Raw genomic sequence first — 57,671 nt, forward strand, 5'->3', positions numbered from 1 at the left:
TATTGATGGAAAAACCCAGGATCGCCGTGTTGAACACAAAACCGATCAGCGACTGCGCCAGTACGATTTTGCGGATGCCCCGCGTCGCTACGCCTACGTCCGATGTTTGAACTGCAACGCCAATCGTGAACGAGAAGTACAGGAAGTCCCAGTAATTGGGAGTGGTCAGCCCTTCGGCGAAACGCAGCGCCGGCTCTTTGCCGTTCCAGGTGTAAAACAACCTTGCGTAGTGCACGCAGAAGATCACTCCTATGAGCAGCCACGAGCCGGTCACCGTCAGCGCTGTGAACCCGTAGTGCATGAGTTTGCGTGAGGTTTCCAGGTCTTTGCTGCCGGCCAGTTCGAGAGTGATGGTGGCCAGGCTCGCCAATGCGGCAATGCACACCACAAACAGCACCAGCCCGGCGTTCTCATCTTCGACTTCGGCAATGCGTCGAACGTCCGGGGCCTTGGCGCGTATGGTCAGCCAGAACATCAGGATCAGGTAAGTCCAGACACCGACGTTCCAGCCAATGAGGATTTTGCTGACGATGGAATCGGCCGGGACCAACAGGCCGGTGGCGAGGCCGAGCAAGGCGGCAGCGGAAAGGCGAGGGTGGGTGCGGGCGAGGAAGGGCATGAAAGCTCGGTAGGTGAGAGAGGTTTCACCACCTTAGCCCAGCGATGACAGATGTGGCCACTGCGCATGATGTTGGCCAATCCTTGTGGGAGCGAGCCTGCTCGCGAAGACGTCAGCAGATTCAACATTAATGTTGGCAGACCGGACGCATTCGCGAGCAGGCTCGCTCCCACAGTTTGATCAGCGTTGTTTGGTGAATCGTTGTACGAGCTTCATGACCACGACGAAAAACACTGGCACGAAGATTACCGCCAGTGTCGCAGTGATCATCCCGCCAATCACACCTGTGCCGATTGCTTGCTGACTTGCCGAGCTGGCACCCGTAGCAATGGCCAACGGCACCACACCGAGAATGAACGCCAGCGATGTCATCACGATCGGCCGCAGACGCAAACGCGCGGCCTGCAACGTCGCATCGATCAGATCGTGACCTTCGTCATACAGGCTCTTCGCGAATTCGATGATCAGGATCGCGTTTTTCGCCGACAGACCAATGATGGTGATCAGTCCGACCTTGAAGAACACGTCGTTGGGCATGCCGCGCATTGTCACGGCGAGTACCGCGCCGAGCACACCAAGCGGGACAACGAGCAATACCGAAGTAGGGATCGACCAGCTTTCGTACAGCGCTGCCAGACACAGGAACACCACCAATAACGACAAACCAAGCAGAATCGGCGCTTGATTGCCTGACAGGCGTTCCTGCAACGACAAACCGGTCCACTCTTGACCCAGACCTTTCGGCCCCAGCGCAACCAGTCGTTCGATTTCCGCCATGGCCTCGCCGGTACTGTGCCCGGGTGACGGTTCACCAGATATCGCGATCGCCGGATAACCGTTGTACCGAGTCAACTGCGCCGGGCCTTGAATCCAGTTGGCCTGGACGAATGCGGACAGCGGCACCATGTTTCCGGCGTCGTTGCGCACATGCATTTTCAGCAAATCATCTACCTGACTGCGCTGATCACCTTCGGCTTGCACGACCACGCGCTGCATGCGGCCCTGATTGGGGAAGTCGTTGATGTAGCTGGAACCCACCGCAGTGGACAGCACATTACCGATGTCGGCGAACGAAACGCCCAAGGCATTCGCCTGCTTGCGGTCGACGATCAGTTGCACTTGCGGTGCTTCGGCCAGCGCGCTTTCACGGACGTTCATCAATACCGGACTTTTCTCGGCGGCGGCGAGCAGTTCCGTACGCGCTTGCATCAACGTCGCATGGCCCAGGCCACCGCGATCCTGCAAACGGAACTCGAAACCGCTGGACGTGCCGAGGCCATCCACGGGCGGTGGCAGCACCGAGAACGCCATGGCGTCCTTGATCTGACTCAACGCAGCGTTGGCGCGGTCGGCGATCGAACTGGCAGCATCGTCACTGCCACGTTCCGACCAATCCTTGAGCGTCGAAAACGCCAGCGCCGCATTCTGCCCGCTACCGGAGAAGCTGAAACCCAGAATCACGACACTGTCACTGATCCCCGGCTCACCGGCGTTGTGCGCTTCGAGCTGTTCGGCTACTTGCACGGTGCGGTTCTTGGTCGCGCCCGGCGGCAGCTGGATATCGGTAATGGTGTAGCCCTGATCTTCTGTAGGCAGAAACGAAGAAGGCAGGCGCGCAAAACAGAACCCAAGTCCAATCAACAGGACTGCGTAGATCACCAGGTAGCGACCAGTGCGCTTGAGCGCATAGCCGACCCAACCCTGATAGCGATCGGTCAGTTGCTCGAAGCGACGATTGAACCAGCCAAAGAATCCGGACTTCTCGTGATGCTCAACTTTGGCGACAGGCTTGAGCAATGTTGCGCACAACGCCGGCGTCAACGTCAGGGCGAGAAACGCCGAGAACAGAATCGACGTGGCCATGGACAGCGAGAACTGTTGGTAGATCACGCCGACCGAGCCCTGCATGAACGCCATCGGAATAAACACCGCGACCAGCACCAGAGTGATGCCGATAATCGCGCCGGTAATCTGCGTCATTGCCTTGCGCGTGGCTTCCTTGGGCGACAGGCCCTCGGTGGCCATGATCCGTTCGACGTTCTCCACCACGACGATGGCGTCATCCACCAGAATGCCGATGGCCAGCACCATGCCGAACATGGTCAGCACGTTGATCGAGAAGCCCAGCGCCAGCATGGTCGCGAACGTGCCCATCAGCGCCACCGGCACCACCAGCGTCGGGATCAGCGTGTAGCGCACGTTCTGCAGGAACAGGAACATCACTGCAAACACCAGCAGCATCGCTTCGCCAAGGGTGTAGATCACTTTGGTGATCGAGACTTTGACGAAGGGCGAGGTGTCATACGGAATCTTGTACTCCACGCCCGCCGGGAAGTAGCGCGCCAGCTCGTCCATCTTCGCCCGCACCAGCGTTGCGGTGTTCAGTGCGTTGGCGCCGGGAGACAGCTGCACGCCGACGGCGGTGGACGGCTTGCCGTTGAGGCGAGTGCCGAACTGATATTCCTGACTGCCGATTTCGACGCGCGCGACATCACCGATGCGCACCGTGGAGCCGTCGCGGTTGGCCTTGAGCACGATGTCGGCAAATTCCTGAGGCGTCGACAATTGGCCTTTGACCAGAATCGTCGCAGTGATTTCCTGTGTGGAAGGCGACGGCAAATCACCGATGCTGCCCGCTGAAACTTGGGCGTTCTGCGCAACGATGGCTTCGTTGACATCGGCCGGCGTCAGGTTGAAGGCGATGAGCTTCTGCGGATCGATCCAGATGCGCATCGCCCGCTCGGCACCATACAACTGCGCCTTGCCGACACCGTCCAGACGCTTGATCTCGTTCATCACGTTGCGCGCCAGATAATCGCTGAGGGCCACGTCATCGAGCTTGCCGTCGCTGGAGGTCAGGGTGATCAGCAAGAGGAAACCGGAAGAGACCTTCTCCACCTGCAAACCCTGCTGATTGACCGCTTGCGGCAGGCGCGACTCGACTACCTTGAGGCGGTTTTGTACATCGACCTGCGCCAATTCCGGGTTGGTGCCCGGCTGGAACGTCGCCTTGATCGTCGCGCTGCCGAGGCTGCTTTGCGATTCGAAGTAGAGCAGGTGATCGGCACCGTTGAGTTCTTCCTCGATCAGGCTGACCACGCTCTCATCGACGGTCTGCGCCGAGGCGCCTGGGTAGACAGCGTAGATTTCGATCTGCGGCGGTGCGACGTCCGGGTATTGCGCGACCGGCAACTGCGGAATGGCCAGCGCACCGGCCAACAGGATGAACAGGGCGACCACCCAGGCAAACACCGGGCGGTCGATAAAGAACTGCGGCATATTAAAGCGTCCTGCTTACTGACCAGCGGTCTGGGCAAGTGGAAGAGGGGTTTCGTCGACCTGTACTTTTTCCCCGGGACGGGCGTGTTGCAGGCCTTCGATGACAATGCGGTCGCCGGGCTTCAGGCCGCCGGTGACGATCCAGCGATTATTCTGCACCGCACCCAGTTGCACCGGTTGCTGCGCCACACGCATCTGCTCATCGACGGTCAGCACCTGGGCAATGCCGGCACTGTCACGCTGCACCGCGCGTTGCGGCACGGTAATGCCGTTCTGAATGGTTGCCTGTTCAAGGCGTACGCGGATGAAACTGCCCGGCAGCAGGTCGAGATCCGGATTGGGGAATTCACTGCGCAGGATGATCTGGCCAGTACCCGGATCGACAGTGATGTCGCTGAACAGCAGCTTGCCAGGCAATGGATACAGGCTACCGTCATCCTGAATCAGTGTGGCTTTGACCTGACCCTGGCCGACTTCCTGTAACTGCCCGGAACGGAACGCCCGGCGCAGTTCATTGAGCTCGCGAGTCGACTGGGTGAGGTCGGCATGGATCGGGTTGAGCTGCTGAATCAGCGCCAGCGGCGTGGTTTCGTTCTGCCCTACCAGCGCACCTTCGGTGACCAGCGCGCGGCCGATGCGGCCGGAAATCGGCGCGGTCACGGTGGCATAACCGAGGTTCAGTTTCGCCCGTTCCAGCGCTGCCTTGCTGGCGGCGACATCAGCGGCGGTCTGCCGGGCAGCGGCGCGGGCGTTGTCGTAGTCCTGACCGCTGATGGCCTGGTCCTCGATCAACTGCGCATAGCGTTGTTCTTGCAGTTTCGCCTGAAAAGCGTTGGCCTCGGCTTTGCGCAGCGCTGCTTCGGCACTGTCCAGATCGGCCTTGAAAGGTGCCGGGTCGATGCGGAACAGCACATCGCCCTTTTTCACATCGCTGCCTTCGCGATAGGTGCGCTGCAACACCACGCCCGCCACTCTCGCACGCACTTCGGCAATCCGTGGCGCGGCGATGCGCCCACTCAGTTCGCTGCTGATCGACAGGGGCTCGGTTTTAATGGTCTCGACGCGCACGGTGGCCGGCGGCGTCTGCTCTTCGTCGTTCGAGGATGAATCACAAGCGCTCAGCGTCAGCGCCAATGCGATCAGGCCGAGCCCGGCCAGCAGTTTTCCAGACATGTACAACCCCCAATATTGAAGGCCGCATCCTACGGCCAGACGGGGAGGTTAGCGGTGAAGCTTTGTAGCTGCTGTGTGAAATTGTGTAAGGGTTTTGCTCCGTGGCGGGTGAGGGCGTATATCCTGCAGGCCTTGAAATTTATTGCGACAGTTCGATCGCTTTCGCGAGCAGGCTCGCTCCCACAGGAGATCGCATTTCAATGTGCGAGCGAATGAGCCCTGACTGTCGCCCCAGCATTTTCTGGAACACCCCATGCCCAACATCCTCCTGGTCGAAGACGACACCGCCCTCGCCGAACTGATTTCCAGCTACCTGGAGCGCAACGGTTACTCCGTCAGCGTCATCGGCCGTGGCGACCATGTGCGCGAACGGGCGCGGATCAGCCCGCCGGATCTGGTGATCCTCGACCTCATGCTCCCGGGCCTCGACGGCTTGCAGGTGTGCCGCTTGCTGCGCGCCGATTCAGCGACACTGCCGATCCTCATGCTCACGGCCCGCGATGACAGCCATGATCAGGTGCTGGGCCTGGAAATGGGCGCTGACGACTACGTCACCAAACCCTGCGAGCCACGGGTGCTGCTGGCTCGGGTGCGTACCTTGTTGCGGCGCAGCAGCCTCGGCGAGCCTTTGGCGGTTAATGACCGGATCGTCATGGGCAATCTGTGCATTGACCTGTCCGAGCGCACCGTGACCTGGCGTGATCAAGCGGTTGAGCTGTCCAGCGGCGAATACAATTTGCTGGTAGTGCTGGCCCGGCACGCCGGCGAAGTGCTGAGTCGCGATCAGATTCTGCAGCGGCTGCGCGGCATCGAGTTCAATGGCACTGACCGCTCGGTGGACGTGGCGATTTCCAAGCTGCGGCGCAAGTTCGATGATCACGCCGGCGAGGCGCGCAAGATCAAGACTGTGTGGGGCAAGGGCTATCTGTTCAGCCGCTCCGAATGGGAATGCTGAGCTGATGTTTCGTATTCTGTTTCGCCTGTATCTGGTGACGATCGTCTCCTATAGCGCGGCGATCTATCTGGTGCCGGATCTGGTGGTCATGGCCTTCCGGGATCGCTTCGTCACCTACAACCTGGACTTTTCCCGAGGTCTGCAATCGCTGATCACCAAGCAGTTTCATGCCGCGCCGCAAGAGCAGTGGCCGGAGATTGCAGCGGCGATGGACAAGGAATTCCAGCCGCTGCACATCGTCCTGACGCCAATCGACGACCCGGTGTTCACGCCCATCGAGCAGGAACGTCTGCACCGGGGTGAAAACGTTGTGCGCATCGGCGACTGGGGCTGGCGAACATTGGCGGTGACTCCGCTGAATGCGGACATGGCCGTGCGCATGGTCGTGCCGCCCGATCCGGTCGACGTCGATCTGTTGTACTGGAGCATCAACGTGCTGATCGGCGCCATGTTGCTCGGTTGTCTATTGCTTTGGCTGCGCCCGCACTGGCGCGATCTCGAGCGTCTGAAAGGCACCGCCGAACGCTTCGGCAAAGGCCACTTGAGCGAGCGAACCAGAATCGCCCCGAGTTCGAACATCGGCAGCCTCGCCAACGTGTTCGACACCATGGCCGGCGATATCGAAAACCTTCTCAACCAGCAACGTGATCTGCTTAACGCCGTTTCCCATGAGCTACGTACTCCGTTGACGCGTCTGGATTTCGGCCTGGCGCTGGCGTTGTCAGAAGAGTTGCCAGCCGCCAGTCGCGAGCGTTTGCAGAGCCTGGTTGCGCATATTCGTGAACTGGATGAACTGGTGCTGGAGTTGCTTTCCTACAGCCGCTTGCAGAATCCGGCGCAATTGCCCGAGCGCATCGAGGTGTCGCTGGACGAGTTCATCGACAGCATTCTCGGCAGTGTCGATGAGGAACTGGAATCGCCGGACATCGTGATTGACGTTCTCTTGCACGGTCAGCTCGAACGCTTCGCGCTGGACCCGCGCCTGACTGCCCGGGCCATCCAGAACCTGTTGCGCAATGCCATGCGCTATTGCGAAAAGCGCATTCAGATCGGCGTGCAGGTGATTGCCGGCGGGTGTGAGATATGGGTAGACGACGATGGTATCGGCATTCCCGACGATGAGCGCGAGCGGATTTTCGAACCGTTTTATCGGCTCGACCGCAGCCGTGATCGCGCGACCGGCGGATTCGGCCTTGGTTTGGCGATCAGCCGCCGCGCACTGGAAGCACAGGGCGGCACGCTGACCGTTGAGAGTTCGCCGTTGGGTGGGGCGCGATTCAGGCTGTGGTTGCCGGCCACGGCCTGAACCGTATGACGAATTTCAGGGCTGCGTTGTGCCGCTGGTCTGCAACACGCATTGCTGGGTTTTACTGTCCCACACCTGGCCTTTCGGACATTCGGGCTTTTTCACGGCGTCGCTTTCATCGACGGCGAAAACAGCAGGGCTGGACAGGGCGGCGACCAGCAGCGGGACGGCGAACAGCGCTTGGCGGATATTCATGGTCAATCTCCACTTTATCAGCTTGGGAAGTTGTTGTTCTCCTTTGCAGTGACTGTGCAGTTCTGCGGATGATTCAATGTTCTGCAGCGGGCCATTGACTTGTCATCCGCCGGCAGGCTAATTTCCAGCCCATGACTTTCACCGTATCGCGCTGCCAGCCAAGCATTATTACCGCCATTCCTCATTTGGCGGGCTAGCTCACGACTGCAGCACCCAACCCGCCCTAGAGGCGGGTTTTTACTTTCTGTCTCCGGGGTTCTGAAAAATGTCAGGAGACGACCATGCCGCACAGCCCCGACCAGCAATCCCTGCTTGAGCATTACGTGAAAAAGATCCTGGCCGCGCCGGTGTACGACATTGCGGTGCGTACCCCGTTGCAGCCTGCGCCGGCGTTGTCGGAAACATTGGGCAATCGGGTCCTGCTCAAGCGCGAAGATCTGCAACCGACGTTCTCTTTCAAGATCCGTGGTGCTTACAACAAACTCGTGCACCTGAGCGATGAGCAGCGAGCGCGGGGAGTGATCACTGCGTCGGCGGGTAATCACGCGCAGGGTGTAGCACTGGCGGCACGGGAATTGGGTATTGCCGCGACGATCGTCATGCCGTCTACCACTCCTGAGCTCAAGGTGCTCGGCGTGCGCAGTCGCGGTGCCGACGCATTGCTGCACGGTGATAGTTTCCCCTTTGCGTTGGCCCATGCGCTGCACTTGGCCGAACAGACCGGATGCACGTTTGTTTCACCGTTCGATGATCCTGACGTGATCGCCGGACAAGGCACCGTGGCAATGGAAATCCTGCGCCAGCATCAAGGCGCGCTGGACGCGATCTTCATCCCGGTAGGGGGCGGAGGCTTGATCGCCGGTATCGCGGCCTACGTCAAATATCTGCGACCGGAAGTGCGGATCATCGGCGTCGAATCCGAACATTCGGCGTGCCTGCAAGCGGCTTTAAGTGCGGACGAGCGGGTGGTTCTACCTAGCGTCGGCACCTTCGCCGACGGCGTAGCGGTGGCGCAGATCGGCGCGTATGGCTTTGAGGTTTGCCGCTTCTGCGTAGATGAAGTGATCACGGTCAGCAATGACGAACTCTGCGCCGCGATCAAGAATATCTACGACGATACCCGTTCGATCACTGAACCGTCGGGGGCGCTGGCCGTGGCGGGGATCAAGCAGTACGTGGCGCGCAATGGGGTTCGCGATCAGACATTCGTCGCCATCGACTCCGGGGCCAACATCAACTTCGACAGCCTGCGCCATGTCGCCGAGCGCGCCGCTGCTTGCGGCGTGCCGGCGTAACAAGCGCTCCGGTTATTCCTGCAGGGCGGTGCCGACTTTGTCCGACGCCGACCAGATGCGATAGCGCACTTCGACGTCCGACGGCGCGTACACCACGACTGGCAACTTGCTGTTGTAGCGCAACATGAAGCCATCGCCGACGACCGGAACGAAAGCGCGCTTTTTCTGGCTGCCGGGCGGGCAGGCCATCATCGTGCTCATCGGGCCGATGACCTTTTCCAGGCGATAGAACGGATAGCCCCAGCCTTGCAGATTCTTTTCATCGAGCACACCGCCCAGACGCTGGCGATTGCAATCCACTTCCAGAGTTTTGCCGGCGAGAATTTCTACCTGGAAATTCTCTTCCTGCTCTTGCTTGGGCAGATGGATGACTTGTCGGGTAAACCCGGCTTCGGCTTTGGGATACGGCGCGATGTCTTCGAGCTTGGCGGCGTGGGCGAGGGTGGAAAGGTTGGCGATCAACAGGCCGGTGATCACGCAAACGCTTAAGGAATTCATGGAGGCCTCCGTGCGGGTTGAATTGCAATGGGAGACATTCTTGCCGTCATAGTCTTCGAAAGCAAATTTGCCCGGAGATTGCAGATTGCAGGGGACGAGTGGTCGATTCATGCAATTTGCAAATAGCAGGATACTGGCCACATTTCCAAGTGCTTGATTTTTAAGGGAGCAAAACGAACCGATCAAAGGCACGTTTTATGCGTTCTTTTGGTGAGGCGCAGAGGATTTGGGCGCCTACACTCCAATGGGCATTTCGCAGTACCACCACTTGCCGCACCAGGGAAACAGCGGGGGCACACCCGTGAAGGCGCAGCAGAGGGTCAGCGTGAATACTTGATTGGCAATCGCACAGAAAGGAGAGGGTTCGCCATGTTTTTATCTGCCTTGGAATTACGCAACATCATTGAAAGCAGCTTCCTGCCGAAACGCTGCCAGTGCACGTTGACACCAGACTTGTCGATGTCCGTCAAAGTATTTGGCGACCATCGAACCGACCAGGCCGATCTCTATGTCAGTGGAATCGACGCCAGCCGCCTGAACAGCTGCCGTGAAATCAACAACCTGGTCGCTGGCCTGCGTTCCGACCTCGCGCAACAGACCACAACACATCAAACCAGCGCTCGTTCTCGAGCCGTTTAACCCACCGTCTCACCCAGTTCGACCGTCACGCGCCGGGCCTGCACAAAACCAAGGCCCAGCGCGAACTCGACCAGCACCGCGAGCAAAATCCCGGGGCCGGCATGGTCATTGAGCCATTCGCCAAAACCCAACGCCGCCAAACCGAAACAGCCGACGATAAAACCATTGCTCAGTGCACTGCGTGCCACTGACGGCGGAGCATTGCGCAGCAAACAAAACATCACCGCCAACGCCGCGAACAGCACCGCGCTGCGCCTTGCGACTACGCCAGTGCCTTCCGAATAGCCAATACTCCAGATCGCCAGCAACGCCTCCGGAAAAAATCCCCAGACCAGCGCCAGCAGAAAACACAGGATTGAAGTGAAGCTCGATAACGTGCGGAACGACAACTGCATGGCCAATCCTTGCGGCAGTAGGGAAGGCCCCGAGCATACCCGCCGAAACCACCCCACGCCTATGGCCAACCGGAAAATCAGAAGCGTCTGTCAGTTCTGTTGACTGCATGCGTCTGATAATTTCCTGTAACTGATTTGTGCGGGCTTGCCGGTGTTGTCGATGTATTTCATGTCGGCGGTGATGACTTTGCACTCGATGGTCGGCGGTTCGGTTAGCGAAAGTACCTTCGCTAGGTGTAGCGGTATGCTTTACTCATACGACACGGCTTTGGAAGTGGCGCAGTTGTCATTTGCATGGGCCTGTGCGGCGATTGCGCAGACTATGAGCGTGAGTACAATGGGGCGATGTTCATGACGTAACTCCAGCGTGACGGGTGGGTACCTGATATGAAACCGGGCGAACCTGCCGCGCTGGCGCTGGCGAGCGTGCAGTGCTGTAGAGTTTTTGATCGGGGGTTAAAAGCGGGTTAACCCTTCGATAATGCAATCGAGCAGTTAATCCGCGTGAAAAAACTCTTTCGTAGAGCGGGTCTGGTTCACATAGTTCATCGCCGCCAAACAATTGCTGTCCGAGGACGTCAGGCTGTTAGTCTTCTTTGTTGGAAAGTGCTTACTGTCGTTAGAACTCTATTTTCTCAGGATAAAAAGAAAGGGGAGGATGTGTAGCTTTCCATTCGGCTGCGAGTTTGTTCGCTTCTTGAATCTGTGAAGGCGACATTTTTTCTGAAATTCGTGGCAATATCTCTGCGACGTCTGTCTGGGCGGTTCCTCCACCATTTAGTTCTTTTAAAAGCGAAATTAGCGCGTAGCCTTTTATCCTGTCTTCCGCGAAACCAAGTGCGCTAGGGGCAACTGCTAAAAAATAACCATAATTATAGATTCCTGCTTCATATCCAGTTGAAGCTGCTTTTTCCAGCCAATGGCGCGCTTGATCCGATTCACCTTTTTCCCGGTAAATTCCAAAAAGCTGCATCATCGCCTTAGGATTTCCTGCTTTAGCAGAACGCAGGAACCAGCCCTCGACCGAGTCTTGGCGCTTCCATGGCAATATGGAGCCTTCCCCTTGACGTTCGCTGATAGCCATGCGGTATTGGGCGACTGAATTACCTGCAAGCGCTGACTTTTCTAACCAGTCTCGCTCAGCTGTTAGTTCGTACATTATATATAAGGCTTCGGCATCGCCTCGATCCGATCTTTCTTTCGCGGTCTCTCTCGCTTTAGCTAACCACTCTTCCGGTGTCTTCTTTCCTGGTGGACAACTTTTCATTTTCACGCACAGGTCATTGACGCTTCGACCGATACGAATCATTGAATACAGGTATCCTTGTTCGGCAGAAGCCTCATACCACTTATAGGCTTCGTTGGTGATGTACTGCTTTTCTTGACGGATTTCCTCTGCCAAAAAAAACTGGGCTTCAGAGTCTCCAGCATCAGCGGCTATTTTTAAATCGGGTGCAGCAGTTTTGTATTGCTTATATAGGATGATGCCGCGCTCTTTTGCAGCTTGTTGGTCCGAGCTGAGGGACGCGTACAAATAGGTGGGTAAAAGGAAAAGGGCAGCTAGTGTGAGCGCTTTTAGCATGATTGCAGATACTTGATTGTTCATGTTATTTCTTCGGGCCGTTGAATGTAGCTCGTCCGCCAGGAACGTATGTTTTACCATAATGATTAGAGCGCTGACAGAAGCCGTCCAGTCTTGCTCCAAGTTCGGCGACATGGTCTTTGTATCTGCTCCTCATCTGATCGTTCCTTTGGTCAACAAAACGGAGTACGGTTTCTGACATAAAATTATCCATCGCCATACGCTGCTCGCAATATACTTGGCCCCTATCAGGTTCTCGAGTGCCAAATCTGTTCATGCTTATGCATGCTTCTTCAAATTGTGCTTGAGCTAACTCAAGTGTATTTGTTTTTTTCGCGTTATTTAGAATCCAACCGAGTACCCTTTCAATGGCCTGCTGCTGAATCAGGTGTGCCTGAGACTTGTCATACGTGTACTTTTTTTCTCGAGAAGCGTTCTCTGACGCCACGTCTGTTACGCTTGAGTCCTGAGCCGACGAGATCAATGTCATGAACATAGGTCCGAGGGCATTGGGCGTTGCATTCAAGAACCACTGCTCCAGCTCTGCCTGATTTCGATAAGTCATAATCGTATGAGCGATGGAGGTCCCTTTTCCACCGCCCGTTAATGCCTCATACAATGACATCACCATATCGACGCCTTGCATGTAAGTCATTGCTACTTCCATGCCAGCAGTGCCAAGAAAGTTCAGTTTGTCGATGTAGTCAGCGGCTTCGTCCGTCACAAAAATTAGCGATTTATCCTGATTTTTATGCATTTCCCGTCGTAGCAAGTTAATCAAGTCAGTAACACCGTCATAGCCTACTTCAAATTGAAATTCGCCGCCGACGCCAGCGCCGACGATGACGGAAGCCTTGAACCGCATGATGAAGCGGCCTTCATGCAAGGAGATCCCAATATCTGCCGTAGTACCCAGCCCATACGCGGCAGTAAAGCCTGCTGTGAGTCTGGCCAGGCTCGCCCATTGGCTAGCTTTCGCGTTGTTGACGGTGTTCGCCATGCCGGGCGAAGGGGCGGTGCGCAACACAGCGATATCTTTCGGCGGAGCCCAGTTCAAGGCGCCTGTCAGTAGAATCCCAGCCTGAACTCCTGCAAAGAGATTGAATTGGGCTTTAGCCCCATCTTCAACCCGTACTTTCGCGGCGTCGCCCGCCAGAACAGGTTCGCTTCTAGTTGTAGTTGCTACGGCATTGGTGGTCTCCGGACGTTTTGCATCGGTGATTTCCGGAAGATTGAGGCCGCCTTGTACGTTTGCACGTCCCAACTGCACGCTGGAGGAGAGGAGGAGGGTAGCGCCTGTGTAGCCCCACGCTCTAGCGCCCAAATGGATCGAAAACCTGCCGAGATTCAGGTTTTTGCGGTTTTTCTCGTAATCCAGGTACGGGATCAGGATGTCTTTTGCTTGATCTTTACCCGGCAGATCCATCTTCATCAACTCAACTTCACCGCGTGCCAAGTCAATCCCAAGGCTGGCTTCGGCTTTGGCAGAGGCCTTGAAGTTATCGGTGACGCTGAAGCTCGGACCAGTGACCTTGGTTCCAGTGTGGATGGAGGACTGTGGTGGCGTGAGGCAACGAACCAATTGTGCTTGAGGACTGTTATCGAACAGGCGCAACGAACTTCGAACTTCTTCTTTGAACAGCAGCTGCCGAAGGCGCAGCCCCCAGTCTTTGCGGGCGCCTGCGTCCTCAATAGTATCCACAGTCAGTTTTTTCGACTTGAGATAGGAATGGAAGAGTTCTACATCGAACCAGCCTTTTTCATCGAACCAGTTGCTTTCCTGATCCTTGATGGCCATCGCGCCTTCGAGGCGTAGCCATTCATGGAAAGGGTTATCGTCTGTGTCAGTTTGCGCTTTCCCGTTGCTGTTGCCGGGAAGTTTCTGCAGGTCTTTGCTTGCAGTAGCACCGAGCGCGCTTACGTCTTTTTTCAAGGCTTTTTCAATGCCTTCCAGATTAAGCAGACTCAAATGCTTGACCGGACTGTTGGGGCTATTGAAAAGCGCCACTTCGCGCAACGGAAAGCCAGCCTTGACCAGGCGCTCTTCCGGTTTCGGCTGAAATTGCTCTGGCTCCCACAACAGATGGCGCAGTGGTAGGGCTGCGGCTACAGCGGCTTCTGCATCATCGCGAAGCTTCATGCGCTCTTGTTGAATGCGCTGCCACTCGGTTTTTTCAGCCTGCACGATGCCCGCTGGTGCCGCTACGTTTTGGCCGCTGGCGTCAATCCAGGCTTTGTATTTGGTGCGGATTTGTTCAGCCAGTTTGACCTGCCGCTGTTCCATCTCGAGATATGATTTGAATTTCTCGATACCTGCGCTGATTTCGCCTGTGTCAGGAATGAGGGCAAACTCAGGAAGTGCCAAGCCATAGTCGGCGACTTTCAAAATCGAATCGATATAGGCAGCAAAGTCTTTTTCGATTTTTTTGCGTTCGTTGGCCACATCGTTCAAATAACCGCACATCCGGGCCTTGCCATCGATCACACAGTTTGTGGCGTCCAGATACGCCTTCTTGTTCTTCTTGAAATCTTCTTCTTTGAGAGTAGTCAGCTTGCCGCTGGCCGTGAGTGCCGCACGGGCTTTCAGATAGGTCTGAACACGAGTTCTAGCCTCAAGAGCACCGGGCGAAAACAGGTTGCCACTTTCATAGATATAGCCAGCTATCTTGGCTTGCTCTATTGCTACAGCCTTCAGCTTCTTCCACTCGTTGTAGAGTCGTTGCAGCTTTTGCCCCTCGGAGTTGGCCTCAAGCAGGCTAGCCTGTTGCTGACCGGCCAGTGCCCGGTTCCGTGCGTACTCACTCTGATCCGGCAACTTCTCCAGCGCCGCTGAATTTCGGGCGTCACGGCTCACGGATTTCAAGCGCATGGCCATGGTTGGCTGCGCAATATCCGGCTCCTGAGCTTCGATTTCCAGCATTCGGCTTTTCTGTTCACCTTGCAGGAAGTTTGACAACTTGGGTTCGAGGAAGTACTCGAGCAACCCCGCGGTGTTCATCCCCTTTAAACGTTCCTCAGGAGACTTGCTTGCGCTGATATGTTGCTCAAGTTCATTCATCGCTTCTTTGATCGAGCTTGCAGCGCGTTCAGGCAGCAGATAGAACATTCTTTCCTTGGTTGCGTAGATCACCTCGCCATAACTTGTCGAGCAAGCCGTTTCCACTTTGTCGAACGCGTTGGGGCAACTGGCAGGCATTACAGGCTGAGGATCAAGCTCCAAGGCAGGTTTCGTTTCAACCGGTGTCGACGGGGCTGAGGCAGTTGCCGCAGAGCTGTCGCGATCTACCTTTGTTGCTTCTGAGATTTCAGTATCCATTTCGCTTCCATTCATTCTTAACGGACGGGTTCATCAAGCAACGCTGGTGGTGAGTTGCTGCAGCTGCTGTACTTTGATGAACGACTCTTCCCTGGATTGCAGGATGGCCATTGCCTGTGGCTGTGTTTCAAGCAGTGGGCCATTTGTGATTGACCCCAGCTTCAGCAAGTGACGGCCTTCGTAAATATTGTGGGCAACCAGCACATTGAGGTTTGCCACAAGGTTGGGCAGATGCTCATCGCTCGGCTCGCCGTAATCTGCGTGATGTTCATCTGCCCAATAAATCCAACCCAAATGCTCTTGAACGTTCGCCGCGGATGGCGGCAGGCTGAACACTGAAGTATCGCCCAGCCATTCGACTTCCGAGACGGCGCGCCAACTGAGCCATGGACCTTTATTGCGCCCAAAATGAACCGGCGCTGGGCTGTATACGTGCTGCCAAGGGCCGAACAGCTGATGGGAGTTGTCGCCAGCGGTATAGGCCAGCGCGGCCCACAGGCTTGGCTTGTGGTAGCTCAGCAGGCTCTGTCCGCCAGAACCATCATTAGCGCGCAAGAGCCAGCGCGCATGGGCGAGCGCTTTGTCAGAATCAGCTGTAGTAATGGCAATGCCAGAAAAGTTTTCCTCGCACAGCTTTGCTGCCTCAGCCGCAAGGCGACTGCTCCACGGCGCGGTGATCCAGAGCGGACCGTCAGCGGCGATCTCAGCGAAGGCGGTTTTGAGGAACAGGCCCTGTGCATCTACCACCGGTTCGCCAACACGATAAAGGCGGCTCATCGCGTCAGGCTGTCGAACCGGGTCAATAATGAAACACACTGTTGATTCAGAGCTTTCTCTCGGTAAATCAACGAACCCATGGCGTGGAGCTTCGAGGAGTGCGCTGAGCGCTTTTACATGCATGTGCAATCCTTACGGCTGCAGGCGCCGTTGCTTTGCTTGCCGCACAACGGCGTTATTCCAGATTCATTCAGACGTTTGGGCAGCGGGACAGGGACTTTCCCCGCCTTATCCGCATCCACAACCTTCATCGGCCCCGGCAACAACGGCGCCGCCGGCGTGCCCACCCCGGGCGAGCCGCCGGTATTGACCTTCACCTCAGCGCCGCTGATGGTCACGCCACCCGCATCGACCTTGACGAAGCTGCCGCCAGCCTTGGCGGTCAGTTCCATGGCGCCTTCGACCACGACTCTCTGGCCGGCGTAATAATGAATTTCGTTGCCGGCCTCAACAAACTGCCCAGTTCCCACCTTCACATGCTGCGTCACACCCACCGTCAGGTGATCATCCGCGCGCATTTCGCTGATTCGGTCCAGATGGGTGATCCGGTGTTCTTCGACCTTGAATTCGCTCAACACATTGGCTTCAACGGTGTCGTGGCGTTCGTTGCCGACGCGGATTTTCTGGTCGTGTTCGATGTTTTCGTCCCAGTCGCGCTGGGCGCGGATGTAGATCTGTTCGGCGCCTTTCTTGTCTTCGATGCGAAATTCGTTGTAGCCCTTGCCGCCCGGGGAGCTGAGGGTTTTGAAGGTGCTGCGGGTCTTGTTGGCCGGCAGGTCGTAGGGGACGACGTTTTCCTTGTGGTACAGGCAGCCGGTGACGAGGGGCTGGTCGGGGTCGCCTTCGAGGAAGGTGACGAGGACTTCCATGCCGATGCGCGGGATGGCAATGCCGCCGTACGCTGCGCCGGCCCAGCCGCTGGCGACGCGCATCCAGCAGGTGGTTTTATCATCGGACTGGCCGTCGCGGTCCCAGTGGAATTGCACTTTGATGCGGCCGTACTGATCGCAGTGGATTTCTTCACCGGCAGGGCCCGTGACGATGGCGGTCTGGCTGCCGAGGACTTTCGGTTTCGGGTGTTCGAGGGCAGGGCGGTAGTGCGCGTCCCACGGGGTGGCGAGGAAGCTGTTGCGGTAGCCCTGGTGGAAATCGCTTTTGTTGTCGGTGACGTCGCTGGTGACGTTTTCGCCGAGCACTTGCGGTTGTTTGCCTTCGTGGAAGACTTCCAGCAGCAGCCACAGGTCGTTCCACTCGGCGCGCGGGTGTTCGGCGAGCGTGAGGAAATGGCCGCTGGTGAGGGTCGGTTCATCACCTTTGCCTTCGGCGAGTTTGTAGTCGCTGCGATGGCGTTCGAGGGCGCGGGTTGAGAGGAACTTGCCGCGCTCGCGGGTGGTGAAGCGGCCGGGGTAGTCGTAGTCTTCCAGGTCCGGGGCGAATTCGGATTTGACCGCGCCTTCGGGCAGCAGCTTGGGTTTTTCGAAATCGTAGTCGCGGCGGCTGACGCGGGTGGTGCGAGTTTCCAACCGCAGGTTGAAGCGCTTGATCACCGGTTTCTCCGCAGCCATGCCGGAGTCCTGCTGGTAGCTGACCGGCTTCAGTTTGCGGAATACGGTCTGGTCGTCGCCGAACACCAGTTTGTGGCCGCTGCTGCTGTGCTGGAAGTGGAAGTGAATGCCTTCCTCTTCGCACAGACGCTGGATGAAGTGCAGGTCGGACTCATCGTATTGCACGCAATACTCACGCTCCGGGTACTCGGCGCCGAGCTGGAAGCTGTAGGCGTCAGAGAGAATGCCGCGATCTTCCAGCACCTGGGCGATGATTTTCGGCACCGTCAGTTGCTGGAAGATCTGCTGATCATGGTTGTGCTGCAGATACGCCAGTTGCGGCACCAGGCTGATGCTGTAGCGGGTCAGGGTCTTGCCGGAGTCGCCCTGCTCGATGCGATAGACCTGGCCGTGAATCTTGCCTTCGCCGGTGGCGCCGAACGTCAGGCAGGCGCGCTTGTGCAGCAGCTCTTCGAGCTTCAGGTCGGGGCGGGAGCTGACCAGTTCGAGGTCGAAACGGAACGGTTCGTTGAGGGCTTCGCGACCGGTGAAGCTGAGGACTTGCAGGTCGGCGTTGGCGTCTTCGATCGAGAGGGTGATGTGGGTTGCATTGGCGTCCAGCATGCCTTGAATTCCGTCCGTTGAATAAGCAGGTGATGGATGTTGCAGGATTAGACGGCCTCATTCAAGGCGCAAATGGCGTAGGTGTGGGGCCTTGGTGCCATAGGGAAAACCCTTAGGAGGGCGATTTGGGTCAGTGAAATCGGGACTTTCATAGACTTTGATGGTGTTTGAGAGATTGCCAACGCGGGTAAGCCCGCTCCCACAGGTTTCTCGGGTGTAGACAAAATCGGCGTTCACTAAGGTCCTGTGGGAGCGAGCCCGCTCGAAGGGCTTCTACAACCAATGCCAGAACCGGCTCCAGAACCCGCGATTGAGGTCTTCCTTGCAGCCGGCATATTGCTGCGCATACAGATCCGAACGGTTCTGCACTTTGCGCGCGGTCGGCGGTAACCAGGCTTTGCTCGCGTAGGTCTTGTTGCGAAAGCCGCCCCAACCTTCGTGGTAGTTCAGGTACTGGTTATAGGCGTCGTATTTGTACACGCCGTTGATCGAGGTGGTCTTGTCCATGTACCAGCCGACGAAGTCGATGGCGTCGTCGAAGTCTTCGCGATCGGCCCAGTTGCGGCCGGTGCTTTTCTGGTAGTCGGCCCAGACTTCATCCTTGGCTTGCGCATAGCCGGAAGCGGTGGAGACGCGGCCCCAAGGAATTACCCAGAGCAGGTATTTGCGCGGCGTCTTGGCGTCGTAGCGGTAGCCGGATTCCTGATACATGATCGCGAAAGGCACCTGGATCGGCACGCCCCAGCGTTTCTGGGTGACTTGCGCAGCGTCGTACCAGTCGCTTTTCTCGCGGAAGATTGCGCAGATGTCTTCCGGCGAGCGGGGCGGCGAGGTGCCGCAACCGCTCAGCAGGGTGGCCAGGGTCAGAAGGGCGAGGATGTGCCTGTGATTCAAGAGCTGTTTTCCGTCGTGCGCAAAAAGGCCGACAGTCTACGCGCTCAGCTCAATTGATGACGATAGGGCAGATCCGGACCGGTTTTGCTGCAAGTCAGCGCGGCGGCTTGTACGGCGAACCTGAGCATGCCGTCGATTTGCTCTCGACTGAGCTGCTGCACGCCTTCGACCGAGTCCAGCGAATGTTCGGTCAGCCAGGTGATCAGCGCCGCCTGGAAGGTATCGCCAGCGCCTACCGTGTCGGCGATCTGAACCTGATTGGCCGGTACCGACCACGAGCCATGGGCGCGACTGAACACTGTTGCGCCGTCGCCACCACGCGTCAGGAAGACGATCTGGCAGCGATGTTCGAGCCAGCCTTCAATCACGTTTTGCGGATCCTGCTCGGGATAGAGCAGGCTCAGATCCTCGTCGCTGACTTTGATCAGATCGGCCAGTTGAACCAGCGTGGCGATGCGCTCGCGCCATAGCTCGATGTTCGGCTCGGGATTGAGGCGCACGTTGGGATCGAGGCTGATCAGGCGTTTGCCGCTTTCGCGCTGAACCAGCTTAAGCAAGGTGTCGCCAATCGGCTGCACCACCAGCGAAAACGAGCCAATGTGCAGGCCGCGCACCTCGTCGCCGAGCGTCGGCAGATGTGCCTCGCTCAGTTGCCGGTCGGCGCAGCCTTCGCCACGGAAGCTGTAATGCGGCGAGCCATTGGCGCCTACCGCGACCATTGCCAGGGTGGTCGGCGCGGCAAAATCCACCAGATAATCCGGGCGCACACCTTCGTCCTGCAGGACTTGCTGCAAACGCCGGCCGAGGTAGTCGGTGGACAGCCCACCGAAGAGCGCCGAGTCCACGCCCAAGCGGCGCAGACCGACGGCGACGTTGAACGGCGAGCCGCCGGCAATCGCCTTGAAATTGACTTTCGAGGCCAGACCGCTGGCATCGTTTTCGCTAAAGAAATCAAACAGGGCTTCGCCACACACCAGGTACATAGTTGTTTGCTCGTTATAGGGTTGCGACATGCTGTTGATAGCGTTCGTAGGCCTGCTGGAACGCCGCGACATTCGCGGCGATCGGCAGGGTTTCACTGCTTGCGTCGAGTTTCACGCAGCGCTCGCACAGCTCGGCCAGGGAGACATCATCGCCGTTAGAGCGCGACGCGCACCACGCCGCTTGAATCGCCGCACCCAGCGCCGCGGCTTCGCTTTGCTCGGTGCAGATCACCGGAGCGTTCATGATATCGGCGACGATCTGCCGCCACACCGCGCTCTTCGAGCCGCCGCCGATCAGGCAAATGCGCAGGCTTTGTAAACCATTCTGGCGGAGTAAATCCAGCCCGTAGCGCAAACCGAAGGTGGTGCCTTCGACAGCGGCGCGGCACAGATTGGCCTGGGTCAGGTTGTCCATGGTCAGGCCATGCAGGCTGCCGGTGGCGTGGGGCAGGGCGGGGACGCGCTCACCGTTCAGAAACGGCAACATGCTCACGCCTTCGGCACCGATCGGCGATTGCGCGACCAATTCGTTGAAGGTCGGCAGGTCGAGCTTGAACAGTTCGCGAATCGCACCGGTGGCGTTGGTCAAATTCATGGTGCAGATCAACGGCAGCCAGCCGCCGCTGGAGGAACAGAACGTGGCAACCGAGGCGTCGGCGCTGACGTTTGGCTCCTCCGAATAGGCGTAGACCGTGCCGGACGAACCGAGGCTCATGGTGATCGCGCCGGGCTGGATATTGCCGGTGCCGATCGCGCCCATCATGTTGTCGCCACCGCCGCTGGAGACCACAGCGTTGGGGTTGATGCCGAGTTGCTCGGCGATTGCCGGGAGGAGGGTGCCGACGGCGGCGTGCGCGTCGATCAGCTCCGGCAATGCGGCTTGTAAACGGCCGCTGGCGTCGATGTCGCGCAGGATCTGCAAATCCCACTGACGCGTGCGCACGTTGAAATAACCGGTGCCGGAGGCATCGCCGTATTCGCTGCAGGCGCGGCCGGTGAGCCAGTAGTTGAGGTAGTCGTGAGGCAACAGAATCCGCGCGATGCGTGAGAACACGTCGGGATGCTGCTCTTTGGTCCAGAGCAGTTTCGACACCGTGTAGCCCGGTGCAATGACCACGCCGAGGCGTTCCAGCGAGCCTTCCTCGCCGCCCAGTTGCGCGAGCAAGCGGTCGTTTTCCGGCGTGGTTTCGGTGTCGCACCAGAGCTTGGCCGGGCGCAGCACTGCGCCTTGCTCATCGAGCAGGACCAGGCCGTGTTGCTGGCCGGAGACGCCGACACCGAGGATCGCCTGGCCGTCGACATTCGCCGCTTGCAAGGCCTGGCGGGTGGCGCTGACGAATGCATCGAGCCACTGTTGAACGTCTTGTTCGCGGCGGCCGTTGGCGCCGCTGATCATAGTGTGCGGCGCTGCGCCCAGACCGAGCACCTGGCCGCTGCCGGCATCGAGGATGATCGCTTTGGTGCCTTGGGTGCCGCAGTCGATACCCAGGAAGAGCTTTGTTGTTGTCATGTATGGGCCTGTCAGATTGCGCTGAAGATCAAGAGCTACCCCCTCACCCCAGCCCTCTCCCCCATGGGGGCGAGGGGGAAAGGGAGCAGATTTTCATGCCTTTCACACTCTGTATTCGACTCGGAATTTCAGGTCGATGAATAACGGAAGAACCACGCGGTCGGTTCCCTCTCCCTCCGGGAGAGGGCTAGGGTGAGGGGCTTTTCAGCCGAGCACCCGTTCCAGAGTCCGCGAAACCCCAACCTCGCGCAAACTCTGGCAGCACCACTCGAACGCTGCAACAAACTCCGCCGACTTCGGTATCGCCGTGCCGAAAATTTCTTCCACGCCCAACAGGCGCTCGGTGATCAACTCATCGTCCGCCACCAATCCCTGACAGAACGCCCCTCGCGGGTCCGGAATCGAATACGTATCGCCATTCTCATCCACGCCCTTCAAATACAGCGCCCACGCCGCGACTACCAGTGCCGCGCGTTTGGTCTCGCGGCCATCGGCGATCAGCCGATTGATCGTCGGCACGGTGAACTTGGGAAACTTCGATGAGCCATCCGAACACACGCGCTCCAGTTGATCGGCAATCGCCTGATTGGAGAAGCGCGCCACCAGCGTGTCCTTGTATTCGCTCAGATCAATGCCCGGCACCGGCGCCAGCTGCGGCGTGACATCCAGATCCATATAAGCGCGCATATAGCGCACGAACAGCGGATCGTTCATGGTCTCGTGGACGAAGCGATAACCTTTGAGAAAGCCCAGATACGTCAGCGCCAGGTGACTGCCGTTGAGCAGTTTGATTTTCATCTCTTCGTACGGCGACACATCGTCGGTGAACTGCACGCCGACCTTTTCCCACGCCGGGCGGCCGTTGACGAATTTGTCTTCCAGCACCCACTGCACAAACGGTTCGCAGACCACCGGCCAGGCATCGTCGACGCCGTGTTTGTCGGCCAGTTGCAGGCGATGCGCGGTGCTGGTCATCGGCGTGATGCGATCGACCATGGCGTTGGGGAAACTGACGTTCTGGTCGATCCAGTCGCGCAGATCCGGATCACGCAGCGCGGCGAAGGCCAGCAGCGCCTTGCGCGCGACGGCGCCGTTGTGCGGCAGGTTATCGCACGACATCACAGTGAATGCCGGAACGCCCGCAGCACGGCGTTTGGCCAACGCTGCGCAGAGGAAACCGAACACGGTGCCCGGCGCTTCGGGATGGGCGAGGTCGTGTTGAATCTGCGGCAGATGCGCCATGAATTCGCCGCTGCTGTCGTCGATGCAGTAACCGCCCTCGGTGATGGTCAGCGAGACGATACGGATCTGCGGTTCGGCGAGTTTGTCGATCAGCGTTTGCGCGCCATCTTCGGCCAGCAGCATGTCGCGGATTGCACCGATGACGCGCACTTCGGTGTCATCGCTGTCGCCCAGTTCGAACAGGGTGAACAGGTAATCCTGCTCGCGCAGATCATCGCGGGCACGGCGATCTTCCGGGCGCAGGCCGACGCCACAGATTGCCCAGTCCAGCGCTTCGCCAGTGTTCATCAAAGCATCGGTGTAATACGCCTGATGCGCGCGGTGGAAACCGCCGACGCCGATGTGCGCGATGCCCTGGCGCGTGTCGCTCAGGTTGTAGCCCGGCAGTTGCACTTCGGCGGCGAGGCGGTTGAGGTTCTGTTGGTTGAGTTTCATCGGATAGTCTCGAAATCAGGCGGCAGCGCGCAGTGGGCGAGTCAGCGCCACACCTTCAGCGTCGAACAGGTGGCAGTGAGTCGGGTCCAGACGCAGGCTCAATTGCTCGCCATAACGGCTGGCCAGGTCGCCGCGCACGCGCATGGTCAGGGCTTCACCGGCGCTGGTGGTAACGTGGCAGAAGGTGTCGCTGCCAAGGCGTTCGCTGACATCGGCAGTCACCTGCAACGTGCAGTCGCCGGGTTGCGCCAGCTCAAGATGTTCGGGGCGAATGCCCAACGTCACTGCGCCTCCGACACTGAGGTTGGCGGCGTTGAACGGCAGGGTGATGCGCGTGCCGGCGTCCAGCGAAACTTCGCAGCTGGCGCCGTCGATGCGGGCAATCTTGCCTTTGAGGAAACCCATTTTCGGCGTGCCGAGGAAGCCTGCGACAAACAGGTTGGCCGGGTTGTGATAGAGGTCCAGCGGTGAGCCGACCTGTTCGATTCTGCCGCCATTGAGCACCACGACTTTGTCGGCCATGGTCATCGCTTCGACCTGATCGTGGGTCACATAAATCATCGTCGCTTGCAGGTCTTTATGCAGGCGCAGCAGTTCCAGCCGCATCTGCACGCGCAACGCCGCGTCGAGGTTGGACAGCGGCTCATCGAAGAGGAAAATCTTCGGGTTGCGCACGATGGCGCGGCCGATCGCCACGCGCTGACGCTGACCGCCGGACAGCTGTTTGGGTTTGCGCTCGAGCATCGGCCCGAGTTCAAGAATACGTGCCGCTTCGCCAACCTTGCGCTCGACCTCGGCTTTCGGCACGCCGGCCAGATCGAGGGCGAACGACATGTTCTTTTTCACTGTCATGTGCGGGTACAGCGCGTAGGTCTGGAACACCATCGCCAGATCGCGCTTGGCCGGGCTGACTTCGGTGATATCGCGGCCATCGAGTTCGATGGTGCCACCGCTGACCTCTTCCAGCCCGGCGATCAGGCGCAGCAGGGTGGATTTGCCGCAGCCCGACGGGCCGACGAAGACCACGAATTCCTTGTCGTTCACTTCAAGGTCGATGCCCTTGATGATGGAAAAGCCTTCGAAGCCTTTTTGCAGATTCTTGATTTTCAGGTTGGCCATGAGATGGGCCTCCGCAATTTATTATTCGATTGAACCAGCCGCACATTCTGACTGTGGGAGCGAGCCTGCTCGCGATGGGGCCGTGTCAGCCGCCTTCAACGTTGAATGACGCACCGCATTCGCGAGCAGGCTCGCTCCCACAGGAGTCGTGTTGGTTCAGGGATATTCATTTCACGGCACCAAACGAGAGGCCGCGCACCAGTTGCTTCTGGCTGATCCAGCCAAAGATCAGAATCGGCGCACAGGCCAGGGTCGAGACCGCCGACAACTTGGCCCAGAACAATCCTTCGGGACTTGAATACGAGGCGATCAACGCGGTCAGTGGTGCGGCATTCGAAGAGGTCAGGTTCAGCGACCAGAACGCCTCGTTCCAGCACAGGATCAGCGACAGCAGCACGGTCGAGGCGAGGCCGCCCTTGGCGATCGGCAGCAGCACGCGGACCATTTCCTGCCACAGCGTCGCACCGTCGAGGCGGGCGGCTTCGAGGATGTCTTTGGGGATGTCCTTGAAGTAGGTGTAAACCATCCAGACAACGATCGGCAGGTTGATCAGCGTGTAGATCACGATCAGCGCAATGCGCGTGTCGAGCAGGCCGAAACTCTTGGCCAGCAGGTAGATCGGCATCAGCACGCCCACCGGCGGCAGCATCTTGGTCGAGAGCATCCACAGCAGCGTGCCTTTGGTGCGCTGGGTTTCGTAGAACGCCATCGAGTACGCCGCAGGCACCGCGATCAACAGGCACAGGGCCGTGGCGCTGAACGAGATCACCACCGAGTTCCAGGCGAAGCTGAAATAGTCGCTGCGCTCGTTGATGTGCAGGTAGTTCTCCAGCGTCGGCGTGAAGATGAACTGCGGCGGCGTGGCGAAGGCGTCGATTTCGCTCTTGAAACTGGTCATCACCATCCAGAAGATCGGGAAGAAAATCACGATCGCGATGGCCCAGGCCAGGGTGCCGAGCAGCAGGCTTTGCAGGCGGCGGGATTGTTGGAGGGTCATGGCAGGCCTCACGCTTTGTCAGTCAGGTTTTTGCCGATCATCCGCACCAGAATGATCGCGGCGATGTTGGCGATGACCACGGCAATCAAGCCGCCCGCCGAGGCCATGCCGACATCGAACTGCACCAGCGCCTGGTTGTAGATCAGGTAGGCGAGGTTGGTCGAGGCGTAGCCGGGGCCGCCGTTGGTGGTGGTGAAGATTTCGGCGAACACCGAGAGCAGGAAGATCGTTTCGATCATCACCACCACGGCAATCGGCCGCGCCAGATGCGGCAGGGTCAGGTGCCAGAAAATCGCGATCGGGCCGGCACCATCCAGGCGCGCAGCTTCTTTCTGTTCCTGATCCAGCGACTGCATGGCGGTCATCAGAATCAGGATCGCGAAGGGCAGCCATTGCCACGAAACAATGATGATGATCGACAGCAGCGGGTAGTGCGCCAGCCAGTCCACCGGTTGCGCACCGAACAGCTTCCAGATGTAGGCGAGGATCCCCGAGACCGGATGGAAGATCAGGTTTTTCCAGATCAACGCGCCGACGGTGGGCATGATGAAGAACGGCGAGATCAGCATCACCCGCACTAGACCGCGACCAAGGAATTCGCTGGCCTCCAGCAACGCGCTGATCAACACACCGAAGACCACACTGATCAGCAGCACGCTGCCGACCAGCAACAACGTATTGGTGGCGCCGGGCATGAAGCCCGAATCGGTGAGGAAGTAAGTGAAGTTCTCAAGCCCGACGAATTCGTTTTCGCCGGGGTAGAGCAGGTTGTAGCGGATCATCGAAAAGTACAGGGTCATGCCCAGCGGCACGATCATCCACAGCAGCAACAGCGCCACCGAAGGGCTGACCAGAAACCAGCCGGGATTGCGCACCCGCAGCTTGCGCTGCGGTGGCGACAGGTCGATGTGGGCTTTGGCAGTTGAAGTATTCATGGCATTCACAACCGAGTCATACAGACCTATGGAGATCCCCATGTGGGAGCGAGCCTGCTCGAGAAAGCGCTGGGTCAGTGTCATGTGTGTTGGCTGACACGACGCCTTCGCGAGCAGGCTCGCTCCCACAAGAGGCAGGAGCAAGTCGTTCAGCGCTTACTTGGGATAACCCGCGCGCTTCATCTCGCGTTCCGTAGTCTGCTGCGCCGCCGCCAGCGCCTGATCCACCGTGGTCTGGCCGATCAGCGCTGCCGAGAACAGCTTGCCGACCTGGGTGCCCACTGCCTGGAATTCAGGAATGGTCACCAATTGAATGCCGATGTACGGCACCGGTTTCAGCGTCGGCTTGCTCGGGTCAGCGGCCTTGAGTGATTCCAGCGTCACCTTGGCAAACGGCGCGGCGCTCATGTACGCGTCGCTGTAGGTCGAAGCGCGGGTGCCCGGCGGCACGTTGGCGATGCCGTCGGTCTTGGCAACCAGTTCGCCGTACTCTTTGGACGTGGCCCAGGCACTGAAGGTTTTTGCTGCGTCTTTGGCCTTGGAACTGGTCGGAATCGCCAGCGCCCACGAATACAGCCACGCCGAGCCTTTATCCGTGACCTGATGCGGAGCGAAGGTGAAACCGACGTGATCGGCGACCTTGCTCTGGGTCTTGTCGGTAACGAACGAGCCGGCGACGCTGGCGTCGACCCAGATCGCGCATTTGCCGCTGTTGAACAGGGCCAGGTTTTCGTTGAAACCGTTGCTGGATGCGCCCGGCGGGCCGGATTTCTTCATGGTGTTGACGTAGAAATTCAGCGCATTTTTCCATTCCGGGCCGCTGAATTCCGGTTTCCACTGCTCATCGAACCAGCGTGCGCCATAAGCATTGGCGACCGTGGTCACCAGTGCCATGTTCTCGCCCCAGCCGGCCTTGCCGCGCAGGCAGATGCCGTACTGCTCTTTGTCTTTCTGGGTGAGCTTTTCCGCAAACCCGGCGATCTCTTCCCAGGTCGGCCGCTCCGGCATGGTCAGCCCGGCTGCCTTGAACAGGTCGGTGCGGTAATAGGTGATCGAACTCTCCGCGTAAAACGGCAGCGCATACAGCGAACCCTTCACCGACAGGCCTTCGCGCACCGACGGGAAGACGTCGTCGAGGGCGTAATTGGCCGGCAGGTCCTTCATCGGCTCCAGCCAACCCTTGCCGCCCCAGAGTGCGGCTTCGTACATGCCGATGGTCAATACGTCGAACTGGCCGCCCTGAGTGGCGATGTCGGTGGTCAGGCGCTGGCGCAGGACGTTTTCTTCCAGCACCACCCAATTGAGCTTGATGTCCGGATGCTCGCTCTCGAAGGTTTTCGAGAGTTTCTGCATGCGGATCATGTCGCTGTTGTTGACGGTGGCGATGGTCAGGGTCTGGGCGCCAAGGCTGACGCTGCTGAGGGTCATGCAGGTGAGAGCGAGCAGAGCTTTTGCAGTGGGTTGCATCGTGCACTCCTTTTCTGACACCCGACGGGGCAGAAGGACAGTTATTGTTTTTGTGTCTTCCGAATGCAGGAAGAATCTGCGCTGATTACAGCCTTCCACGGCGGGGCTGACAAATCATCCCTAACACTTATGTCGATACTTTTTTGCACTGGGGTTTGGTGGAGTGAACGCAGGGAAGGGGTTTTGCGCGAGGGACCGTTAGCGAATGCGTACAGATTTCGCCAGCCGGGGCACGGTTTCTTGTGGGAGCGAGCCTGCTCGCGAAGATGGTGTGTCAGCCACAGGATTTTTCACTGACAGACCGCTTTCGCGAGCAGGCTCGCTCCCACAGGTGGCGTGTCGTCAGAGATGGTTCTGTTCAGTCAGGCGCTGCACCGCCAGCCGTCGATAGTGCGACGGCGTCATGCCCTTGAGTTGCTGAAAGCGTCGATTGAAGTTGGAAATATTGTTGAAGCCCGACTCGAAGCACACCTCGGTCACCGGTTTGTCGCCATCGGCCAGCAGCTCACAGGATTTGCTGATGCGCAGGCGATTGACGAATTCGATGAAGTTGCGTCCGGTGGCCTGTTTGAATACCCGGCTGAAATAGGTCGGCGTCATGCCAAGATGCTCGGCCACTTCTTCCAGTGAGATGTCCCGCGCGTAGTGGCTGAAGATGTAATCGACCGCGCGGTTGGTGCGGTCGATGTTGTGTTCGTCGGCCAGTTGCGGGGTGGTGGCGCCGGACAACAACTGGAAGTCATCACTGGCCGCAAGCAGTTCCATCAGGATGAAAAAGTGCCCGAGGCGAGTGATGCCGGTGCTGTCGGCGATCCGCTGCATAAGCGTCATGGCCTGACGGATCGTGCGTTTGCAGCGGAACTCGATGCCGTACTGCGCGCGCTCAAGCAGTGGCGCCAGGGATTTTAGTTCAGCGAACACCTGATGGCCGCTCTCGAACAGTTCGTCGGTGAAGTTGACCAGCATGTCGCGCTTCTCCACCACTTCATCTTCAGCGATCTGGCTGATCCAGTTGTGCGGCAGGTTGGGACCGGTCAGAAACAGGGTTTCCGGATAGAAGTTGCCGATGTAATCGCCGATGAACACCTTGCCGGAACTGGCAACGATCAGGTGCAGTTCGTATTCCTTGTGAAAATGCCAGCGCACCAGCGGGCAGGGGAAGCCGTGCTGGCGGTAGATGATGGACAAGCCGTTATGGTCGTCCATCAACTCGTAGGAAGGGTCGGTCACGCGAGCGGTTCGGGTCATGACAAGGCACTTTTTTATTATCGCTGCGCGATCATGCCTCGTTTTTTGCCATTTGTGCCACTTCCGACCGGCCGTCCGTGGAGACCGCTCAACTGAGCTTGTCGCGGGCCTTTTGCAAGTTGGCCATTTGGCAGAAGCGCACGATATTCGAATTCTTGATGAAGTCGAAATTGATGATGTTGCACTTGCGCGCCCAATCGGATTTTTCCGGATCGAACCACTCGTCAAGACTGTCGAGGATTCGCTGTGGCCCGCCGAGTGTGTAACTGGTTGCCGACAGCGACCACGGGCGGCGCGTACTGACAGGTGTGCTCAGTACGTTGTCTATATAGCCATAAAGATCCGAGGTGCTGACCTGTGATTTGCCGATCCACTTGTGATTGATCTGGCTATAAAAGCGGAAGTCCAGGGTTTCCCAGGTCATCGGCGCAGCCACCATAATGCGCTGCAATGGATCGATGGCTTTGAGTTGGCCAATTGTCAGATGCAGATTTTCGGTGGGAATGATCCGTTCCCCAAGGTGCTCCAGCAAAGCTGTTCTGAATTCCTCATGGTTGAATGGATCTGTAGCGTTGGAAAGTTCATGAAAGTCCAGAACGATAAACTCGTTCGGGCTTCTTTCATAAAACCCCTTGAGGTCTCTGATCAGGTCTTCAAGCGTTCGCGAAGAGTTGAATCCATTGTGCTGGAAACGGAATCTCGCCAGTTGTTTCGCCTTGCTGTTGTAAACAAGGCGCACATCAAGTGCGCGAGCGCCGCGATTCAACTGCGAATAAAAGGAAACGTCCTGGCAGGCAAGCCAGTTTTTCCCGGGAATCAGGGCGTAAGAGGCTTCCCAGTCACAACCGGCGTTATGCGCGCCGGGCAGGGTCATTTCGAATAACGAAAGATTATCGATTTGTGGTGAATCAGCCATCCATTGATGGGTTGGTATATCGTCGAAGTTTTCCATGTTGCATATCCTGCGAAGTGGTTGATTAGTTGCGCGCAGGATGTTTATAGGCATGTTCGTGTTATTGCGAAAGTTCGCTTTTAATGCAAGTCATGTAATTAGCGCTCTGTTGGATTCAACTGGTTTTTCGCTTCGATCCATTGAGCCATGTATTGAGTGCTTTTGAGTGTGTGATGTCGCAGCATGGCGCCGGTGAAGTTGTCGTTTCTAAGTTGTGCCAAGTGTTGTCGGCAATCAGCTATCCGGTTGATCAGACGCGGGCCATGTACGCTGCGCTGATAACGTTGCTGCAAAAGTGCCGAAGCCTGAATCTGCGCTTGCTGCCAGCGCGCTGGATCTTCGTACAGTTGCACGGCCTGTTCGGCGAAGGTGTTTGCGTCCAGGGCAACGGCGCCCGGCCAAGGAGCATCGCCGTGCATGGCTTCGGCGCCGATCGGTGTCGTCACGCTTGGCGTGCCACAGAGCATGGCGTCGACCAGTTTGCCCTTGATTCCCGCGCCAAAGCGCAATGGCGCAAGGCAGACCCGCGCTGCCGACATCACTTCAAGCGCATCTTCGGCCCAGTCCATGATGTGAAAGCCTTGGGCCGGGTTGTGCAATGCGGTGGCTTTGGGCGGCGTGTAGGCGCCATAGATATGCAGTTGCGCGCGAGGCAGGCGCGCGCGGATCAGCGGCCAGAGCGAGGTCTTCATCCAGAGCACGGCATCCCAGTTTGGCGCGTGACGGAAGTTGCCAATGCTGAGGAAATGCGCGCGTTCTTCAAAGCCTGGCGCGGCGGTGTCCGGAAGATCAATCATCAACGGACACCAATGCAGGATTTGCCGAGGCAGGCCGAATTCCTCCACCAGCAGGTCGATCTCGACTTCGGAAATCATCAGGTTCAAATCACACCGGTACAGCGCAGCGATTTCCCGTTTGGCCAGATCGGTGCTCGCCATCAGCTGGAATTCTTCGTGCAATGCCGGTGCGAACAGTTCGGTGAAATCAGTCTGCTCGTCGTCGCTTTTCAGCCGGTCTTTCAGACGCTGATGACGCGCGTGACGGAGGCTTTGCAGGTCGGAGGTTTCGAGGATGCGCAGGGCGTCCGGACAGTGTTTCTCCACCCGCCAGCCAAACTGTTCTTCCATCATGAACTGATCGAACAGCACGATATCGGGCGCCAACTCGCTGATGAACGTATCAAAGCTGCTGTTGTTGAGTTCGATCGGCACTTCGCGAATGCCCAGTGACGTCAGGTCAGCCTTGTGTTCCCCCGGGCTGGCCGGGCTGCTGAACGTGATGTCCCAGCCTTGCTCGAGGAACGCTTCAAGAATCTGCATGACATGCCCGCTGGCCGCCGAAGAGCGGGGCTCGGGCCAGACGTAGCCGATGACCAGGACTTTGGTGGGAACGGAGTGGGACATCACTGGATTCTCGGCGCATAAAAAGGGCGCAATTAAACCACAGTGATGTGTGCTCATCGCCAGTTCAGGTTGATCACGATTGCTCGGGTTCCGGCCAATGCCGGTAGATGCGCAGGACTATTCCAGTATGGATTTGACCTTGTCTCGTAACTGGTCAATCGAAAACGGTTTGCCGATGACATGCATGTCGCCGGGTACTTCGATAGTTTCGGCATAACCGCTGGCAAACAGGATGGGCAGAGCAGGGCGCAGCTGACGGGCCTTTTGAGAAAGTTCGCGGCCATCCATGCCAGGCAGGCCGTGGTCGGTCATCATCAAATCGATGTCTTTGCCAGGATTCGCAAGAACCTCGAGTGCCGCGTTACCGTCATCAGCCTCCAATACCGTGTATTCCAGCTCCTCCAGCACATCCACGATGAGCATGCGCACGATGTCGTCATCTTCTACGACAAGGATAGTGGAGGCATTGGCAGACATGGCAGGACTCTCAAAAATTGAAATCGGGGGATACCGGGCAAGCGAATTTTGCCGGACTCTTGCATGAGTAAGTGGCGCATAGCCACAAGTTCCCGAGCTGATACAAAAAAAGAACAGGTCAGTGCGGTGCGGCAAGGATAACCGTTGGCGTCGTCCAATGCGCAGGTGTGCGTAGGAAAATGCCATCATTTGTGTGAGAAAAATGGATCCATGGCGGGGTTTTGGGGCAAACTCTCGGGTTTTCAACAGTTCGACAAGGCTGCCCCATGTCCTCTCCGTCCTCGGTTGATGAACAACGGTTCCGCAAACTTCTGAGTCGCAACGTCAGCCTGCCGCTGGGCGTTGGCGTGCTCAGCGCCGTGTTCTTCGTCTCGCTGATCACTTATTTGCTGTCGGTCATCCAATGGGTCGAGCACACCGACCGGGTGATCAATAACGCCAATGAAGCGGTGAAGCTCACCGTTGATCTGGAAACCGGCATGCGCGGCTATCTGCTCAGCGGTGACGAGCACTTTCTCGACCCGTACGAAGTTGCCAAGCCGCGTATCGAGGTCGCTCTCAATACGTTGCTGGAGCTGACCGCCGATAATCCGGTGCAGACCGATCGCCTGCGCCGTTTGCAAGCCTTGCAGGTGGAGTGGGCCAATTACGCGCAGTCTATGATCGATCTGCAGCGCAGCAGTGGCGACTATCGCGGTGCGGTCAAGGCCGGGCGGGGCAAGCGCCTGACCGATGAAATCCGAAAGCAATTCGAGGACGTCATCGAGACCGAGCAGGTGCTGCGCGCCACGCGCAACGAGGATGTGCGCCGCACGACGATCTGGAGCATCACCCTTTACCTGATCTTCATCGTTGGCATCAGCGGTTTGCTGGCCTACATCGGCCGCCGTGATCTGCTCAACCTGTCGACCAACTACAGCGCCAACCTCGCCGCGCAACTGGCCAGCGCCGAACGCCTGGAGAAGCAGGCGTGGCTGCGCAACGGCCAGACGCAACTGGCCGAGCAGGTGTTGGGGCAACTGACGCTGAACCTGCTGGGGCGCAACATTCTGCAATTCTGCGCGCAATACCTTGGCACTGCCGTCGCCGCGCTTTATGTGCGCGAAGAACATGGCGGCCTCAAGCGCGTGGCGACTTATGGTTTCTCCCGCGAGCAGGAAGAGCTCAATCAAACGATCTACAGCGGCGAAGGTATCGTCGGCCAAGTGGCAGAACAGGCACGCCTGATCCGTCTCGACGCGGTCCCGGGCGACTATTTCAAAGTCAGCTCCGGGCTCGGTGCAGGCCTGCCGCACAGTGTGCTGGTGGTGCCGACCAGCGATGATGATCGGGTCAACGGTGTGATCGAACTGGGCTTCCTGCGTCCGCTGTCCGAGCGCGATATCGAACTGCTGGAACTGATTGCCGGCAACATCGGCACCTCGATCGAAGCGGCGCGTTACCGTCAGCGCTTGCAGGAAGTGCTCGCCGAAACCCAGCAGCTCAATGAAGAGCTGCAAGTGCAGCAGGAAGAGCTGAAGACTGCCAACGAAGAGCTGGAAGAACAGTCGCGGATTCTCAAGGAATCCCAGGCGCATCTGGAAACCCAGCAAGTGGAGCTGGAGCAGACCAACGAGCAGCTCGCCGAACAGCGCGATGCCATGGACAAGAAAAACACCGAGCTGAATCAGGCGCAGATTCAACTCGAAGAGCGTGCCGAAGAGCTGCAACGCTCGAGCAAGTACAAGTCCGAATTCCTCGCCAACATGTCCCACGAACTGCGCACGCCGCTCAACAGTTCGCTGATTCTGGCCAAACTGTTGGCGGAAAACCCGCAGCAGAATCTGTCGGCGGAACAGGTCAAGTTTGCCGAATCGATCTATTCGGCCGGCAACGATCTGCTCAACCTGATCAACGACATCCTCGACATTTCCAAAGTTGAAGCCGGAAAACTCGAAGTGATCGCCGAAAACACCCGTGTCGATCGACTGGTCGACGGCTTGCGCTCGATGTTCGAACCGTTGGCGGCCGACAAAAAACTGGCCTTCAGCGTCGAGGTTCAGCCGGACGCACCGGGCTTGCTGTTCACCGACCGTCAGCGTCTGGAGCAGGTCATCAAGAACCTGCTGTCCAACGCGATCAAGTTCACCGAGCACGGCGCCGTAAGCCTGACCATCACCGCGCAGCCGAACGATCACATCGCCTTCAGCGTCAAGGATTCCGGGATCGGTATCGCCGCGGATCAGCAGGAAAGTATCTTCGAGGCGTTCCGTCAGGCGGATGGCACCACCAATCGCAAGTACGGCGGCACCGGTCTTGGCCTGTCGATCTCGCGGGATCTGGCGACGTTGCTCGGCGGTTCGATCAGCGTCGACAGCGTGCCGGGGCAGGGCAGCACGTTTACGCTGGTGTTGCCGCGTCAGTATCACGAATTCGGTGAGACGCCGGCCGCGCCGCTGACCTTCCACCCGGCACCTTCGACACCTGCGCCAGTCGCGGTTGCCGCGCCGGTAGTATCGGCGATTCCGGCAGTTATCCCGCGCTTTGCCGACGATCGCGACAAGGCACCGTTCGCCACCCGCTGCATTCTGGTGGTGGAGGACGAACCGAACTTCGCCCGTATCCTCTATGACCTGGCCCATGAGTTGGGCTACATGTGTCTGGTCGCCCACGGCGCTGACGAAGGTTACGACCTGGCGCGCGAATTCGTTCCGGATGCGATCCTGCTCGACATGCGCCTGCCGGATCATTCCGGTCTGACCGTGCTGCAACGCCTGAAAGAACGCGCCGAAACCCGGCACATTCCAGTGCACGTGATTTCCGTGGAAGACCGCGTCGAAGCGGCCATGCACATGGGCGCGATCGGCTACGCAGTGAAGCCGACCACCCGCGAAGAGCTCAAGGATGTGTTCGCCCGTCTCGAGGCCAAGCTGACGCAGAAGGTCAAACGCGTGCTGCTGGTCGAAGATGACGATCTGCAACGCGAAAGCATCGCGCGGCTGATTGGCGACGAAGACATCGAAATCACTGCCGTCGGCCTGGCCCAGGACGCCCTGGAATTGCTGCGCACGACCATCTACGACTGCATGGTCATCGACCTCAAGCTGCCGGACATGCTCGGCAACGATCTGCTCAAGCGCATGTCCACCGAGGACATCTGCTCGTTCCCGCCGGTCATTGTCTACACCGGCCGTAACCTGACCCGCGATGAAGAGGCCGAACTGCGCAAGTATTCGCGCTCGATCATCATCAAGGGCGCACGCTCCCCGGAGCGGTTGCTCGACGAGGTCACACTCTTTCTGCACAAAGTCGAATCGCAGCTGTCCCATGAACGGCAGAAGATGCTCAAGACCGCGCGCAGCCGCGACAAAGTCTTTGAAGGTCGCAAAGTGCTGCTGGTGGACGACGATGTGCGCAACATCTTCGCCCTGACCAGCGCGCTGGAACACAAAGGCGCAGTCGTGGTGATCGGCCGTAATGGCCGCGAAGCGATTGAGAAACTTCATGAAGTCGAGGACATCGACCTGGTGCTGATGGACGTAATGATGCCGGAAATGGATGGCTTCGAAGCCACCATGGAAATCCGCAAGGATCCGCGCTGGCGCAAGCTGCCGATCATCGCGGTGACGGCCAAGGCCATGAAGGACGATCAGGAGCGCTGCCTGCAAGCGGGCGCCAACGATTACCTGGCCAAGCCCATCGACCTTGATCGTCTGTTCTCGCTGATACGTGTGTGGTTACCGAAAATGGAACGCATCTAGTGGAACGCAGCAGTTCAGCCGAGCGCAACAGCGAAATCGAATTACGCTTGTTGATCGAGGCGATTTACCTGAAATACAGCTATGACTTTCGCGACTACTCCGGCGCTTCGATCAAGCGCCGGGTGCAGCACGCGCTGAGTCAGTTCGAATGCGCGACCATCTCGGCCCTGCAAGAAAAAGTCCTGCACGACCCGACGGCGTTCATGCAGCTGCTGCAACTGCTGACGATCCCGGTCAGCGAGATGTTCCGCGATCCGTCGCACTTCCTGGCGATCCGCAACGAAGTGGTGCCGCTGCTGCGTACCTATCCGTCGCTGAAGATCTGGATTGCCGGATGCAGCACGGGCGAGGAGGTCTACTCGATGGCGATCCTGCTGCGCGAAGAAGGCCTGCTCGACCGCACGATCATCTACGCCACCGACATCAACCCGCGCTCGCTGGAGAAGGCCAAGCAAGGGATTTTCTCCATGGAAAACGTCCGCGCCTACACTGCCAATTATCAGCAGGCCGGCGGTCAGCGTTCGTTTGCCGATTACTACACGGCAGCCTACGGCTACGCGATTTTCGACAAGAGCCTGTGCGAGAACGTGACGTTCGCCGACCACAGCCTGGCCACCGACAGCGTGTTCTCCGAAACCCAGTTGATTTCCTGCCGCAACGTGCTGATCTATTTCAACAAGAAGTTGCAGGACCGGGCGTTCGGTCTGTTCCATGAATCGTTGTCGCATCGCGGCTTTCTGGTGCTGGGCAGCAAGGAAACCCTGGATTTTTCCAACTATTCGAACCAGTTCGAGGCGTTGGTCAAACAAGAACGGATCTACCGCAAATCATGAACGACACCCCGAGCTTGCCTCGCATCGAGGCCGTCGTGATCGGCGCCTCCGCAGGCGGTGTCGAGGCGTTGCTGACCCTGCTCGGGCCATTGCGCAAAGGCTATGTGCTGCCGATCATCATCGTTCTGCATCTGCCGGAAGAGCGCCGCAGTCATCTGGCCGAAGTGTTCTCCCGCCGTGTGGCGATGCCGGTCAAGGAAGCTGAAGACAAGCAGGACATTGAAGCCGGCACGGTGTATTTCGCCACGCCCGGTTATCACTTGTCGGTCGAAGCGGATCGCAGCCTGTCGCTGAGCCTGGAGGACCGCGTACATCATTCGCGGCCGTCTATTGATTACCTGTTTGAATCGGCCGCTGACGTTTACCGCGAGACACTCGCCGCCGTGCTGCTGACCGGCGCCAATCAGGATGGCGCGCGCGGTCTGGCCTGCGTCAAGCGCTGCGGCGGCCTGACCATTGTTCAAGACCCCGATGATGCACAAGTCGCCACCATGCCCCAGGCTGCACTGAACGTTCTGCAGCCGGATCATGTCCTACCCATTCACGGCATCGGCCGTCTGCTAGTCGAGCTGGAACGAATCGCATGCTGAGTAATATCCAAGCCAAACTGTTGATCGTTGACGATCTGCCAGAAAACCTGCTGGCGCTGGAAGCGCTGATCAAGCGCGAGGATCGCACGGTCTACAAGGCTCTGTCGGCGGACGAGGCACTGTCGCTGTTGCTGCAACACGAATTCGCCATGGCCATTCTCGACGTGCAGATGCCGGGCATGAACGGCTTCGAACTGGCCGAGTTGATGCGCGGCACCGAGAAGACCAAGAACATTCCGATCATTTTCGTCAGCGCCGCTGGCCGTGAACTCAACTACGCGTTCAAGGGCTACGAAAGCGGTGCGGTGGACTTCCTGCACAAACCGCTGGACATTCATGCGGTGAAGAGCAAGGTCAACGTTTTCGTCGATCTGTATCGCCAGAGCAAGGCCATGAAACAGCAGGTCGAGGCGCTGGAGCAGGCCCGACGCGAGCAGGAAGCGCTGCTGCAACAGCTGCAAAGCACTCAGCTTGAGCTGGAACAAGCGGTGCGCATGCGCGATGACTTCATGTCCATCGTCGCCCACGAGGTGCGTACACCGCTCAATGGCCTGATCCTCGAAACCCAGCTGCGCAAGATGCACCTGGCGCGGGACAACGCCGCGGCGTTCACCCTCGACAAGATGCAGGCAATGGTCGACCGCGATGAGCGGCAGATCAAAAGCCTGATTCGCCTGATCGAAGACATGCTCGATGTCTCGCGAATCCGCACCGGCAAACTGTCGATCCGCCCGAGTCGTTTCGATCTGGTGCAACTGGTCAGCAATCTGCTGCAAAATTTTGCACCGCAAATGGAAGCGGCGGAAACCAGCGTTTCCTTTGAGGCGTCCGAGCCGGTAGAAGGTTGCTGGGACGAGTTCCGCATCGAGCAGGTGGTGTCCAATCTGCTGACCAACGCCTTGCGTTACGGCGGTCGCAGCCCGATTCAGGTGCGCGTCTATCGCGAAGCTGACGAGGCTCGGGTCGAGGTCCAGGATCACGGCATCGGCATCAGCGCCGAGAACCAGAAGCGTATTTTTCAGCAGTTCGAACGGGTGTCCGCCAAGACGGTGGTGGCCGGGCTCGGGCTGGGTCTGTTCATTTCCGAGCAGATCGTCGCCGCCCATGGCGGCTCCATCGTCGTCGAGAGTGAAATCAACGAAGGCGCCCTGTTTCGCGTTTGTCTGCCGATCCAGGAAAACGGCATATCCGACGCAACCTCTGAGTGACCACACGGTCGTATCAGCAGCTATTGACCGAACAAAGGCTTCCCATGAGCGTAGATGCGCAAGATGTAGTACTCGTCGTCGAAGACGAACCGGTTATCTTGATGGTCCTGACGGATTACCTGTCAGGGCAGGGCTATCGCGTGTTGCAAGCGGAAAATGGCGAGCAGGCTTTCGAGATCCTCGCCAGCAAACCTCACCTGGACATGCTGATTACCGATTTCCGCCTGCCGGGCGGGATCTCCGGCGTGCAGATCGCCGAGCCGGCAGTGAAGCTGCGACCGGACCTCAAAGTGATTTTCATCAGCGGCTACCCGCAGGAAATCCGTGAAACCGGCAGCCCGATCACCAGCAAGGCACCGATCCTGGAAAAACCGTTCGATCTGGATGTGTTGCAGGAAAAGATTCAGGAATTGCTGGCCTGATGGTTATGCAGGAGCTGCCGAGCCTTCGGCAGCTCCTGCATGAGAATCAGCTATTGATCATCTCGCGCACCTTGGCGGTGAGCAGATCAAAGGTGAAGGGCTTGGTGATCATCTGCATTCCCGAGTCGAGGAAGCCACCGCGCACCGCCGCGTGCTCGGCATAACCGGTGATGAACAACACTTTCAGACCTGGCCGGTATTGCCGACCAACCTCCGCCAGTTGACGACCGTTCATCCCCGGCAGGCCAACGTCGCTGATCAGCAGGTCGATGCGTTGCGTCGAATTCAGAATCGGCATGGCGCCGTCGGCATCACCGGCCTCCACGAACGCATAACCCAACTCACTGAGCACGGCGCTGACCAACACGCGCACAGCCGGATCGTCTTCGACGATGAGTACGGTTTCGCCATCCATCGCATACGGAGCCTGCTGCGAATCCGAGACGGGAATTTCCACTTCTTCACCACGGAAACGCGGCAGGTAGAGTTTTACCGTGGTGCCTTGATCGACTTCACTGTCGATCGACACATGCCCGCGCGACTGCTTGCTGAAGCCATAGATCATCGACAGTCCGAGGCCGGTGCCCTGGCCGATCGGCTTGGTCGTAAAGAACGGATCGAACGCGCGGCTGACCACACTCTGCGGCATGCCGCTACCGTTGTCAGTCACGCTGAGCATCACGTAATCGCCCGGCTCCAGATTGCTGTAAGCGGCAGTGAAGTCGCTATGCAGGACCTGATTGCTGGTTTCCACCACCAGTTTGCCGCCCTCGGGCATCGCATCGCGGGCATTGATGACCAGGTTGAGCAGGGCGCTCTCGAGTTGATTGGGATCGGCCTCGGCAACCCAGAGGTTGTCGTCCAGGCGCATTTCCAGATGAATGCTCTCATTGAGGCTGCGTTGCAGCAGCTCGCCCATCGACAGCACCAGCGTGTTCATCTGCACGGCTTTCGGGTCGAGCGATTGCCGGCGGGAGAACGCCAACAAGCGGTGAGTCAGGCCGGCGGCGCGGTTGGCGGAGGTCACGCCTAGATCGATCAGGCTGTCGAGGTCTTCGGTCCGGCCCCGGGCCAGACGTCGGCGCAGCAGTTCCAGGCTACCGATGATGCCGGTGAGCATATTGTTGAAGTCGTGAGCGATGCCGCCAGTGAGTTGGCCGACCGCTTCCATTTTCTGCGATTGGCGCAGCGCTTCTTCGTTGTGGCGAAGCTGTGCGGTGCGCTCTTCAACCTGTTGCTCGAGGGTTTCCAGAGTTGATTGCAGGCGGCGTTCGCTTTCACTCAGGTCGATCAGCCGATCGCGCGCTTCATATTGTCGTCGCCGCCCGCGCAGGGCGGCGGAGACCAGACTGACCAGCGTCGCGGGATGGAAGGGGCGCTCGAGAAAAGTCACGTTGCCGAGCAGGGTGCTGAGACGCGACGGCGGACCTTGTTCATCGCCGCCATGATGAGTCAGCAGCACGATGGGCATGTCCGACCACGCGGGTTGCTGGTCAAGGTAGGCGATAAGCCCTTCCAGTTCCGGTCCGCGCAGCGCTTCAGCAGCAATCAGCAGCAACCCGGCGCCGACCTCCAGTTCGGTGCACAGAGCGCCGAGATTCGGCGCCACCATGCCGCCGTAACCGGCTTCGTTGAGAATCATCAACGCGATCTGGCTGTCGCGACCCATGGGCGCCAGCACCAGCACCCGCTCGGCCAACGGCGTGTTGACCGTCACAAGCTTTCATCCTCAAGCAATGGATTGCTCGCTCCCATGTAGGTCGGCACGCCACGCAGCACGCCCTGGAAGGATTCCAGCGGTTGGCCGATGGTCATGCCACGCGAGGAAATCCGGTATTCACGGATGGTCGACTCGTGGTTGCCGGTACGTTTCTTGATAATCGAGATCGCCCGGCGGACTTTGCCGAGGGCTTCGAAGTAGCGCAACAGAATCACCGTGTCGGCCAGGTAAGTGATATCGACCGGCGCCTGCATATCGCCCACCAGACCGTGCTGGGCGACCGTCATGAAAGTCGCCGCGCCTTTGCGGTTAAGGTACAGCAGCAGCTCGTGCATGTGCAGCACCAGCGCGTTTTCTTCCGGCATCGCCGCTTGATAGCCGTTAATGCTGTCGATCACCACGGTTTTGATACCTAGCTCATCGACGCAACGGCGCACGCGATGGGACAACTCACCCGGAGACAATTCGGCGGCGTCTACTTGTTCGATCAGCAGATTACCGGTGGCCTGCAAGGCTTTGAGGTCGATGCCGAGATGACGCATGCGTTCTAACAGCAGGCCCAGCTCTTCATCGAAAATGAACAGCGCGGCTTTTTCGCCTCGGGCCACCGCTGCGGCGGCGAAGATCATCGAAATCATCGATTTGCCGGTACCGGCCGGGCCGAGAATCAGCGTGCTGGAACCGGTCTCGATGCCGCCGCCGAGCAGGGCGTCCATTTGCGGGATGCCGCTGGACAGCTGCAGACGTGGGTAGTCGCCGCGATGTTCCGCCGCTACCAGGCGTGGGAAAACATGGATGCCGTCGCCCATGATGGTGAAATCGTGGAAACCGCCACGGTATTTCTGCCCGCGATATTTGACCACTCGTACCCGACGACGCTCGGCGCCGTAGCTAGGCGTCAGCTCTTCAAGGCGGATCACGCCGTGGGCGACACTGTGCACGGTCTTGTCGAGGGATTCTGTAGTCAGGTCATCGAGCAGCAGGACGGTGGCGTCGTAGCGCACAAAGTAGTGCTTGATCGCCAGAATCTGCCGACGATAGCGTAAGGAGCTCTGCGCCAGCAGACGAATCTCCGAAAGGCTGTCGAGCACAACGCGGGTCGGCTTGAAGCGTTCGACCACTTCGAAAATCTGCCTGGTCGCCTCGCCCAGTTCAAGGTCCGAGGAATACAGCAGGCTTTGCTGATGTTCGGCATTGAGCAGGCTTTCCGGCGGTGTCAGCTCGAAGATCTTGATGTTTTCGTTCAGCTCCCAGCCGTGGGAGAGCGCACCTTGACGCAGTTCTTTCTCGGTTTCCGAGAGAGTGATGTACAAGCAGCGTTCCCCGGCCAGCGCACCGGCGCGGAGGAAATGCAAAGCCACGGTGGTTTTGCCGGTTCCGGGTTCCCCCTCGAGCAAAAACACATGGCCGCGAGACAGGCCACCGGCAAGGATGTCATCCAGACCTACAATGCCGACGGCGGCCTTTGCACTGATCAACTCGTTTGATGTAGTCAAAAAACGCCCTCTTATGACTAGGGTAATCCGGCGGCTGGCTTAAGTGAGCCGCCTGAATAACTTGACCTCAGGGCATGTTCACGGTTCCGCTTTTTCTTTCGACAGGTGGTTGATTGCACCCGCTTTACCTTGATTAAAGACCCTGTTGCAGGGCCGGGTCGTCCGGATTCAGCTGCTCCAGCTGCGCCAGCAGAATCTGCACATTCTGCAACTGGCCGCTTTCCTTCCAATAGTTGATCAACAACACCCGCGCCTTGCGGTCGGCGGGGTGGCGCTGAACGATTTCCTGCAGTTGTTTCTGCGCCGCTTCCAGTTCTTCCGCGCTGTGCAGAGTGGTGGCGAGGTCGTAGCGATAATCCTTGTTGTCCGGTTCCAGCTCGACCGCTTTGGACAGGCCGAGCAGGGCATATTCGCGCTGGCCGTGGTGCAGCAGCCACAGGCCGAGGGCATGTTGCAGATAGGCCGAATCGGGCTGCGCCTTGAGTTGGCGGGCGAGCAACTGGCGAGCGGCATCGCTCTGGCCCTGGCGGTCGAGCACATCGATCTGCATGACCAGCGCCGGCAGGTTGCCCGGTTCCAGGCGCAAGGTATTGTCCAAAGCCTGTTGGGCCTGTTTGTATTCGGCGTTGTGAATATAGAGACGGGCCAGTTGCGCATAGTTGGCGGCGCTTTCCGGCTGGCTTTCCAGGGTCTGTTGCCAGCCGTCGATGGCCTGCTGTAGCGGTGCGAAATACAGGCCGAGCTCGTCCGGGGCCAGGCCGAGCAGGGCATTGATCGCGGCGAAACGGACAGTTTGTTCTTCATCATCGAGCAACGGCCCGAGCAGCAGACTGCGCTGGCCGCCGGGCACCAGACCGACGATGCTTTTGATCGCTGCGACGCGAACTTGCGGCGCTTCGTGATGCAAGTCGATGTCCGCCAGCTTCAACGCCTGCGGACTGGGGTAATTGGGCAGTTCGCCATGCAGCCAGACCCGGCGCTTGACCGAGATGTCCGGGCGGCCCAATTGCTGGTACAACTGGCGCGCCGCTCCGGGTTCACCGGTGCGCGCGGCGTTCAGCGCTTCGCTGTAGCCATGTTTGATAGCATCGGGGATGGTCGGAGTGCTGCTGCGCCAGGACAGCCAGACGACGCCGAGGATCAGTACGAGGCCTAAGCCGATCAGCAGGTTGCGGCGGGACTGAGTCATGCGGGTTTCCGAAAGCTTCGAACTTGAGCAGAGCGGCAAGCTTCGTTCAGCTTGGCGCGTGAGTCAAACCGTTGCCAGCGAATCGTCCTACAACACGTGTCGACTGTGAAATCCGTCAGGCTTTTGCTGCAATGTCTACGCTTGCAGAAGTCGTTTTAAAGAGAGTGCCCATGTCTGCGCTGTACACCTATTTCAAGGCTTTGATCCATCCCGGTCAGGCTGTTCTGCTGTTTGCCCTGCGGACCATCGCCGCCGGGCTGTTGACCCTTTATCTGGCGTTCATCTTCGATCTCGAACAGCCGAAGTGGTCAATCATGGCCGTGGTGATCGTCAGCCAGCCACTGGCAGGGATGGCACTGGCGCGCAGTTTCGGCCAGGTGATCGGCACCACCGTGGGTGCGGCGGTGGCGGTGCTGATCATGGCGATTTTCCCTCAGGCGCCGCTGCCGTTCATCACGACATTGGCGTTGTGGCTGGCGCTGTGCACGGCGGGCGGCACCTTGTTGCGCTACACCAGTTCCCAAGCGTTCGTGCTCAGTGGTTACACCGCAGTCGTGGTGGCCTTGCTGGCGATTCCGGATCAGGACGGCACCTTTCTGCTGGCGGTCACCCGCGTCACCGAAACTTTGTTGGCGGTGGCCTGTGTCTGCGTGGTCAGTTTGCTCACGGCACGGCCTGAGGCCGTCACCAAGGGCTATTTCGCCAAAATCGATCAGGTGATCAAACTGGCCGCTAGCCACGCTGCCGAGGTGCTTCGTACGGAAGAAAGCGAAGCCGATTTCCAGCGTAGGCAAATGCAGCTGCTCGGCGAGATCAGCGCACTGGAAGGTTTACGACGTCATTTGTATTTCGATGCCCCCCGTTTGCGCAGTGCCGACAACCTGGTATTGCTGCTCGGCAACCAACTGATGCTGCTGACCTCGCGACTGACCGCGCTGCGTCATCAGCGCGAATTGCTCATCGAACGCTGGGAGGGTGATCTGCCGCTGGAGGTCCAGCAGCTGCGTGCCGAGGAACTGGCGTTGCTTGAGCAGCTGGCGCAACAGGGCCGCGCGCTGTCTGGCGCCGATCGGCAGCGTTTCGTCACCTTGCAGCAACAGTTCGAAGCATTGGCGTACAAGGCCGAGCAGCAGACCGAGAACATGAGCGCGACCCTGCGTTCATTGGCTTGGGCGCTGCGTTGGGAGCAGGCGCGCCTGTTGCAGCAACTTGAGCAGATCCTCGAACTGAGCGACGCGATTCAGGAAGGGCGCCCGGCCAGTTGTCTCTATCGCGGCCAGAGCAGTCCGTTGCATCTGGATTTCACCCTGGCCTCGATGAATGCGATCCGCGCCTTTACCGCGCTGTTGGTCAGCGGGTTGATCTGGATCGAAACGGCCTGGGATGGCGCGCGCGGCGGAATGATTCTGGTGGGGATTCTCTGCTCGCTGATGGCGACTTTTCCGCGTCCGCTGATGGCTGCGCAAAGCTATGCGCGAGGCTTGGGTCTGGCGCTGGTGGTGTCGGCGTTCTACCAGTTCATGCTGGTGCCGGCGATCAGTGATTTCGAGCTGCTGGCCTTGCTGCTGGCGCCGCTGCTGTATGCCATTGCTGTGGGCATTTCCAGTCCGGCCACCGCCGGTATCGGCATGGGCCTTGGCCTGTCCAGTTTTCTCATGCTCGGACCGCAAAATACCGGCACTGGGCAGAACACGGCGATTCAATGGTTCGAATTCGCCGGCGCCTACGTCAGCGCAGCGATGCTGGCCCTGATCGTTTATGCGCTGATCTTCCCGTTCCGCCCGGGCTTGCGCATCCGCCGCCTGTACGGCGAAGCGCGGGAGCAGGTGTACCAACTGAGCAAATTGCCTGCGACCGATGAACAACAATTCGCTTTCGAGAGTCGGATGACCGATCGCCTGACGAGCATGCTCGGCCTGCTGCCAGCGGCGAACGATCGTGCCATGCAGCGCTTGTATGAAATCAGCCTGGCATGCGTGGCCTTGGGCGTGGCCATGCATCAGCTGCGACAGCAGGCGCAGAACAACGCGCTACTTACCGATGCGTTTGGCCAACGCCTGGCGTCGGCGTTGCGCAAGACTGGTCGTTTGGTTGCCGGTCGCGACGATGTCCAGCTTGCGGCGCTGCTGGCCACGTTGCACCAGCTCGGAGACGAGCTGGACGAGCTGCACGCCGTCAGTCATGAACATCTATGGTCGGTGTTTCGCATGCGTGTGGCGCTGCTGATTGTGGTGTCGTTCCTCGAGCGGCACGGCGATTATTTGCAACCTCAAGGCCTGGAAGGAGAACCGCAACTTGCCCATTGATTTCGAAATTGGCGGGGTTTATCTGCCGCCGATTGCCCAGGCACTGTTACTGGCGATTCCGATCTTCATGTTGCTGGACTGGTGTCTGCGGCGCCTCGGCGTGCTGCGCCTGGTGTGGCATGAAGCACTGTTCGAAGGCGCACTGTATGCCTGTGTCTGCGCCACGCTGATTCTGTTGATGGGAGCCTGATGTCTTGAAAGCACTAGTTGCACGAATGATAACCGTGGCAGTGGTGATCCTGGCGATCGTCCTCGGCTGGTTCGCCTGGGAGTATTACACTCGCGCGCCGTGGACACGGGATGCTCGGGTGAGGGCGGATGTGGTGACGCTGTCGGCGGATGTTTCGGGGCGAATCGTCAAACTGGCAGTGCAGGACAACCAGCATGTCGACAAGGGCCAATTGTTGCTGGAGATCGATCCGGCGCGTTATCAACTGGCGGTCGAGCATGCCCGGCGTTCGGTGGAAGTGTCCAAGGCGTCGCTGGGGCAATCGCAAGCGGCAATCGTCGCCAGTGAGGCGTTGCTCAAACAACGTCAGAGCGAGGAGCGCCGGCGCCGCACGCTGAAGCAGGGCTTCGCCATTTCCGGTGAAGAATGGGAGAAGGCCAGTACCGACGTGGCGGTTGCCCAGGCGGATCTGTTGCGCAATCAGGCCAACCTCGGGCTGGCCGAAGCCAATGTGCAACTGGCAATTGCCGCGCTGACCCAAGCCGAACTGGACTTGCAGCGCACCCGCGTTGAATCGCCAGTGAGCGGTTACGTGACCAACCTGCTGACCCGCCAGGGTGACTATGCACAAGCCGGCGGCGCACTGCTGGCGCTGGTCGACAGCGATTCGTTCTATGTCAGTGGTTACTTCGAGGAAACCAAGTTGCCGCGAATCGAGGAGGGTGATCGGGTACGCATTCAATTGATGAGCGGTGAGCGTTTCGGCGGCACGGTAGAAAGCATCGCCTTCGCCATCGCCGACCGCGAAAACGCGCCGGGCAGTCGTCTGCTGGCGAACATCAACCCGAGTTACACCTGGGTGAAACTGGCGCAACGGGTGCCAGTGCGCATTGGCATTGATGGTGACTTTGCCGGCAAGCATCGCCTGCGCGCCGGTACAACCGCCACCGTCACCGTCCTGGAACCCTGATCCCCGGTAGGAGCTGTGTTGATCGTTCCCACGCTCCGCGTGGGAATGCAGCCCGTGACGCTCCGCGTCACTGGACGCGGAGCGTCCCTCGAGGCATTCCCACGCGCAGCGTGGGTACGATCAACAAGAAACCTTGTGCTGCACAAAGGCATAAAAAAACCCCGCGACCGAATGATACGCGGGGCAAAAAATTTGGTTGGTTGCGGCCAACCAAAGGAGCTCTTTAACAATCTTTACTTGCTGGCAACTGTCTCAGGTTGCCAGCCACCGCCGAGGGCCTTGTAGATCGCGACGATGCCGCGATACAGCTCGACTTCGGCCTGGGCCTGAGTGTCTTCGGCGTTCAGGCGCTCACGCTGGGCGTCGAGCAGGACGAGGAAATCGGTGGTGCCTTCGCGATAACGGATTTCTGCCAGGTCAGCAGCCTTGCGACTCGATTCGCTCTGACGGATCAGCGAGATCAGGCGTTGCTGACGCTTGCCGTAATCGCTGAAGGCGTTTTCCGATTCTTCCAGCGCCAGCAGTACTTGTTGCTCGTAGTTGGCCAGCGCGCCTTCGGCGTCAGCATCGGCGCCGCGCAAACGGGCACGGACGCTGCCGAGGTCAAACGCCGCCCAGGTGATGCTCGGGCCGAGCGCCCAGGCGTTGGCCGCCGAAGAACCGATCTGCGAACCACGCCCGGCGGTCCAGCCGAGGAAGCCGCTGAGGCTGACCCGGGGGAACAGATCGGCCTTGGCCACGCCGATGCGCGCAGTGGCCGAAGCCAATTGCCGCTCGGCGCTAAGGATGTCCGGACGACGTTGCAGCAGTTCACCCGGATCACCGATCGGCAGCGCTTTGGCGATGGCCGGCAGGTCTTTCGGGCTCAGGTCGACGGTCAGTTTGTCCGGGCGTTCGCCGAGCAGGGTAGCGATACGGTTTTTCTGCCGAACCTGCTCCGCCTGCAACTGCGGCACGGTGGCTTCGACGTTGGCCAGACGCGCATCGGCGCGCTCGACATCAAGCTGATCACCGACACCGGCGTCACGCAGGCTGATGGTGATCTTGCGCGACTCCTGCTGGTTGTTCAGGTTGGCCACGGCGATTTTTTCCCGCAGTTGGGCGCCGCGCAGTTGACCGTAGGCGTCGACCAGTTCGGCAATCATGGTGACTTGCAGCTGATACAGATCGGCTTCGGCGGCCTGCTGGTCGGCATCGCTGGCTTCCAGATTGCGCTGGATGCGGCCGAACAGGTCGAGCTCCCAGGCCATGTCCAGACCGAGGTCATAGCGCTCGCTATTGACCCGGTCGGTGGTCTGGCCGGGAATCTGGCCCTTGCCCAAGTCACTGCTGGCGCGGCTGGTGATGGTAGGCATCGCGTCGTTGCTGGCGTCGTCGCGGATCGCCCGGGCGGCTTTCCAGCGGGCGAACGCCACGCGCAGTTCACGGTTGCCTTGCAGCGACTGGCTCACCAACTGGTTCAGGGTCGGATCATCGAATTGCTGCCACCAGATGCCTTCGAATTTCGAACGGTCGAAGTTCTTTTGCCCGGCGGCGCCGTCGGTGGCGGTCGTGATGTTGGCCGCCTCCGTGGCTGGGGTCTTGTAGTCGGGGCCGACGGCGCAGGCGCTGAGGGCCAGCACCAGCAGACTCGGCAGGAAGACTTTCAGACTCATTGTTGCGCCTCCAGTGGCTTTTGAAGAGTGTGCGCCTTGGCTGCTTTGCGCTGCTCGCCGCGTTCGACAAAGTTACGGATCAGTACGTAGAACACTGGCGTCAGCAGCAGACCGAAGAAGGTCACCCCGAGCATCCCGGAGAACACCGCCACACCCATGGCGTGACGCATCTCGGCACCGGCACCGCTGGAGAACACCAGTGGCACCACGCCCATGATGAACGCGAACGAGGTCATCAGGATCGGCCGCAGACGCAGGCGGCAGGCTTCCAGCACCGCTGCGAGCGGGTCGAGGCCTTCTTCCTGTTTATCCTTGGCGAACTCGACGATCAGAATCGCGTTTTTACAGGCAAGTCCCACCAGTACGATCAATCCGATCTGGGTGAAGATGTTGTTGTCACCGCCGGAGATGATCACACCGGTAATGGCCGACAGCAGGGTCATCGGTACGATCAGGATCACCGCCAGTGGCAGGCTCCAGCTTTCGTATTGTGCGGCGAGCACCAGGAACGCCAGCAGCACGCAGAGCGGGAACACGAACAGCGCGGTGTTGCCGGACAGAATCTGCTGGTAGGTCAGGTCGGTCCACTCGTAGGTCATGCCGTTCGGGAGTTCTTCCTTGAGCAGTTTCTCGATGGCTTTTTCTGCCTGGCCAGAGCTATAGCCCGGGGCTGCGGCACCGTTGATTTCAGCAGTGATGAAGCCGTTGTAGTGCATCACGCGATCCGGTCCCGAGGTGTCGCTGACCTTGATGAAGGTCGCCAGCGGGATCATCTCGCCTTTGTTGTTGCGTACTTTCAGCTGACCGATCTGATCGGATTCAAGACGGAACTGCTGTTCGGCCTGAACGTTGACCTGATAGGTGCGCCCGAAGCGGTTGAAGTCGTTGGCATACAGCGAACCCAGATAGATCTGCAGGGTGTCGAAGATGTCGCTGACGGCCACGCCATGGGTCTTGGCTTTTTCGCGGTCGATGGCGGCATCGACCTGTGGCACGTTCACCGTGTAGCTGGTGAACAGGCCGGCCAGTTCCGGCACGTTGTGGCTCTTGTTGATGATGTTCATGGTTTCTTTGTACAGCTCGTCGTAGCCGAGGTTGCCCCGGTCTTCGATCTGCAGGCGGAAACCGCCAATGGTGCCCAGGCCTTGTACCGGCGGTGGCGGGAAGATCGCCATGTACGCTTCCTGAATGTTCGCGTACTGGCCGTTCAAGGCACCGGCAATCGCACCGGCGGACATGCTCGGGTCTTTACGCTCGTCGAACGGTTTCAGGGTCACGAAGACGATGCCGGCGTTCGGGCTGTTGGTGAAGCCGTTGATCGACAGGCCCGGGAACGCTACGGCGCTTTCCACGCCCGGCTGTTTCAGCGCGAGGTCGGACATGCGCTTGATCACGTCTTCGGTGCGATCCAGGCTCGCGGCATCCGGCAATTGCGCGAAGGCCACCAGGTATTGCTTGTCCTGGCCGGGTACGAAACCGGTCGGCGTGCTGGAGAAACCGAAGAAGGTCAGCACCATCAGGCCTGCATACACGAGCAGGGCAATGCCGCTGCTGCGGATAACCCGGCGCACGGTGCCGACGTAGCCATGACTGGCACGGTCGAAGAAACGGTTGAACGGACGGAACAGCCAGCCACCGAAGATTCTGTCGAGCACTTTCGAGAAGCGGTCTTTCGGTGCGTCGTGACTCTTCAGCAACACAGCAGCCAGCGCTGGCGACAAGGTCAGCGAGTTGAACGCCGAGATCACTGTCGAGATCGCGATGGTCAGTGCGAACTGTTTGTAGAACTGCCCGGTGAGGCCGGAAATGAATGCCGCCGGAATGAACACGGCACACAGCACCAGTGCCGTGGCCACGATCGGCCCGGTCACTTCACGCATGGCGCGCTTGGTCGCTTCGACCGGCGTCAGTCCGAGTTCGATGTTCCGTTCGACGTTCTCCACCACGACGATGGCGTCGTCCACCACGATACCGATGGCCAGCACCAAGCCGAACAGCGACAGGGCGTTGAGCGAGAAGCCGAACAGGTGCATGACCGCAAACGTACCGATCAACGATACCGGCACCGCCACCAACGGAATGATCGAGGCGCGCCAGGTCTGCAGGAACAGAATCACCACCAGCACCACAAGGATCAGCGCTTCGAACAGGGTGTGCACCACCGCCTCGATCGAGCCACGAACGAAGATCGTCGGGTCATACACGATGCTGTAGTCCATGCCCTGCGGGAAGCCTTTCTTCAGCTCTTCCATCTTGCCGCGCACTTCGTTGGAAATGTCGATGGCGTTGGAGCCGGGACGCTGGAAGATCGGGATTGCCACCGCCGGCTGATTGTTCAGCAGCGAGCGCAAGGCGTATTGGCTGGAACCCAGTTCAATGCGTGCGATGTCCTTCAGGCGAGTGATCTCACCGTCGTCGCCTGCGCGAATGACGATATTCTCGAACTCTTCTTCGGAGACCAGACGGCCTTGGGTGTTGACCGACAGCTGGAAGCTTTGCGCGGTCGGGGCAGGGGGCGCGCCCAGTTGACCGGCGGCGACCTGACGGTTCTGCTCGCGAATCGCGGTCACCACATCGGTGGCGGTCAGATTGCGCGAAGCGGTCTTGTTCGGGTCGAGCCAGACACGCAACGAGTAGTCGCCCATACCGAACAACTGCACATCACCGACACCACCCAGTCGAGCCAGCTCATCCTTGATGTTGAGGATTGCGTAGTTGGACAGGTAGAGCATGTCGTAGCGCTTGTCCGGTGAGGTCAAGTGCACAACCATGGTCAGGTCGGGCGAAGCCTTGTCGACGGTGATACCGATGCGCGTCACTTCCTCGGGAAGCTTCGGCTCGGTCCGGGTCACCCGGTTCTGCACCTGCACCTGCGCGTTGTCCAGGTCAGTGCCCAGGGCGAAGGTGATGGTCAGGGTTATCTTGCCGTCGGCGGTCGACTGCGAGGACATGTACAGCATGTTCTCGACGCCGGTGATGGCCTGCTCCAGCGGAGCGGCCACGGTTTCACCGATGACTTTGGGGTTGGCGCCCGGGAAGTTGGCGCGCACGACCACGGTCGGCGGCACGACTTCCGGGTATTCGCTGATCGGCAACTGGAACAGCGAGATCGCACCGGCGATCAGGATCAACAGCGACAGCACCGCTGCGAAGATCGGCCGGGAAATGAAGAATTGGGAAAAATTCATCGGAGTTGTCGTCCCTTAACCGCGTGGGGTCGTAGCGGCCAGCTTCGCAGCCGAACCCGATGCGCCCTTGGCAGGGGCAACTTTGGGCAGGTTGCTGGCTTCCAGCGCTTGACGTTGTTGAGCGAGGGCGGCGAGGGTCTGCTCGCTGGCCATCGGAATCACTTCAGGGGTGACCGGTGAGCCAGGACGAACCCGTTGCAGACCCTTGACGATGATCGTGTCGTCCTTGTTCAGACCGTTGCGGACGATGCGCAGGCCTTCGATTTTCGGACCGAGTTCGACGGCGCGGTAGGCGGTCTTGTTGTCGCCATCCATCACCAGCACGAACTTCTTGCCCAGGTCAGTGCCCACGGCTTCGTCATTGATCAGCATGGCGTTGTAGGTGCCGCTGCCGACCAGTTTCAGCCGTGCGTACAAGCCCGGGGTGTAGGTGCCGTCAGCGTTGTCGAAGACTGCGCGACCACGGATGGTGCCGGTTTTCGGATTGACCTGGTTGTCGACGAAGTTCATCTGGCCCAGGTGCGGGTTGCCGTCTTCGTTGGACAAGCCCATGTACACCGGCGTGGTGGCGCCGCGCTGGCCGTTGCGGGCCAGTTGGGTGTATTTGAGGAACACGCGTTCGTCGGCGTCGAAGTAGGCGTAGACCTTGTCGGTTGAGACGACGCTGGTCAGCGCGGTGGTGTCGGCGGTCACCAGGTTGCCGGCAGTGATTTCGGCGCGGCTGACGCGGCCGCTGATCGGTGCGGTCACGCGGGTGAAGCTCAGATTCAGTTTGGCCAGGTCCAGTTGTGCCTGCAGGGCACCAACCGCGGCGCGGGCCTCTTGGGCAGCGCTGGTGCGCGAGTCGGCCAGTTCAGCGGAAATGGCGTTGCTGGTACGCAGGCGTTCGCCGCGAGCGGCTTCGTTTTCGCTGCGAGTGGCGGTGGCGCGGGCTTGAGCAACCAGCGCTTCGAGGCGGCGTACCTCGGCCTGGAACGGACGCGGGTCGATCTGGAACAGCAGGTCGCCTTTCTTGACCAGCGCGCCTTCGGTGAACGCGACCTGATCGATCTGGCCCGAAACCCGTGGGCGGATTTCAACGGTTTCCGGCGCTTCGAGGCGCCCGGTAAATTCGTCCCACTCGTTGACCGGTTGTTCCAGCACCTTGGCTACGCTGACTTTGGCAGCGGGCGGGGCGCCGGCAGTCTCCGGAGTTTTGCCGCAGGCGCTCATCACCAGTACGGCCAGCATGGCCAACGGGAAGCGCAAATGTTTGAGTGATTGTTCCATGGATGCAATCCGCCGAAGTATTGAAGATGGGCGGATGATGCTCGGCGCAGGTGTGATGGCACGAATCGAATGAAGCAAAGGTAACTATCATTCGGAATGATATAAGCGCCGAGGCAGCCCTCTAGCATGCACCTTTCGTTAGGGGGCTATTAATCGGCTTGAAGGCAATTCTGTGTTGCTTGATCTGCAATGATTGCGACCGAAGCTGCGCGCGGAGGATTATCCGGCGATTAAATGCCTCGCTGTTATCAGCACCTCGCCCACTTGCCGGAGCAATACGCCAATGTCGCGGAACGGGCAATCAAGGGAGTTTCGCTCTAACATGAGCGTAACCTCATGCTCTGATATTTACCGTCCCCGGATCATTTTTATGCGAGACCTGCCCCCGACCGCGACCCTGCGGGCTTTCGAAGTGGCCACCCGGCACCCGACGTTCACGGCTGCCGCTCAAGAACTGCACGTGACCCAAAGCGCCGTCAGTCATCAGCTCCGGCACCTGGAAGAACTTTGGGGCTTGCAATTGTTCGAGCGCGGCAAGGCGTTACGCCTTACAACAGCGGGGGCGACGCTGGCGCCGATCGTGCGCGAGTTTTTCATGAGCCTTGAAGCAACGCTGGAGGATCTGCGCGAGCAAAAGGACAGGGTTCGCCTGTCGGTCAGCACCACTTATTCGTTTGCCTTGAAGTGGCTGCTGCCACGCTTGCCGAACCTGTCGCGCCTGCACCCGGAGCTGTTGGTGTCGCTGGATACCACGGACACGATCATCCATTTCGCCAGCGGCGAAGCCGATGTCGCCATTCGCTTGGGCAAAGGCAATTATCCCGGTCTGTATTCGGAGTTCCTGTTCGGTGAGCAGGTGTTTCCCGTGGCCAGCCCCGAACTGCTGCAGCGCGTCGGCAGGCCGGGCAGTCCCGCCGATTTGCTGCAGTTGCCGTTGCTGATTCGCGACGGCGCCGAGTTGGCGCCGAAATGGGAGGTGTGGTTTCAGTCCGTCGGGCTGGAGTTTTTACCGCTGCGCGAAGGCGTCAGGTTTGGTGATACCAATATGACGGTGGAAGCTGCGTTGCTCGGCCAGGGTGTGGCGCTGGTGCGCAGCGGCCATGTCGAAAACGAAATCGCCGATGGCCGTCTGGTGAGGCTGTTCGATGTGCCGTTCACTTCGCCTTTGGCCTACTATTTCGTCTGCCCCAAAGGCATCGAAGCCCAGCCGCATATCCTCAGATTTCGCGAGTGGTTGCTCAGTGAAGCATTGAAGGTACAGAACCCCCAGCGCTGAAGCATGAGCTTTTGCTCATGCTGCAATGAGGAAACTTCGCTGTAATGCCAATGCCCGAGATGCCTAGAATGCCGCATGCCAATCCATCTCGTACTCCTCGTTCTGTTCGCCGCGCTCCTGCACGCCAGCTGGAACGCGCTGCTGCGCGGCGGTGCCGATCGGCTCTGGTCGATGACAATAATGTGCGTGGCCATCGCCATCGTCTGCCTCATTGCCACCTTTTTCATGGCCGCGCCTGCACCTGAGAGCTGGGGGTATGCGCTGCTCTCGGCACTGCTGCATGTCGGCTACAACCTGTTCCTGGTGCGCAGCTATCGGGTCGGCGATCTAGGGCAGATCTATCCGATTTCCCGCGGCTCGTCACCGGCGCTGATCACCCTTGGCGCCGCGCTGTTTGCCGGCGAAACCATTACTCCCGCTGAGCTGCTCGGCATCGGTCTGGTATCCGGCGGAATCATTTCCCTGGCCTTTCGCGGGCGCAGCCTGTCGGTGCCGAGCCTGCCGTATGCGCTGGGCACCGGTTGTTTCATCGCCGCCTACAGCGTCGTCGATGGCATTGGCGCCAGGCTTTCCGGTGCGCCGCTCGCGTACACGGTGTGGATGAGCGCCCTGTGGGGTGTGTTGATGCCATTGGTGTATATCGGCCTGCGCGATGCTCGCAGTCTGTTTTCCGTACGGCCCGGAATGCTGACCGCTGCGGTCGGCGGACTGGTCTCGTTGCTGGCCTACGCAATCGTTATCTACGCCATGAACGAAGCGCCACTGGGTGCGGTGTCGGCCTTGCGCGAAACCAGCGTGTTGTTTGCCGCATTGCTCGGCTATTTGTTCCTCGGTGAAAAGCTCACCGTCCGCAGGATGCTGGCCTGCGTGGTCATCGCCAGCGGCGCCATCATCATCGGCTGACATAGGCCAACTGCTCAGGAGAACGTCGCATGGATAAAGTCTCGCAGGCCCCGCTGATTCTGATCACCGGCGGCAGTCGCGGAGTCGGCGCCGCCACCGCCCGACTCGCTGCCGCGCAAGGCTACGACGTTGCCATCAGCTACGTTGCCAACGAGTCCGCCGCTCTTGAGGTGGTGGCGGATATCGAAGCGTTGGGGCGCAAGGGCCTCGCGCTGCGTGCTGACAGTGCTGACCCCGAGCAGGTTGCTGAACTGTTCTCGGCCCTCGATCGCTCATTTGGACGGATCGATGTTCTGGTCAATAACGCTGGCGTTCTGGCAAAACAGTCACGCATGGAGGACCTGAGCTTTGAACGCATGCAGCGCATCTTCGCGGTCAATGCTCTGGGACCGATCCTGTGCGCGCAGCAAGCGGTGAAGCGCATGGCTTATCGGCACGGCGGCACAGGTGGGGCAGTGATCAACGTTTCTTCTGCCTCGGCGCGCTTGGGCAGCCCGAATGAATACGTTGATTACGCAGCATCGAAAGGCGCGCTGGAAACCTTCACCATCGGCTTTGCCAAAGAAGTCGCGCGCGAGGGGATTCGGGTCAACTGCATTCGCCCGGGGCACATCTATACCGACATGCACGCGAGCGGCGGCGAGCCGGGGCGGGTGGATCGCGTGAAGGACACTATCCCCATGGGGCGGGGCGGTCAGCCGGAAGAGGTGGCGCGGGCCATCTTGTGGCTGGCCAGCGCGGAGGCCTCCTTTGTCACGGGTACTTTTCTGGATGTGACTGGCGGCAAGTGATTCGGGTCGGGAAAGAGGCTAAAGGGCTTTCAGGGTCGAGATTCACAGGGGGCGCCTGATCTTCCTGTTCTTGGCCAGTCAGGTCATGGGGTCAGGTGGTTGATCAGCCGCAGGCAAGTGCAAATGCGATTCCATGGCGTCATGAAGGAGTCGGACGACCTCGATCACGTCGTCATTTGCCACGCGATAGAACACGATATGGCGCGGGCTCTTGACCGTTCCATGAGTGGGTTTCGCCTGCTGGCGCGAATAGATGAGGTGATAGCTGCGGAGGCCTGGTGCAAGCTCATCGCGGTCATGGCTGCCAATGCGATAAGGCTTGTCGGACAGCGCTTGGAGCGCTGCAAGGATCAGCGCTTGGTAGCGCTGGCGGGCCTGGTCGCCGAACTGGGTATGGGAGAGTCTGAGTATGTCGACAATGTCGGCGCGCGCGGGGTTGGAAATCCGATATCGCGGCATCCTCAGTGTTTCTCGCGCGCGGGGAGGGAAGCCTCTTGGCTCAAGCCTTCAAGGTAATGTTCCAGATCCCCTTCGTTCACCTGAGTAAAACGCCCACGCTCAAGATCCATGATGCCGATCGAGGTCGCCTGACGCAGTGCCTCGATTTTTGCGGTATCTTCGGCGACGCGCTGCTCCAACAGCCGCAAGCCTTCGCGCATTACCTCACTGGCATTCTGATACCGGCCTGACTGGACAAGGTCATGAATAACCTGTTCCTGGTGTGGAGTGAGCACTACGTTTCGGGTCGCCATAATTATCTCCAGTGCTGGCCAAACCGGTACTTACGAACATTGGCATATTATGCCAATTTGCCCGTCCGGATATTGAATCGGGATCTGATTCCGACGGGGTGCGTTCTACCGTACTTCCGATAAAGCACCCTAGCCGACGATACCTAAAGACTATCCGGATCGCCAAAAAACATCTGAATCCGCGACCTCAACCACCGCTCTCCCGGGTCGTTATCCTGCGAGCCACGCCATGCCATGTGCAATTCGAAGGTCCGCGTCGGCAGCGGTGGATCTTCAGCCCGCAGACCGCCGGCTGCCGTCAGTGCCTCAGCCGTGTAATCCGGCACGGTCGCGACGATATCGGTGCCCGCCAGCAGCGTGCCGAGTCCGTTGAACTGTGGCACTGCCAGCACCACGTGCCGCTTGCGTCCGAGTTTTTCCAGTTCTTCATCGACAAAACCACTGAGGTCGCCAGCGAACGACACCAGTGCGTGCGGTCGGGCGCAGTAATCGTCCAGGCTCAACGGCCCCGGCACGGTGTCGGCGCGCAGCAGCTTCGGTGCGCTGCGGCGCAGGACCTTGCGCTTGGCGTTGGCCGGCAGGTCGGTGGTGTAGCTGACGCCGATCGAAATCTCGCCGGAGGCCAGCAGGCCAGGCATCAAGATGTAGTTGACCCGCCGCACCACGAGGACGATGCCTGGTGCTTCGGCGCGCAGGCGCTTGAGCAGCATGGGCAGCAGGGCGAATTCGACGTCGTCGGATAATCCAATGCGGAACACCGACGTGCTGGTCGCCGGATCGAAATCGGCGGCACGACTGACGGCGGTCGAGATCGAATCAAGGGCGGGCGAGAGCAGGGCGAAGATTTCCACCGCGCGGGCGGACGGCTCCATGCTGCGGCCGGTGCGGACAAACAAGGGATCGTCAAACAGGCTGCGCAGACGCGACAGCGCCGCACTGATAGCCGGTTGGCCGAGGAACAATTTTTCCGCGGCCCGAGTCACACTGCGTTCGTGCATCAATGTTTCGAACACGATCAGCAGGTTCAGGTCGACACGACGCAGGTCATTACGATTCATCTGGAGTCCTGGCAGAGTCATCAAACTTGACGAGGGCGACCATATGAGAACAATGGCCGGCATGAATCTTACGGGGAAAGGCTGGTACTCTGCACCGGAAAATTCAGCTTTACTGCGACGGTGGCAGGCCTTTTTTCATGGATTTTGCCAATGCCGCCCTTGATGCGGAATCAATGACAGGCATGTCGACTATTAATAGCCACTGATGGTCTTGGGTCCAAAGCCCAGATAGAGTTCATGGCATTAGAGGTTACTTTGACGAGGTTTGCGATGTCCC

General features: G+C 59.1%; 46 protein-coding genes and 2 pseudogenes (2 of these 48 cut by a window edge). 16 read left to right on the forward strand and 32 right to left on the reverse strand.

Going from position 1 to position 57,671, the window contains the following annotated elements:
- The 3 genes from ACYSTU_RS14880 to ACYSTU_RS14890 all read right to left on the reverse strand — a co-directional run.
- Window positions 1-619 carry the 5' portion of a DUF1345 domain-containing protein gene (locus ACYSTU_RS14880; RefSeq protein WP_136492583.1) on the reverse strand. The gene continues 23 nt to the left of window position 1, outside the view, so the window shows 619 of its 642 coding nt (coding positions 1-619); it begins with the start codon at window positions 617-619; the stop codon falls past the left edge of the window.
- A gap of 180 nt (window positions 620-799) precedes the next feature.
- Window positions 800-3,898, reverse strand: a complete 3,099-nt coding sequence (locus ACYSTU_RS14885) for a multidrug efflux RND transporter permease subunit (RefSeq protein ID WP_498999648.1) — start codon at window positions 3,896-3,898, stop codon at window positions 800-802.
- Window positions 3,899-3,913: 15 nt separating this feature from the next.
- A complete protein-coding gene (locus ACYSTU_RS14890) occupies window positions 3,914-5,071 on the reverse strand; it encodes an efflux RND transporter periplasmic adaptor subunit (protein WP_498999650.1) in 1,158 nt (385 codons plus the stop codon).
- A gap of 253 nt (window positions 5,072-5,324) precedes the next feature.
- Here ACYSTU_RS14890 and ACYSTU_RS14895 point away from each other — a divergent pair, with 253 nt between their 5' ends.
- Both ACYSTU_RS14895 and ACYSTU_RS14900 read left to right on the forward strand, forming a co-directional pair.
- Window positions 5,325-6,026, forward strand: a complete 702-nt coding sequence (locus ACYSTU_RS14895; protein WP_016774890.1) for a response regulator — start codon at window positions 5,325-5,327, stop codon at window positions 6,024-6,026.
- Window positions 6,027-6,030: 4 nt separating this feature from the next.
- Window positions 6,031-7,332: an ATP-binding protein gene (locus ACYSTU_RS14900; RefSeq protein ID WP_498999655.1), complete on the forward strand. Its 1,302-nt coding sequence runs from the start codon at window positions 6,031-6,033 to the stop codon at window positions 7,330-7,332.
- A gap of 15 nt (window positions 7,333-7,347) precedes the next feature.
- Here the strand turns inward: ACYSTU_RS14900 and ACYSTU_RS14905 are convergent, their stop codons facing one another.
- Window positions 7,348-7,527: a hypothetical protein gene (locus tag ACYSTU_RS14905; protein WP_016774888.1), complete on the reverse strand. Its 180-nt coding sequence runs from the start codon at window positions 7,525-7,527 to the stop codon at window positions 7,348-7,350.
- Window positions 7,528-7,808: 281 nt separating this feature from the next.
- Here ACYSTU_RS14905 and ilvA point away from each other — a divergent pair.
- Window positions 7,809-8,798: pseudogene (ilvA, locus tag ACYSTU_RS14910) on the forward strand (threonine ammonia-lyase, biosynthetic); the annotation flags it as partial.
- Window positions 8,799-8,834: 36 nt separating this feature from the next.
- Here the strand turns inward: ilvA and eco are convergent.
- The gene (eco, locus tag ACYSTU_RS14915) at window positions 8,835-9,320 is read right to left on the reverse strand and encodes a serine protease inhibitor ecotin (RefSeq protein WP_465918314.1); all 486 of its coding nucleotides are present in this window, start codon (window positions 9,318-9,320) and stop codon (window positions 8,835-8,837) included.
- 369 nt (window positions 9,321-9,689) lie between these two features.
- Between eco and ACYSTU_RS14920 the strand changes: the two genes are divergently transcribed.
- Complete coding sequence (locus tag ACYSTU_RS14920; protein WP_041480220.1) at window positions 9,690-9,959, forward strand: DUF1652 domain-containing protein; 270 nt, start codon at window positions 9,690-9,692, stop codon at window positions 9,957-9,959.
- On the opposite strand, the gene ACYSTU_RS14925 is transcribed toward ACYSTU_RS14920, so the two are convergent.
- The 18 genes and pseudogenes from ACYSTU_RS14925 to ACYSTU_RS15010 all read right to left on the reverse strand — a co-directional run bounded on the left by ACYSTU_RS14925 (window position 9,956) and on the right by ACYSTU_RS15010 (window position 31,859).
- Entirely contained in the window at window positions 9,956-10,354 is a 399-nt protein-coding gene (locus ACYSTU_RS14925; RefSeq protein WP_498999660.1) for a hypothetical protein, read from the reverse strand. The genes ACYSTU_RS14920 and ACYSTU_RS14925 overlap by 4 nt on opposite strands.
- Before the next feature lie 90 nt (window positions 10,355-10,444).
- Window positions 10,445-10,678 (reverse strand): annotated as a pseudogene (locus ACYSTU_RS14930) (DUF2790 domain-containing protein).
- 295 nt (window positions 10,679-10,973) lie between these two features.
- Complete coding sequence (locus tag ACYSTU_RS14935; RefSeq protein ID WP_264365348.1) at window positions 10,974-11,960, reverse strand: tetratricopeptide repeat protein; 987 nt, start codon at window positions 11,958-11,960, stop codon at window positions 10,974-10,976.
- A gap of 1 nt (window position 11,961) precedes the next feature.
- Complete coding sequence (locus tag ACYSTU_RS14940) at window positions 11,962-15,252, reverse strand: hypothetical protein (RefSeq protein WP_264365347.1); 3,291 nt, start codon at window positions 15,250-15,252, stop codon at window positions 11,962-11,964.
- A 33-nt stretch (window positions 15,253-15,285) separates the two neighbouring features.
- Window positions 15,286-16,152, reverse strand: coding sequence for a DUF4123 domain-containing protein (locus tag ACYSTU_RS14945; RefSeq protein WP_498999664.1), 867 nt, complete (start codon window positions 16,150-16,152; stop codon window positions 15,286-15,288).
- Window positions 16,143-18,197 carry a type VI secretion system Vgr family protein gene (locus ACYSTU_RS14950; protein WP_498999667.1) on the reverse strand — a complete coding sequence of 685 codons (2,055 nt, stop codon included), beginning with the start codon at window positions 18,195-18,197 and terminating at the stop codon, window positions 16,143-16,145. The genes ACYSTU_RS14945 and ACYSTU_RS14950 overlap by 10 nt, the downstream gene beginning before the upstream one ends.
- Window positions 18,198-18,470: 273 nt before the next feature.
- Window positions 18,471-19,091: a transglycosylase SLT domain-containing protein gene (locus tag ACYSTU_RS14955; protein ID WP_016774877.1), complete on the reverse strand. Its 621-nt coding sequence runs from the start codon at window positions 19,089-19,091 to the stop codon at window positions 18,471-18,473.
- A gap of 44 nt (window positions 19,092-19,135) precedes the next feature.
- The gene (locus ACYSTU_RS14960) at window positions 19,136-20,074 is read right to left on the reverse strand and encodes a carbohydrate kinase family protein (RefSeq protein ID WP_336341573.1); all 939 of its coding nucleotides are present in this window, start codon (window positions 20,072-20,074) and stop codon (window positions 19,136-19,138) included.
- A 13-nt stretch (window positions 20,075-20,087) separates the two neighbouring features.
- Complete coding sequence (xylB, locus tag ACYSTU_RS14965) at window positions 20,088-21,584, reverse strand: xylulokinase (protein ID WP_336341572.1); 1,497 nt, start codon at window positions 21,582-21,584, stop codon at window positions 20,088-20,090.
- 204 nt (window positions 21,585-21,788) lie between these two features.
- Complete coding sequence (locus ACYSTU_RS14970) at window positions 21,789-23,261, reverse strand: mannitol dehydrogenase family protein (protein ID WP_498999673.1); 1,473 nt, start codon at window positions 23,259-23,261, stop codon at window positions 21,789-21,791.
- A gap of 15 nt (window positions 23,262-23,276) precedes the next feature.
- A complete protein-coding gene (locus tag ACYSTU_RS14975) occupies window positions 23,277-24,380 on the reverse strand; it encodes an ABC transporter ATP-binding protein (RefSeq protein ID WP_110600423.1) in 1,104 nt (367 codons plus the stop codon).
- Window positions 24,381-24,546: 166 nt separating this feature from the next.
- Window positions 24,547-25,377, reverse strand: a complete 831-nt coding sequence (locus ACYSTU_RS14980) for a carbohydrate ABC transporter permease (protein WP_016774872.1) — start codon at window positions 25,375-25,377, stop codon at window positions 24,547-24,549.
- A gap of 8 nt (window positions 25,378-25,385) precedes the next feature.
- Complete coding sequence (locus ACYSTU_RS14985; protein WP_041480415.1) at window positions 25,386-26,312, reverse strand: carbohydrate ABC transporter permease; 927 nt, start codon at window positions 26,310-26,312, stop codon at window positions 25,386-25,388.
- 156 nt (window positions 26,313-26,468) lie between these two features.
- The gene (locus tag ACYSTU_RS14990) at window positions 26,469-27,779 is read right to left on the reverse strand and encodes an ABC transporter substrate-binding protein (RefSeq protein ID WP_217863289.1); all 1,311 of its coding nucleotides are present in this window, start codon (window positions 27,777-27,779) and stop codon (window positions 26,469-26,471) included.
- A 342-nt stretch (window positions 27,780-28,121) separates the two neighbouring features.
- The gene (locus ACYSTU_RS14995; protein ID WP_076562729.1) at window positions 28,122-29,027 is read right to left on the reverse strand and encodes an AraC family transcriptional regulator; all 906 of its coding nucleotides are present in this window, start codon (window positions 29,025-29,027) and stop codon (window positions 28,122-28,124) included.
- Window positions 29,028-29,115: 88 nt separating this feature from the next.
- Complete coding sequence (locus ACYSTU_RS15000; protein ID WP_110600427.1) at window positions 29,116-29,979, reverse strand: PI-PLC domain-containing protein; 864 nt, start codon at window positions 29,977-29,979, stop codon at window positions 29,116-29,118.
- 98 nt (window positions 29,980-30,077) lie between these two features.
- Complete coding sequence (locus tag ACYSTU_RS15005; protein WP_498999680.1) at window positions 30,078-31,382, reverse strand: glycosyltransferase; 1,305 nt, start codon at window positions 31,380-31,382, stop codon at window positions 30,078-30,080.
- 117 nt (window positions 31,383-31,499) lie between these two features.
- The gene (locus tag ACYSTU_RS15010) at window positions 31,500-31,859 is read right to left on the reverse strand and encodes a response regulator (RefSeq protein ID WP_498999683.1); all 360 of its coding nucleotides are present in this window, start codon (window positions 31,857-31,859) and stop codon (window positions 31,500-31,502) included.
- Between the two features lie 266 nt (window positions 31,860-32,125).
- Here ACYSTU_RS15010 and ACYSTU_RS15015 point away from each other — a divergent pair, with 266 nt between their 5' ends.
- Genes ACYSTU_RS15015 through ACYSTU_RS15035 form a run of 5 tightly spaced genes read left to right on the forward strand, consistent with a single transcriptional unit; the run spans window position 32,126 to window position 38,652 of the window.
- Window positions 32,126-35,599: a response regulator gene (locus ACYSTU_RS15015; RefSeq protein ID WP_498999686.1), complete on the forward strand. Its 3,474-nt coding sequence runs from the start codon at window positions 32,126-32,128 to the stop codon at window positions 35,597-35,599.
- Window positions 35,599-36,432, forward strand: a complete 834-nt coding sequence (locus ACYSTU_RS15020) for a CheR family methyltransferase (RefSeq protein WP_016774863.1) — start codon at window positions 35,599-35,601, stop codon at window positions 36,430-36,432. Before ACYSTU_RS15015 ends, ACYSTU_RS15020 begins: the two co-directional genes overlap by 1 nt.
- Window positions 36,429-37,022 (forward strand): chemotaxis protein CheB, encoded by a 594-nt coding sequence (locus tag ACYSTU_RS15025; protein ID WP_024013083.1) that lies wholly within the window; start codon window positions 36,429-36,431, stop codon window positions 37,020-37,022. The genes ACYSTU_RS15020 and ACYSTU_RS15025 overlap by 4 nt, the downstream gene beginning before the upstream one ends.
- Window positions 37,016-38,230 (forward strand): hybrid sensor histidine kinase/response regulator, encoded by a 1,215-nt coding sequence (locus ACYSTU_RS15030; RefSeq protein WP_016774861.1) that lies wholly within the window; start codon window positions 37,016-37,018, stop codon window positions 38,228-38,230. The genes ACYSTU_RS15025 and ACYSTU_RS15030 overlap by 7 nt, the downstream gene beginning before the upstream one ends.
- A gap of 44 nt (window positions 38,231-38,274) precedes the next feature.
- Entirely contained in the window at window positions 38,275-38,652 is a 378-nt protein-coding gene (locus tag ACYSTU_RS15035) for a response regulator (RefSeq protein WP_016774860.1), read from the forward strand.
- A 46-nt stretch (window positions 38,653-38,698) separates the two neighbouring features.
- On the opposite strand, the gene ACYSTU_RS15040 is transcribed toward ACYSTU_RS15035, so the two are convergent.
- The 3 genes from ACYSTU_RS15040 to ACYSTU_RS15050 form a co-directional block, all read right to left on the reverse strand.
- Entirely contained in the window at window positions 38,699-40,369 is a 1,671-nt protein-coding gene (locus ACYSTU_RS15040) for an ATP-binding protein (RefSeq protein WP_016774859.1), read from the reverse strand.
- The gene (locus tag ACYSTU_RS15045) at window positions 40,366-41,868 is read right to left on the reverse strand and encodes an ATPase domain-containing protein (protein ID WP_498999693.1); all 1,503 of its coding nucleotides are present in this window, start codon (window positions 41,866-41,868) and stop codon (window positions 40,366-40,368) included. The genes ACYSTU_RS15040 and ACYSTU_RS15045 overlap by 4 nt, the downstream gene beginning before the upstream one ends.
- A 133-nt stretch (window positions 41,869-42,001) precedes the next feature.
- A complete protein-coding gene (locus ACYSTU_RS15050) occupies window positions 42,002-43,057 on the reverse strand; it encodes a tetratricopeptide repeat protein (RefSeq protein WP_122611339.1) in 1,056 nt (351 codons plus the stop codon).
- A 170-nt stretch (window positions 43,058-43,227) separates the two neighbouring features.
- Here ACYSTU_RS15050 and ACYSTU_RS15055 point away from each other — a divergent pair, with 170 nt between their 5' ends.
- Genes ACYSTU_RS15055 through ACYSTU_RS15065 form a run of 3 tightly spaced genes read left to right on the forward strand, consistent with a single transcriptional unit; the run spans window position 43,228 to window position 46,502 of the window.
- Window positions 43,228-45,363, forward strand: coding sequence for an FUSC family protein (locus tag ACYSTU_RS15055; RefSeq protein WP_476310390.1), 2,136 nt, complete (start codon window positions 43,228-43,230; stop codon window positions 45,361-45,363).
- Window positions 45,353-45,553 carry a DUF1656 domain-containing protein gene (locus ACYSTU_RS15060; RefSeq protein WP_016774855.1) on the forward strand — a complete coding sequence of 67 codons (201 nt, stop codon included), beginning with the start codon at window positions 45,353-45,355 and terminating at the stop codon, window positions 45,551-45,553. The genes ACYSTU_RS15055 and ACYSTU_RS15060 overlap by 11 nt, the downstream gene beginning before the upstream one ends.
- A gap of 25 nt (window positions 45,554-45,578) precedes the next feature.
- The gene (locus ACYSTU_RS15065) at window positions 45,579-46,502 is read left to right on the forward strand and encodes an HlyD family secretion protein (protein ID WP_474319691.1); all 924 of its coding nucleotides are present in this window, start codon (window positions 45,579-45,581) and stop codon (window positions 46,500-46,502) included.
- 233 nt (window positions 46,503-46,735) lie between these two features.
- Here the strand turns inward: ACYSTU_RS15065 and ACYSTU_RS15070 are convergent, their stop codons facing one another.
- The 3 genes from ACYSTU_RS15070 to mexE are packed head-to-tail and all read right to left on the reverse strand — an operon-like array spanning window position 46,736 to window position 52,614.
- The gene (locus ACYSTU_RS15070; RefSeq protein WP_016774854.1) at window positions 46,736-48,157 is read right to left on the reverse strand and encodes an efflux transporter outer membrane subunit; all 1,422 of its coding nucleotides are present in this window, start codon (window positions 48,155-48,157) and stop codon (window positions 46,736-46,738) included.
- Window positions 48,154-51,345, reverse strand: coding sequence for an efflux RND transporter permease subunit (locus ACYSTU_RS15075; RefSeq protein ID WP_024013078.1), 3,192 nt, complete (start codon window positions 51,343-51,345; stop codon window positions 48,154-48,156). Before ACYSTU_RS15075 ends, ACYSTU_RS15070 begins: the two co-directional genes overlap by 4 nt.
- A gap of 15 nt (window positions 51,346-51,360) precedes the next feature.
- Window positions 51,361-52,614 (reverse strand): multidrug efflux RND transporter periplasmic adaptor subunit MexE, encoded by a 1,254-nt coding sequence (mexE, locus tag ACYSTU_RS15080; RefSeq protein ID WP_039761553.1) that lies wholly within the window; start codon window positions 52,612-52,614, stop codon window positions 51,361-51,363.
- Window positions 52,615-52,984: 370 nt separating this feature from the next.
- Between mexE and gcvA the strand changes: the two genes are divergently transcribed.
- From gcvA to ACYSTU_RS15095, 3 genes are all read left to right on the forward strand, one after another.
- Window positions 52,985-53,890, forward strand: a complete 906-nt coding sequence (gcvA, locus tag ACYSTU_RS15085) for a transcriptional regulator GcvA (protein ID WP_136492598.1) — start codon at window positions 52,985-52,987, stop codon at window positions 53,888-53,890.
- A 75-nt stretch (window positions 53,891-53,965) separates the two neighbouring features.
- On the forward strand, window positions 53,966-54,793 hold the full coding sequence (locus ACYSTU_RS15090; RefSeq protein ID WP_122881640.1) for an EamA family transporter: 828 nt from the start codon (window positions 53,966-53,968) through the stop codon (window positions 54,791-54,793).
- A 29-nt stretch (window positions 54,794-54,822) separates the two neighbouring features.
- Window positions 54,823-55,584, forward strand: coding sequence for an SDR family oxidoreductase (locus ACYSTU_RS15095; protein WP_136492599.1), 762 nt, complete (start codon window positions 54,823-54,825; stop codon window positions 55,582-55,584).
- 78 nt (window positions 55,585-55,662) lie between these two features.
- On the opposite strand, the gene ACYSTU_RS15100 is transcribed toward ACYSTU_RS15095, so the two are convergent.
- From ACYSTU_RS15100 to ACYSTU_RS15110, 3 genes are all read right to left on the reverse strand, one after another.
- Window positions 55,663-56,043 (reverse strand): type II toxin-antitoxin system RelE/ParE family toxin, encoded by a 381-nt coding sequence (locus ACYSTU_RS15100; RefSeq protein WP_264365335.1) that lies wholly within the window; start codon window positions 56,041-56,043, stop codon window positions 55,663-55,665.
- A gap of 2 nt (window positions 56,044-56,045) precedes the next feature.
- Window positions 56,046-56,336 (reverse strand): type II toxin-antitoxin system ParD family antitoxin, encoded by a 291-nt coding sequence (locus ACYSTU_RS15105; protein WP_071172546.1) that lies wholly within the window; start codon window positions 56,334-56,336, stop codon window positions 56,046-56,048.
- Between the two features lie 143 nt (window positions 56,337-56,479).
- Window positions 56,480-57,394: a LysR family transcriptional regulator gene (locus ACYSTU_RS15110; RefSeq protein WP_016774850.1), complete on the reverse strand. Its 915-nt coding sequence runs from the start codon at window positions 57,392-57,394 to the stop codon at window positions 56,480-56,482.
- A gap of 270 nt (window positions 57,395-57,664) precedes the next feature.
- On the opposite strand from ACYSTU_RS15110, the gene ACYSTU_RS15115 reads away from it, so the two are divergent.
- Window positions 57,665-57,671, forward strand: the start of a protein-coding gene (locus tag ACYSTU_RS15115; protein ID WP_016774849.1) for a zinc-dependent alcohol dehydrogenase family protein. The gene runs 1,016 nt beyond the window's last position; the window shows 7 of its 1,023 coding nt (coding positions 1-7); the start codon lies at window positions 57,665-57,667; its stop codon lies off the right edge, out of view.

It is taken from the genome of Pseudomonas glycinis (assembly GCF_054871425.1).

Bases quoted from the DNA above. Each gene is read 5' to 3' on its own strand.
- ACYSTU_RS14885 (WP_498999648.1), bottom strand. From the start codon at position 3,898: ATGCCGCAGTTCTTTATCGACCGCCCGGTGTTTGCCTGGGTGGTCGCC.
- ACYSTU_RS14890 (WP_498999650.1), bottom strand. From the start codon at position 5,071: ATGTCTGGAAAACTGCTGGCCGGGCTCGGCCTGATCGCATTGGCGCTG.
- ACYSTU_RS14895 (WP_016774890.1), top strand. From the start codon at position 5,325: ATGCCCAACATCCTCCTGGTCGAAGACGACACCGCCCTCGCCGAACTG.
- ACYSTU_RS14900 (WP_498999655.1), top strand. From the start codon at position 6,031: ATGTTTCGTATTCTGTTTCGCCTGTATCTGGTGACGATCGTCTCCTAT.
- ACYSTU_RS14905 (WP_016774888.1), bottom strand. From the start codon at position 7,527: ATGAATATCCGCCAAGCGCTGTTCGCCGTCCCGCTGCTGGTCGCCGCC.
- eco (WP_465918314.1), bottom strand. From the start codon at position 9,320: ATGAATTCCTTAAGCGTTTGCGTGATCACCGGCCTGTTGATCGCCAAC.
- ACYSTU_RS14920 (WP_041480220.1), top strand. From the start codon at position 9,690: ATGTTTTTATCTGCCTTGGAATTACGCAACATCATTGAAAGCAGCTTC.
- ACYSTU_RS14925 (WP_498999660.1), bottom strand. From the start codon at position 10,354: ATGCAGTTGTCGTTCCGCACGTTATCGAGCTTCACTTCAATCCTGTGT.
- ACYSTU_RS14935 (WP_264365348.1), bottom strand. From the start codon at position 11,960: ATGAACAATCAAGTATCTGCAATCATGCTAAAAGCGCTCACACTAGCT.
- ACYSTU_RS14940 (WP_264365347.1), bottom strand. From the start codon at position 15,252: ATGGATACTGAAATCTCAGAAGCAACAAAGGTAGATCGCGACAGCTCT.
- ACYSTU_RS14945 (WP_498999664.1), bottom strand. From the start codon at position 16,152: ATGCATGTAAAAGCGCTCAGCGCACTCCTCGAAGCTCCACGCCATGGG.
- ACYSTU_RS14950 (WP_498999667.1), bottom strand. From the start codon at position 18,197: ATGCTGGACGCCAATGCAACCCACATCACCCTCTCGATCGAAGACGCC.
- ACYSTU_RS14960 (WP_336341573.1), bottom strand. From the start codon at position 20,074: ATGTACCTGGTGTGTGGCGAAGCCCTGTTTGATTTCTTTAGCGAAAAC.
- xylB (WP_336341572.1), bottom strand. From the start codon at position 21,584: ATGACAACAACAAAGCTCTTCCTGGGTATCGACTGCGGCACCCAAGGC.
- ACYSTU_RS14970 (WP_498999673.1), bottom strand. From the start codon at position 23,261: ATGAAACTCAACCAACAGAACCTCAACCGCCTCGCCGCCGAAGTGCAA.
- ACYSTU_RS14975 (WP_110600423.1), bottom strand. From the start codon at position 24,380: ATGGCCAACCTGAAAATCAAGAATCTGCAAAAAGGCTTCGAAGGCTTT.
- ACYSTU_RS14980 (WP_016774872.1), bottom strand. From the start codon at position 25,377: ATGACCCTCCAACAATCCCGCCGCCTGCAAAGCCTGCTGCTCGGCACC.
- ACYSTU_RS14985 (WP_041480415.1), bottom strand. From the start codon at position 26,312: ATGAATACTTCAACTGCCAAAGCCCACATCGACCTGTCGCCACCGCAG.
- ACYSTU_RS14990 (WP_217863289.1), bottom strand. From the start codon at position 27,779: ATGCAACCCACTGCAAAAGCTCTGCTCGCTCTCACCTGCATGACCCTC.
- ACYSTU_RS14995 (WP_076562729.1), bottom strand. From the start codon at position 29,027: ATGACCCGAACCGCTCGCGTGACCGACCCTTCCTACGAGTTGATGGAC.
- ACYSTU_RS15000 (WP_110600427.1), bottom strand. From the start codon at position 29,979: ATGGAAAACTTCGACGATATACCAACCCATCAATGGATGGCTGATTCA.
- ACYSTU_RS15005 (WP_498999680.1), bottom strand. From the start codon at position 31,382: ATGTCCCACTCCGTTCCCACCAAAGTCCTGGTCATCGGCTACGTCTGG.
- ACYSTU_RS15010 (WP_498999683.1), bottom strand. From the start codon at position 31,859: ATGTCTGCCAATGCCTCCACTATCCTTGTCGTAGAAGATGACGACATC.
- ACYSTU_RS15015 (WP_498999686.1), top strand. From the start codon at position 32,126: ATGTCCTCTCCGTCCTCGGTTGATGAACAACGGTTCCGCAAACTTCTG.
- ACYSTU_RS15025 (WP_024013083.1), top strand. From the start codon at position 36,429: ATGAACGACACCCCGAGCTTGCCTCGCATCGAGGCCGTCGTGATCGGC.
- ACYSTU_RS15030 (WP_016774861.1), top strand. From the start codon at position 37,016: ATGCTGAGTAATATCCAAGCCAAACTGTTGATCGTTGACGATCTGCCA.
- ACYSTU_RS15035 (WP_016774860.1), top strand. From the start codon at position 38,275: ATGAGCGTAGATGCGCAAGATGTAGTACTCGTCGTCGAAGACGAACCG.
- ACYSTU_RS15050 (WP_122611339.1), bottom strand. From the start codon at position 43,057: ATGACTCAGTCCCGCCGCAACCTGCTGATCGGCTTAGGCCTCGTACTG.
- ACYSTU_RS15055 (WP_476310390.1), top strand. From the start codon at position 43,228: ATGTCTGCGCTGTACACCTATTTCAAGGCTTTGATCCATCCCGGTCAG.
- ACYSTU_RS15065 (WP_474319691.1), top strand. From the start codon at position 45,579: ATGATAACCGTGGCAGTGGTGATCCTGGCGATCGTCCTCGGCTGGTTC.
- ACYSTU_RS15070 (WP_016774854.1), bottom strand. From the start codon at position 48,157: ATGAGTCTGAAAGTCTTCCTGCCGAGTCTGCTGGTGCTGGCCCTCAGC.
- ACYSTU_RS15075 (WP_024013078.1), bottom strand. From the start codon at position 51,345: ATGAATTTTTCCCAATTCTTCATTTCCCGGCCGATCTTCGCAGCGGTG.
- mexE (WP_039761553.1), bottom strand. From the start codon at position 52,614: ATGGAACAATCACTCAAACATTTGCGCTTCCCGTTGGCCATGCTGGCC.
- gcvA (WP_136492598.1), top strand. From the start codon at position 52,985: ATGCGAGACCTGCCCCCGACCGCGACCCTGCGGGCTTTCGAAGTGGCC.
- ACYSTU_RS15090 (WP_122881640.1), top strand. From the start codon at position 53,966: ATGCCAATCCATCTCGTACTCCTCGTTCTGTTCGCCGCGCTCCTGCAC.
- ACYSTU_RS15095 (WP_136492599.1), top strand. From the start codon at position 54,823: ATGGATAAAGTCTCGCAGGCCCCGCTGATTCTGATCACCGGCGGCAGT.
- ACYSTU_RS15100 (WP_264365335.1), bottom strand. From the start codon at position 56,043: ATGCCGCGATATCGGATTTCCAACCCCGCGCGCGCCGACATTGTCGAC.
- ACYSTU_RS15105 (WP_071172546.1), bottom strand. From the start codon at position 56,336: ATGGCGACCCGAAACGTAGTGCTCACTCCACACCAGGAACAGGTTATT.
- ACYSTU_RS15110 (WP_016774850.1), bottom strand. From the start codon at position 57,394: ATGAATCGTAATGACCTGCGTCGTGTCGACCTGAACCTGCTGATCGTG.